The 57,671-nt window shown below is 43.4% G+C and carries 49 protein-coding genes and 1 pseudogene (2 of these 50 cut by a window edge); 36 read left to right on the top strand and 14 right to left on the bottom strand.

Annotated features, from left to right (window positions below; translation table 11 throughout):
- Window positions 1–465 carry the 3' portion of a DmsC/YnfH family molybdoenzyme membrane anchor subunit gene (locus ACE2AL_RS18275; RefSeq protein WP_272573940.1) on the top strand. 387 nt of this gene lie to the left of the window's left edge, so 465 of the gene's 852 nt are visible here — the last part of the coding sequence; its start codon lies beyond the left edge, outside the window; it ends in the stop codon at window positions 463–465.
- Window positions 466–528: 63 nt separating this feature from the next.
- Complete coding sequence (gene dmsD / locus ACE2AL_RS18270; RefSeq protein WP_375083749.1) at window positions 529–1,167, top strand: Tat proofreading chaperone DmsD; 639 nt, start codon at window positions 529–531, stop codon at window positions 1,165–1,167.
- A 46-nt stretch (window positions 1,168–1,213) separates the two neighbouring features.
- On the opposite strand, the gene ACE2AL_RS18265 is transcribed toward dmsD, so the two are convergent.
- Together ACE2AL_RS18265 and ACE2AL_RS18260 are read right to left on the bottom strand one after the other, a co-directional pair.
- Complete coding sequence (locus tag ACE2AL_RS18265; RefSeq protein ID WP_375083748.1) at window positions 1,214–2,455, bottom strand: DUF1835 domain-containing protein; 1,242 nt, start codon at window positions 2,453–2,455, stop codon at window positions 1,214–1,216.
- A gap of 202 nt (window positions 2,456–2,657) precedes the next feature.
- On the bottom strand, window positions 2,658–4,064 hold the full coding sequence (locus ACE2AL_RS18260) for a cytochrome-c peroxidase (RefSeq protein WP_349421964.1): 1,407 nt from the start codon (window positions 4,062–4,064) through the stop codon (window positions 2,658–2,660).
- Window positions 4,065–4,783: 719 nt separating this feature from the next.
- Here ACE2AL_RS18260 and ACE2AL_RS18255 point away from each other — a divergent pair.
- The 11 genes and pseudogenes from ACE2AL_RS18255 (at window position 4,784) to hycI (ending at window position 16,158) form a co-directional block, all read left to right on the top strand.
- Window positions 4,784–5,401 (top strand): 4Fe-4S dicluster domain-containing protein, encoded by a 618-nt coding sequence (locus tag ACE2AL_RS18255; protein WP_206083319.1) that lies wholly within the window; start codon window positions 4,784–4,786, stop codon window positions 5,399–5,401.
- Window position 5,402: 1 nt separating this feature from the next.
- Entirely contained in the window at window positions 5,403–7,418 is a 2,016-nt protein-coding gene (gene hyfB, locus ACE2AL_RS18250) for a hydrogenase 4 subunit B (protein WP_206083320.1), read from the top strand.
- A gap of 11 nt (window positions 7,419–7,429) precedes the next feature.
- Window positions 7,430–8,380, top strand: a complete 951-nt coding sequence (locus ACE2AL_RS18245; protein WP_375083747.1) for a respiratory chain complex I subunit 1 family protein — start codon at window positions 7,430–7,432, stop codon at window positions 8,378–8,380.
- A 13-nt stretch (window positions 8,381–8,393) separates the two neighbouring features.
- Window positions 8,394–9,836 carry a hydrogenase 4 subunit D gene (locus ACE2AL_RS18240; RefSeq protein ID WP_206083321.1) on the top strand — a complete coding sequence of 481 codons (1,443 nt, stop codon included), beginning with the start codon at window positions 8,394–8,396 and terminating at the stop codon, window positions 9,834–9,836.
- Window positions 9,837–9,848: 12 nt separating this feature from the next.
- Window positions 9,849–10,499, top strand: coding sequence for a hydrogenase 4 membrane subunit (hyfE, locus tag ACE2AL_RS18235; RefSeq protein ID WP_206083322.1), 651 nt, complete (start codon window positions 9,849–9,851; stop codon window positions 10,497–10,499).
- A 4-nt stretch (window positions 10,500–10,503) separates the two neighbouring features.
- Window positions 10,504–12,081, top strand: a complete 1,578-nt coding sequence (locus ACE2AL_RS18230) for a hydrogenase 4 subunit F (protein ID WP_206083323.1) — start codon at window positions 10,504–10,506, stop codon at window positions 12,079–12,081.
- Between the two features lies 1 nt (window position 12,082).
- Window positions 12,083–13,816 carry an NADH-quinone oxidoreductase subunit C gene (locus ACE2AL_RS18225; protein WP_206083324.1) on the top strand — a complete coding sequence of 578 codons (1,734 nt, stop codon included), beginning with the start codon at window positions 12,083–12,085 and terminating at the stop codon, window positions 13,814–13,816.
- 14 nt (window positions 13,817–13,830) lie between these two features.
- Window positions 13,831–14,379, top strand: a complete 549-nt coding sequence (gene hyfH / locus ACE2AL_RS18220; RefSeq protein WP_206083325.1) for a hydrogenase 4 subunit H — start codon at window positions 13,831–13,833, stop codon at window positions 14,377–14,379.
- Entirely contained in the window at window positions 14,379–15,161 is a 783-nt protein-coding gene (locus ACE2AL_RS18215) for an NADH-quinone oxidoreductase subunit B family protein (protein WP_206083326.1), read from the top strand. Before hyfH ends, ACE2AL_RS18215 begins: the two co-directional genes overlap by 1 nt.
- Window positions 15,154–15,525, top strand: a pseudogene (locus ACE2AL_RS18210) (formate hydrogenlyase maturation HycH family protein); the annotation flags it as partial. The gene ACE2AL_RS18215 and the pseudogene ACE2AL_RS18210, both read left to right, overlap by 8 nt.
- 180 nt (window positions 15,526–15,705) lie before the next feature.
- Window positions 15,706–16,158, top strand: a complete 453-nt coding sequence (gene hycI / locus ACE2AL_RS18205; protein ID WP_241016816.1) for a hydrogenase maturation peptidase HycI — start codon at window positions 15,706–15,708, stop codon at window positions 16,156–16,158.
- A 58-nt stretch (window positions 16,159–16,216) separates the two neighbouring features.
- On the opposite strand, the gene hybG is transcribed toward hycI, so the two are convergent.
- The 3 genes from hybG to hydN are packed head-to-tail and all read right to left on the bottom strand — an operon-like array spanning window position 16,217 to window position 17,411.
- On the bottom strand, window positions 16,217–16,489 hold the full coding sequence (gene hybG, locus ACE2AL_RS18200; RefSeq protein WP_206083328.1) for a hydrogenase maturation factor HybG: 273 nt from the start codon (window positions 16,487–16,489) through the stop codon (window positions 16,217–16,219).
- Window positions 16,490–16,510: 21 nt separating this feature from the next.
- On the bottom strand, window positions 16,511–16,852 hold the full coding sequence (gene hypA / locus ACE2AL_RS18195) for a hydrogenase maturation nickel metallochaperone HypA (RefSeq protein ID WP_206083329.1): 342 nt from the start codon (window positions 16,850–16,852) through the stop codon (window positions 16,511–16,513).
- A gap of 10 nt (window positions 16,853–16,862) precedes the next feature.
- Window positions 16,863–17,411: an electron transport protein HydN gene (hydN, locus tag ACE2AL_RS18190; protein WP_206083330.1), complete on the bottom strand. Its 549-nt coding sequence runs from the start codon at window positions 17,409–17,411 to the stop codon at window positions 16,863–16,865.
- A gap of 398 nt (window positions 17,412–17,809) precedes the next feature.
- Between hydN and ACE2AL_RS18185 the strand changes: the two genes are divergently transcribed.
- On the top strand, window positions 17,810–19,426 hold the full coding sequence (locus ACE2AL_RS18185) for a sigma 54-interacting transcriptional regulator (RefSeq protein ID WP_241016806.1): 1,617 nt from the start codon (window positions 17,810–17,812) through the stop codon (window positions 19,424–19,426).
- Between the two features lie 283 nt (window positions 19,427–19,709).
- Here the strand turns inward: ACE2AL_RS18185 and fdhF are convergent, their stop codons facing one another.
- Window positions 19,710–21,857: a formate dehydrogenase subunit alpha gene (gene fdhF / locus ACE2AL_RS18180; RefSeq protein WP_206083331.1), complete on the bottom strand. Its 2,148-nt coding sequence runs from the start codon at window positions 21,855–21,857 to the stop codon at window positions 19,710–19,712.
- A gap of 185 nt (window positions 21,858–22,042) precedes the next feature.
- A complete protein-coding gene (locus ACE2AL_RS18175; RefSeq protein ID WP_272573949.1) occupies window positions 22,043–22,864 on the bottom strand; it encodes a LysR family transcriptional regulator in 822 nt (273 codons plus the stop codon).
- Window positions 22,865–22,972: 108 nt separating this feature from the next.
- On the opposite strand from ACE2AL_RS18175, the gene ACE2AL_RS18170 reads away from it, so the two are divergent.
- The 10 genes from ACE2AL_RS18170 (at window position 22,973) to ACE2AL_RS18125 (ending at window position 32,813) form a co-directional block, all read left to right on the top strand.
- Window positions 22,973–23,704 (top strand): SDR family oxidoreductase, encoded by a 732-nt coding sequence (locus ACE2AL_RS18170; RefSeq protein WP_206083333.1) that lies wholly within the window; start codon window positions 22,973–22,975, stop codon window positions 23,702–23,704.
- A gap of 98 nt (window positions 23,705–23,802) precedes the next feature.
- Window positions 23,803–25,503 (top strand): lysophospholipid acyltransferase family protein, encoded by a 1,701-nt coding sequence (locus tag ACE2AL_RS18165; protein ID WP_375084325.1) that lies wholly within the window; start codon window positions 23,803–23,805, stop codon window positions 25,501–25,503.
- A 676-nt stretch (window positions 25,504–26,179) separates the two neighbouring features.
- Window positions 26,180–26,437, top strand: coding sequence for a helix-turn-helix domain-containing protein (locus ACE2AL_RS18160; RefSeq protein ID WP_206083334.1), 258 nt, complete (start codon window positions 26,180–26,182; stop codon window positions 26,435–26,437).
- A gap of 74 nt (window positions 26,438–26,511) precedes the next feature.
- A complete protein-coding gene (locus ACE2AL_RS18155; protein WP_206083335.1) occupies window positions 26,512–27,030 on the top strand; it encodes a fimbrial protein in 519 nt (172 codons plus the stop codon).
- A 68-nt stretch (window positions 27,031–27,098) separates the two neighbouring features.
- Window positions 27,099–29,471: a PefC/AfrB family outer membrane usher protein gene (gene pefC, locus ACE2AL_RS18150; protein WP_206083336.1), complete on the top strand. Its 2,373-nt coding sequence runs from the start codon at window positions 27,099–27,101 to the stop codon at window positions 29,469–29,471.
- Window positions 29,437–30,135 (top strand): fimbrial chaperone, encoded by a 699-nt coding sequence (locus ACE2AL_RS18145; RefSeq protein ID WP_375083746.1) that lies wholly within the window; start codon window positions 29,437–29,439, stop codon window positions 30,133–30,135. The genes pefC and ACE2AL_RS18145 overlap by 35 nt, the downstream gene beginning before the upstream one ends.
- A gap of 10 nt (window positions 30,136–30,145) precedes the next feature.
- Window positions 30,146–31,156, top strand: coding sequence for a fimbrial protein (locus ACE2AL_RS18140; protein WP_206083337.1), 1,011 nt, complete (start codon window positions 30,146–30,148; stop codon window positions 31,154–31,156).
- Window positions 31,157–31,168: 12 nt separating this feature from the next.
- Window positions 31,169–31,702 carry a spore coat protein U domain-containing protein gene (locus ACE2AL_RS18135; protein WP_206083338.1) on the top strand — a complete coding sequence of 178 codons (534 nt, stop codon included), beginning with the start codon at window positions 31,169–31,171 and terminating at the stop codon, window positions 31,700–31,702.
- Between the two features lie 12 nt (window positions 31,703–31,714).
- Window positions 31,715–32,263, top strand: a complete 549-nt coding sequence (locus tag ACE2AL_RS18130) for a fimbrial protein (protein WP_241016807.1) — start codon at window positions 31,715–31,717, stop codon at window positions 32,261–32,263.
- A 13-nt stretch (window positions 32,264–32,276) separates the two neighbouring features.
- The gene (locus ACE2AL_RS18125) at window positions 32,277–32,813 is read left to right on the top strand and encodes a fimbrial protein (protein ID WP_206083339.1); all 537 of its coding nucleotides are present in this window, start codon (window positions 32,277–32,279) and stop codon (window positions 32,811–32,813) included.
- A gap of 62 nt (window positions 32,814–32,875) precedes the next feature.
- On the opposite strand, the gene ACE2AL_RS18120 is transcribed toward ACE2AL_RS18125, so the two are convergent.
- From ACE2AL_RS18120 to ACE2AL_RS18105, 4 genes are all read right to left on the bottom strand, one after another.
- Window positions 32,876–33,700: a MetQ/NlpA family ABC transporter substrate-binding protein gene (locus ACE2AL_RS18120; protein ID WP_206083340.1), complete on the bottom strand. Its 825-nt coding sequence runs from the start codon at window positions 33,698–33,700 to the stop codon at window positions 32,876–32,878.
- A gap of 64 nt (window positions 33,701–33,764) precedes the next feature.
- A complete protein-coding gene (locus ACE2AL_RS18115; RefSeq protein WP_206083341.1) occupies window positions 33,765–34,451 on the bottom strand; it encodes a methionine ABC transporter permease in 687 nt (228 codons plus the stop codon).
- A gap of 2 nt (window positions 34,452–34,453) precedes the next feature.
- Window positions 34,454–35,452, bottom strand: a complete 999-nt coding sequence (locus ACE2AL_RS18110; RefSeq protein WP_375083745.1) for a methionine ABC transporter ATP-binding protein — start codon at window positions 35,450–35,452, stop codon at window positions 34,454–34,456.
- Between the two features lie 256 nt (window positions 35,453–35,708).
- Window positions 35,709–36,977: a cytosine permease gene (locus ACE2AL_RS18105; RefSeq protein WP_206083343.1), complete on the bottom strand. Its 1,269-nt coding sequence runs from the start codon at window positions 36,975–36,977 to the stop codon at window positions 35,709–35,711.
- A 630-nt stretch (window positions 36,978–37,607) separates the two neighbouring features.
- Here ACE2AL_RS18105 and ACE2AL_RS18100 point away from each other — a divergent pair.
- From ACE2AL_RS18100 to ACE2AL_RS18090, 3 genes are all read left to right on the top strand, one after another.
- A complete protein-coding gene (locus ACE2AL_RS18100; protein ID WP_375084324.1) occupies window positions 37,608–38,270 on the top strand; it encodes an ABC transporter ATP-binding protein in 663 nt (220 codons plus the stop codon).
- 61 nt (window positions 38,271–38,331) lie between these two features.
- Complete coding sequence (locus ACE2AL_RS18095; protein ID WP_375084323.1) at window positions 38,332–39,264, top strand: ABC transporter substrate-binding protein; 933 nt, start codon at window positions 38,332–38,334, stop codon at window positions 39,262–39,264.
- Between the two features lie 64 nt (window positions 39,265–39,328).
- Window positions 39,329–40,987 (top strand): iron ABC transporter permease, encoded by a 1,659-nt coding sequence (locus ACE2AL_RS18090; protein ID WP_272539364.1) that lies wholly within the window; start codon window positions 39,329–39,331, stop codon window positions 40,985–40,987.
- Window positions 40,988–41,193: 206 nt separating this feature from the next.
- On the opposite strand, the gene yghU is transcribed toward ACE2AL_RS18090, so the two are convergent.
- The gene (gene yghU / locus ACE2AL_RS18085; protein WP_375083744.1) at window positions 41,194–42,033 is read right to left on the bottom strand and encodes a glutathione-dependent disulfide-bond oxidoreductase; all 840 of its coding nucleotides are present in this window, start codon (window positions 42,031–42,033) and stop codon (window positions 41,194–41,196) included.
- Window positions 42,034–42,514: 481 nt separating this feature from the next.
- Between yghU and ACE2AL_RS18080 the strand changes: the two genes are divergently transcribed.
- From ACE2AL_RS18080 to ACE2AL_RS18050, 7 genes are all read left to right on the top strand, one after another.
- Window positions 42,515–44,032, top strand: coding sequence for a class I adenylate-forming enzyme family protein (locus ACE2AL_RS18080; protein WP_272539362.1), 1,518 nt, complete (start codon window positions 42,515–42,517; stop codon window positions 44,030–44,032).
- Window positions 44,033–44,099: 67 nt separating this feature from the next.
- Window positions 44,100–45,668, top strand: coding sequence for an acyl CoA:acetate/3-ketoacid CoA transferase (locus ACE2AL_RS18075; RefSeq protein WP_375083743.1), 1,569 nt, complete (start codon window positions 44,100–44,102; stop codon window positions 45,666–45,668).
- A gap of 26 nt (window positions 45,669–45,694) precedes the next feature.
- A complete protein-coding gene (gene fabG, locus ACE2AL_RS18070) occupies window positions 45,695–46,432 on the top strand; it encodes a 3-oxoacyl-ACP reductase FabG (RefSeq protein WP_206083349.1) in 738 nt (245 codons plus the stop codon).
- Between the two features lie 9 nt (window positions 46,433–46,441).
- Window positions 46,442–47,626 (top strand): thiolase family protein, encoded by a 1,185-nt coding sequence (locus tag ACE2AL_RS18065; RefSeq protein WP_375083742.1) that lies wholly within the window; start codon window positions 46,442–46,444, stop codon window positions 47,624–47,626.
- A gap of 120 nt (window positions 47,627–47,746) precedes the next feature.
- Window positions 47,747–49,087 (top strand): MFS transporter, encoded by a 1,341-nt coding sequence (locus ACE2AL_RS18060; protein ID WP_206083351.1) that lies wholly within the window; start codon window positions 47,747–47,749, stop codon window positions 49,085–49,087.
- Window positions 49,088–49,120: 33 nt separating this feature from the next.
- A complete protein-coding gene (locus tag ACE2AL_RS18055; protein WP_206083352.1) occupies window positions 49,121–50,272 on the top strand; it encodes a glycerate kinase in 1,152 nt (383 codons plus the stop codon).
- Between the two features lie 25 nt (window positions 50,273–50,297).
- A complete protein-coding gene (locus tag ACE2AL_RS18050) occupies window positions 50,298–51,452 on the top strand; it encodes a sugar diacid recognition domain-containing protein (protein ID WP_206083353.1) in 1,155 nt (384 codons plus the stop codon).
- 3 nt (window positions 51,453–51,455) lie between these two features.
- Here ACE2AL_RS18050 and narL read toward each other — a convergent pair whose 3' ends face one another.
- Both narL and narX read right to left on the bottom strand, forming a co-directional pair.
- Window positions 51,456–52,112, bottom strand: a complete 657-nt coding sequence (gene narL / locus ACE2AL_RS18045; protein WP_206083354.1) for a two-component system response regulator NarL — start codon at window positions 52,110–52,112, stop codon at window positions 51,456–51,458.
- Window positions 52,113–52,133: 21 nt separating this feature from the next.
- The gene (narX, locus tag ACE2AL_RS18040; RefSeq protein ID WP_272539359.1) at window positions 52,134–53,861 is read right to left on the bottom strand and encodes a nitrate/nitrite two-component system sensor histidine kinase NarX; all 1,728 of its coding nucleotides are present in this window, start codon (window positions 53,859–53,861) and stop codon (window positions 52,134–52,136) included.
- Between the two features lie 334 nt (window positions 53,862–54,195).
- Between narX and ACE2AL_RS18035 the strand changes: the two genes are divergently transcribed.
- Entirely contained in the window at window positions 54,196–55,593 is a 1,398-nt protein-coding gene (locus ACE2AL_RS18035; protein ID WP_375083741.1) for a NarK family nitrate/nitrite MFS transporter, read from the top strand.
- 69 nt (window positions 55,594–55,662) lie between these two features.
- Window positions 55,663–57,671: the 5' portion of a nitrate reductase subunit alpha gene (locus ACE2AL_RS18030; RefSeq protein ID WP_375083740.1), read on the top strand. The gene runs 1,753 nt beyond the window's last position; only the first 2,009 of its 3,762 coding nucleotides appear in the window; the start codon lies at window positions 55,663–55,665; its stop codon lies off the right edge, out of view.

Raw genomic sequence — 57,671 nt, 5'->3', positions numbered from 1 at the left:
TGGGCGATGACTCGTGTCTATATGATAAGCACAGTACCGACATGGAACACGCCACATACCACGATTGGCTTCTTTATGACTGCCTTTGTCGTTGGGCCGATTTTAGGTACGTTGTTATTACGTATTGCTAAATTTCCGTGCCACAGTGGGCGGCTCGCACTGATCAGCATTGTGGCGTATGTGATTACGATTGCCTCTGTGCTGGTGCAAAGTGGTGAAATCGCACTGATAGCATCATCGGTACAACGTGCGAGTGCTTTAGTTCCTGATTTTGGTTCGCTGCAAATGGTGCGTTTAGTGGCAACAAGCCTTGGTTTGATGTTATGGATTTTACCGCTAATGAAGCAAAACCAGCCATCCGTTATCAGTTTGTTCATCGGCACATTGTTGGTGTTGTTCGGCGAATTAATTGGACGCGGTCTGTTCTATGGTCTACATATGACAGTAGGAATGGCAGTCGCCTAATCGGTAAAACATCTCAACGTAGGGAGCCAGTTTCCCTACGTTGAAAACGCAGAGACACTCAATATGCATGATGCGCAATTTCTTGAACACGTTGCTGTAACGGGGCGGGTTTTGGGTTCTTTATTTTATTTTGCTCCAGACAGTGAAAATAACGCGGAGCTCATCGCGATTTTGCGAGAGCCAACATGGCATGAAGAGTGGCCATTTTCGTTGGCATCACTCAATGAAATTAACGCATTATTTGCAGATTCAACAAAACAAAATGAGCCACTTGATGAAGCGTGGCAGCGGTTATTTATCGGCCCCTATGCCTTACCTGCACCACCTTGGGGTTCAGTGTGGTTAGATAAAGAAAATATTATTTTTGGGGATTCTACCGTTGAGCTGCGCCAATGGATGCGTTCAAAAGGGATTGAGCCCGCCACAACGCAAAAAGAACCAGAAGACCATATCGGTTTGATTTTGATGTTAGCCGCCTGGCTGGCGGAACAAGATAGGCGAAATGACCTTGAGGAATTGCTAGCGTGGCACTTGCTACCTTGGTCAGCACATTTTCTTGATGTTTTCGCCACGAAAGCCAATAGCAATTTTTACCGTGGTCTCGCCATGCTAACGCAAGAAACGCTAGCGGGAATTCAAAAGCAATTATCTTTACCCGTTATGCAAAAAACGGTGTATTACAAAGGGAATGCACCTGAGTAATGCTTGAAAAGAAAGCCAAATTTTTGGCTTTCTCTCTTTTGGACCGTTAAACCAACCGCCAAACCAATTCTTGCCTGTTATCTATCGTCCAATGTGATTTTTTTCCTGAAAAACTCACTCCGCCAACCCATCGTGTTTCTTCAATGTAATTGAGTGCATAGGCGTGACCATTAAGTACGTTTTCGCCTATATCACTAAGGAATAAAGGTTGTTTTTCAAAAGGTCGTTGTTGGTCGTTTGATGTTAATAGTGGTGTGGTACCGATTAAACAAGGTTTGAGTAGGCAATAAAACATCAAATCCCCTAAAAATGGCAAAGGTTCCAGGTGCTCAATAAGGGTTTTAAACGTATCCTCAAGGGTCGCACCAGGGTTATCACGGAGATAATGCAGTGCTAGGGATTCTGTGAGGGACAGCCCTGTTTGGTTATTGGGATACTCTTGCAACATCCTGAATAATGCAGGCGCAAGCAGTGGTAGAGTGGGGTAATGCTGCCGCGCGGCTTTGGCAAAATTTGTTGGGTTCTCATCGGTAAATGCTGCCCAGACGTGCTTGGCAATCTCAATTTCTGTCCGTCCGATAGTTCTTCGTTGTGCCCATAGCCAAGGTAAAATCTCAGGCGAAAGCTGGCCGAAGCCGACAAAGCGTTTTATGCCAGGAATGCTAGCTATATCAATCAGTTCAAGTGAAGGATAAGTCGGGTTGAGGTTTGCCAGAACACGAATTAAAAACAGTTGATCATATGGGTCTGCTTCACACCAGAAAATGACTTTTTCGCTCTCCGCTAGCTGAGATAGAGCATGGTATTCTTGATCAAATTGCTGGGTAATTTTCTTAAGTGGGATAGAAAAATATTGGCTAAGTGTATGAGTTCGCAACGAACGATACTGATCAAAAGGCAGAGAAGGGACGGGACCAAGGCAAAAGGGGTCAGTAAATGGGACAAAAGCTCCAGTAAAACCCGCCACCCGCAGTTTATGTTCAATATCATGACCGCAGCGCCAATGCGTTGTTTGGCTTTCATTATCGGCGCTAAAGTTTGGGTTATTTGCGGCAAATAAAACCGTATCGACATGGGCTTTTAGCTTTGGCCAGCTTGAAAAGCCAAGTTCATTGGCAACCAACCATTGTGCAGATGCTAAAGTGATATCAGCGTGAGGATGGGTTTGCTCAAGCAATAAACGTTGCTCTGAAGCTTGCCCCGCTTTCATTTGTTGCAGTAGCTTTTTGGCTTTTTTACGAAAAAAATTTAGGTTGATTAACCCGTTATTAACAGGAAATTTTGGCATACGAGCTCCTTGATTACCGATATCCGCATTCAGGTAGGGCCGTAAGATAAATGAATAAGTGAATTAGCCTGAGCAGGGCTCTTTCCGCGGATGGATGCATGGCAGATGCACAGCTCGAAATATAGTAAAAATAGCGGGGAGAGGCAAATAAAATAGCACCGTAGCCTAAGCCAACGGTGCTATGCAACGATTATTCAATCAATCATTGTTGCGCTTCGCTTTGTGGGACATACGGTGTGTAAACACCTGTTAGGCTCTTCAAGAAAGCAACAATATCGTCGACATCTTTTTGTGGTAGCTCTTTACCGACTTGATAACGCAGCATCAGTTTCACTGCCTCATCTAAGGTTGCTACGTCACCACGGTGGAAATACGGCGCGGTTAACTCAACATTACGCAGTGTTGGGACTTTTTGACGCAGCTTATCACGTTCTTCAGAGGTGACATTCATACGGCCAATATCTTGTGCAGTGACTTCACCGAATTCATAGTCTTTCTTCAAGCCTAACGGTTCGAAAGAACGACCACCGAGGATCACGCCGCCGTGGCAAGTCGCACATTTATTCTCTTTAAATAATTGGTAACCATGCAACTGTTGCGCCGTCAGTGCAGTGCTATCGCCACGTAACCAATTATCAAACGGTGAATCAGGGGTGATTAAGGTTTTTTCGAATTCCGCGATGGCATCAGTGATGTTGTCTCCTGTGAATCCTTCAGGGTAAACCGCATTGAAATCCTGTTTTAATACTGGGTCTTTATCCAGTTTTACAATGATTTCATCCCATGATTTGGACGCCATCTCAATTGGGTTTAATGGCGGACCACCTGCTTGTGCTTGTAAGTCAGGGGCACGACCATCCCAGAATTGCTCAACGTTAAACACGGAGTTAAATACGGTTGGTGCGTTGATTGGACCTACCGCCCCGCCAACACCGATAGAAGTTTTACGACCATCAACTCCACCTGCGTTTAGCGCATGGCAGTGAGCACAAGAAATGGTACTGTCTCCCGATAAGCGAGCGTCATGGTAAAGGCGAAAGCCTAGTGCGACTTTTTTATCATCCACTTCCATCGATTTTGGAATAGGTTGGATTGGTTCATTGCGGTGCTCCGCAGCAGTGTCTTCAGTGGCATAATGCTCAGCACGTTGCTTCGCAATCCAATTGAGTAACTTGGTGCGTTCTTCATCACTCACGCTACTTGCCCAGTGCAGTGCGACATAGCGTGTTGGTGGCATGGTGTGATTCTGCATCACCCACTCAATTTTATTCAATTCACTCTGAGGAACGGGTTCTCCCGCAATTAACGCAGCGCGAGCGGCTTCAAGGTTAAAGGATTTATAACCCAGCTGGATATCGTATTCCATCAGTTGTTTAGCGATTGGAAATGAGGCATAAGCAGGTAAGTCAGTTGACGGCGTGTGACAGTAATCGCATCCTTTTTCGGCAAAGAATTGGAGGACTTGATTATTTTCTGCAATTTTAGATGTCTGAATGTCATTATTTTGTCTTCGTTGATCATCGTGGTACCACACATATCCCGATAACCCAAAATAACCGAGTAAAAGCAAAAATATGACAGCGACCGTAATGCGAGTAAGTTTTTTCATTACACTATCCTTGGAAGATTGCGGTCAAATATAATTAAATATTTTTAGTTAATATAATTCTATAGCTGGACTATGATGGATAAATAAAGCGCAATGGTTCTTGATTTTTATCAATGATAGCCATTGGTTTAATCGATTGCTGAAATAAGATTTACCTATCAATAAGAATAAAATATATTTTTATCGTCTTTTGTTTGTTGTAGTTTGCTGATTTTATTGAATTATATTTATTTTCGTGATTTTATTTTTATTTGAAATTATCATTTATTGCTGACTGGTCATTAATGATGACTTTGCTGTTAATTCAAATAAATTAAGTAAATTTAACCAATCTCAATATAATTTAAGTCAGGTTTTATGTTTATTGCAAATTAAATGCATATTTAAAATGAATCAAATAAAGAAATAAATAAAGCGTAAATTAAAAATAATGATGTAAAAATAGTGAATTATTTTTATCTTATTACCGAAAAATCGTTAAAAATGATTCAGTCAGTAAATTCTCTTCTAAAATTCATTTCCTTCGAAAATCCTTGAGATTGCAGATGTGTGTCGATAATGGCTATTTACCCCCCTAACTTCATCGTCATTAGTGTCGAACTTTTAATGTTTTTTATTTAATTAATTGATAAATAACAAAAATAATCATGGCATGAAATATGCTAATACCATCCTATCAATATTAATAATTCGACCAATTTGATTGGAGGGTAAGGCGAATGAATCGCTTTGTGATTGCCGACCCGCAACTCTGTATCGGATGTAATACCTGTATGGCTGCATGCTCAGAAACACATAAAGCACAGGGATTACAATCACATCCGAGACTGAGTGTGGTGAAAGTAGGAGAGCTAACCGCCCCGATGCTGTGCCGTCAGTGTGACGATGCACCGTGTGCGCGGGTGTGCCCAGTGAATGCGATTACACATGAAAATGACATGATCGTATTGAATGAAAGCCTGTGCATCGGGTGTAAGCTCTGTGGTTTAGTGTGTCCGTTTGGGGCGATTACGCCATCAGGCAGTAAACCTGTCGATATGCCTGATTTCTTTGAGCAATATGTGCCAAAAGAAATGCTGCTCGATGTGCCAGACAGTTTGCCGACCATGAACCCATTCTTAGCGTGGAATGCGGGTATTCGCAATATCGCCGTGAAATGCGATTTATGTGACTTTAGCGAAGATGGCCCTGCATGTGTGAAGGTTTGCCCAACCGATGCCCTCCATCTGGTTGAGGAAAACCAATTGGAACACGAAAGTGCGAAACGCCGCAATGCGTCTGTCGATGCGATGCCGCCTGAGTTCGACATTTTTGTCTCACGGCAGGAGAACCTTTAACATGACAGCGCTTCAATTACTTTTGTGGTCAATTGCCTTATATACCGTCGGTGGGTTTGCTTCACTGCTGTTTAAGCGCCAAGAAAAAATCGCTATTTATGTGGCGGGGATTTCGGCAATCATTGGTGGATTATTGGGACTATGCAGCGCCATCCCTGTCTTAATGAACGGTGAGGTTCTGACGTATATGGCGCAAGGGCCATTCCCGTTTGCCCATTTTGTGGTGCGGATGGATAGCTTAGCCGCCTTTATGGTGATGGTGATTTCGTTGCTGGTTACCGTTAGTGCCCTGTATTCATTGAACTATGTTCAAGAATATTGCGGACGTGGGGCGTGGAGCATGGGCTTCTTCCTCAATCTGTTTATCGCCTCGATGGTGGCCTTGGTGGTGATGGATAATGCGTTTTATTTCATTATCTTATTTGAGATGATGTCACTCGCATCTTGGTTTCTCGTCATTGCTGACCAAGACGATAAATCGATTCGTGCTGGCCTGCTGTATTTCTTTATCGCCCACGCAGGGTCGATTCTGATCATGATAGCGTTCTTCTTAATGTGGCGACAAAGTGGCAGCTTAGATTTCGATTCCTTCCGCCAACTCACCCTTTCGCCAACCATGGCATCCGTCGTGTTTTTATTGGGATTTTTTGGCTTTGGCGCCAAGGCAGGGATGCTCCCATTACACAGTTGGTTACCGCAAGCTCACCCCGCAGCACCGTCACACGCCTCCGCTTTGATGTCAGGGGTGATGGTGAAAATCGGTATCTTTGGGATCATCAAAGTGGGTATCGACCTATTAGGTGCAACCCAAGGCTGGTGGGGTATTGTGGTGTTGGCCTTCGGTGCTGTGTCTTCTGTCCTTGGAGTCATGTACGCACTGGCAGAGCACGATATTAAGCGCTTACTCGCTTGGCATACCGTTGAAAATATCGGGATCATCTTGATGGGGGTTGGTGTTGGCATGGTCGGTATGGCAAATAATATGCCAGTACTGGCGACCATTGGCCTGCTCGGTGCGGTTTACCACTTGCTCAACCATGCGGTATTTAAAGGATTGTTATTTCTTGGGGCTGGGGCGGTGATTTACCGCATTCATACCCGTGATATGGAGAAAATGGGCGGGTTAGCGAAACTCATGCCACTAACGGCAACGGCCTTTTTAATCGGCTGTATGGCGATTTCAGCGTTGCCACCCTTAAACGGTTTTGTCAGTGAGTGGTACACCTATCAATCCCTTTTCTCAATGAGCCATGAAGGCACATTCATCATGCGTATCAGTGGCCCTATCGCCATTGTAATGTTAGCCATCACAGGGGCGTTGGCGGCGATGTGTTTTGTGAAAGTGTACGGTGTCAGTTTTTGTGGAGGCGCGCGCAGCGAACAAGCTACTAAAGCACGGGAAGTGCCTTGGACAATGACCGCGGCGATGCTGATTTTAGCGGTTATCTGCGTGATCTTAGGCGTGGGTGCCAGCGTGATTGCTCCAGTATTGGCAAATGTGGCGATGTCATTAACTAGCGCAACGGATATTACCGTCGCCCAAGGAGCGATGTTAATGCCTGATAGCGCGGCACAAGCGATGATCTCCCCAGCGATGACCTTCGTTTTGTTGCTCGCCTTACCGCTTATTCCGTTCATTATTTACTTGGTATTCAAAGGCAAGCAAATGGGCTTTCGCCGCAAAGGCGATGCGTGGGCATGTGGTTATGCATGGGAAAAAGACATGTCTGTATCTGCGGGGGGCTTCACTCAACCGCTGCGTTCTATGTTTGCGCCACTATATCGCATGCGTGAACAACTCGACCCATCGGCACGGTTAGCACAAACCTTAGAAGTGACGAAAGCAGGGGCGGGGCAAGTCGAGCCTTTCTGGGATGAAAAAATTATTTACCCATTCGTCCGTTGTATCAATCGAATTGCGAAGCGCATGCAGTGCTTACAAGGTGGGGACTTCAGACTGTATTGCCTGTATGTCGTTGCTGCGTTGGTGGTGCTGCTCGTCGTGATCGCGGCGTAAGGGGAGAAATCATGACAATTCAAGAAACACCGACATTGATGATGGGCTTCTTTGCCGTAATTCAAGCTGTTATTTTGCTGCTGCTAACCCCGCTATTTACGGGTATTTCACGGCAAATTCGCGCCAAAATGCACTCGCGCCAAGGCCCTGGTATTTGGCAGGATTACCGCGATATTACCAAACTGCTAAAACGCCAATCTGTTGCGCCACGTGACTCAGGGGCTATATTTCGCGTCATGCCGTATGTGCTGCTTGGCAGTATGCTGCTGTTAGCGATGGCTTTGCCCGTTTTCACCTTGAACTCGTTGTTTAGTGGTGCGAGCGACTTAATTATCGTGCTGTATATTTTTGCCCTTTTCCGCTTTTTCTTTTCACTCTCAGGTTTGGATACTGGCAGTCCATTTGCAGGAATTGGCGCAAGCCGTGAGCTTACCCTTGGGGTGTTAGTCGAACCAATTCTATTCCTTGGCCTCTTGGTGGTGGCGCTGATTGCCGGCTCAACCAATATCGGCACCATTAGTTCAGTGATGAGCGAAGGCTGGATTTCGCCCACCGCCACTTTTTTAGCACTGTTAGCGTGTGGTTTTGCCACCTTTATTGAAATGGGGAAAATCCCGTTTGACGTGGCAGAAGCAGAGCAAGAGCTACAAGAAGGGCCATTAACGGAGTATTCAGGTTCAGGTTTAGCGTTAGTGAAATGGGGCATTGGCCTCAAACAAGTGATTGTGGCGGTGCTGTTTTTATCCATCTTCTTCCCATTTGGTAATGCCAGTGTGTTGACAGTGGGAAGCTTGTTGATTGCGTTAGTGCTGTTGCTGGTGAAATTACTGGTGATTTTTGTGCTGGCGTCGCTGGTGGAAAACAGTTTGGCGCGTGGGCGTTTCTTACTGACACACCATGTGACTTGGCTAGGATTCGGTGTTGCGGCACTCGGATTCGTTTTTTACCTCACTGGCCTATAAGGAGCGACACAGCATGTTAGAAAATATTGCACTCGCCACGCTACTTATTCCATTTATTGGCGCGTTACTGGTGAGTAGCTTACCCACCCGCATGGCACCGTGGCTGAGCACCATTGTTGCATTGATTGCTTCAATCGGCACAGGGATACTCGGCTGGTTGTATTTATCGGGTGGCAAAACCGCTACCTCACTGACGCTCATTCAAGCAGGGGAGGTCGAACTATTTGGCTTCACAATTGACGGTGTCAGTACCCTGATTGCGTTTGCCGTGGTGTTCTTGGGTTTTTTAATCTGTTTATATTCAACGGGTTATTTAACTGAGGGGAACCGTGAACACGCCCATGGGCCAACCCGCCGTTATTATGCGTTCTTGCTGGTATTTATAGGGGCAATGGCTGGCGTGGTGTTATCGTCCACTATTTTAGGTCAGTTGGTCTTCTTCGAAATTACAGGGGGATGTTCTTGGGCATTGATTGGTTATTACCAAACCGAAAAATCCCAACGCAGTGCGATGAAAGCGCTGCTTATCACCCACATTGGTTCGTTAGGGCTGTACTTGGCTGCTGCCACCTTATTTATCAACACAGGGACATTCGCGTTGAGTGCCATTGGCCAGCTCAATGAGTCTGCAAGTTTGATTGTGTTTGGCGGAATTTTGTTTGCGGCATGGGGGAAATCAGCCCAATTGCCTCTGCAAGCTTGGCTACCCGATGCGATGGAAGCACCCACCCCTGTGAGTGCTTACTTACACGCCGCATCAATGGTGAAAGTAGGGGTCTATATCTTCGCCCGTAGCTTGATGTCTTCGGATCATGTGCCTGAAATCATTGGTTGGGTAGGCGTGGTGATGGCAGTCATCACTCTGGTGTATGGTTTTATGATGTACCTGCCACAAAAAGACATGAAACGTCTGCTTGCATGGTCAACCATTACTCAACTGGCTTATATCTTCCTTGCCTTATCGTTATCTGTTTTTGGCTCTAAGGAGGCCTTCCAAGGGGGGATCGCCTATATCTTCAACCACGCATTTGCCAAAAGCTTGTTCTTCTTGGTTGCAGGCGCGCTGAGTTATAGCTGTGGAACAAGGATGTTGCCACGTTTACGTGGCTTAGCAAAACGTTACCCACTGTTGGGCGTGGGGTTCTGCGTTGCCGCACTGGCAATTGCAGGGGTACCACCACTTAACGGCTTCTTCAGTAAATTCCCTATCTTCGCAGCAGGCTTCGCCCTTTCTGAACACTTCTGGATACTCACACCAATCATGGTGCTGGTGTTGATTGAATCGGTCGCGAGCTTTGCGTGGCTGTTGTACTGGTTCGGTAAAGTGGTGCCTGGTGAGCCAAGTGAGGAAGTGGCGAATGGTAGCGCGGTTCCATGGGCAATGCAGTGGGTGATTGGTTTGCTGATCGTGATGTCCTTCTGTTCGAGTGTCATCGCCGTCATCTGGCTCAATTAAGGGAGAGAAAGTATGACTGGTTCCATGATTGTGAATAATTTAGCGGGATTGATGATGATCACCTCGCTGTTGGTTATCGGGGCGAAGCGCCCGGTGACCTCGTGCTGGTTCTATGCCTTGCAATCGCTGGTGTTAGTGGCGATTTTTGGCACCTTGTCCCAGACCCTCAATGCGCCTGAATTAGCCATGTGGGCAGGTTCGGCTTTTATCACCAAGGTCATTTTAGTTCCTGTGATTTTAGGTTATGCATTTCGCAAGCTGTCTGACCCGTCAGCCAACGGTGGGGTGATCAGCCCTGCGTGGTTAATGCTAGCGGCAGCAGTGATTGTGGTGTTGTGCTGGTTTGTAGTCGAGCCTATCAAATTGCCGATTGCCACAGAGCTTAAACCTGCGTTGGCAGTCTCCCTCGGTCACTTTATGTTAGGCCTACTGTGCATCGTGACGCAGCGCAATATCCTTAAACAGGCGTTTGGTTACTGCTTGATGGAAAACGGCTCTCACCTAACCTTGGCCTTACTTGCTTATAAAGCGCCTGAGCTAGTGGAAATCGGTATTGCTACTGATGCGATTTTCGCTGTGATTATCATGGCGGTACTGGCGCGTAAAATCTATCGCACGCTCAACACACTGAACGTGGATCAACTGACCGCGCTGAAGGGGTGATGAGATGAGTCAAAGTATGTTGTTAACATTATTAATGGCAACGCCGCTGGTTATTTCACTGCTGGCCTTTGCGTGCCGATTGCTGGGCAACGGTGCAAAGCCAGTTGTCACACTGGTGCATATCGTCGGCATTGTGGCGCTGTTGGTTTTGTCATTGTGGATGGTCAATACCATCAATGAGGTTGGTGATTTACTGATGGCAGGGAATTGGATCCATTTGGATAGCCTTGCAGGGTTATTTCTCGCCATCTTAGGTATTGTCGGATTCTTAACGGGTTTGTATTCCATCGGCTATATGAATCATGAAGTGGCAGATGGTGAAATTAGTGTAGGAACATTATGTAATTACTATGGTTTCTTCCACTTGTTCTTATTTACCATGCTGTTGGTGATCACCAGTAATAACTTGATTTTAATGTGGGCAGCGGTGGAGGCAACCACACTTAGTTCGGCATTCTTAGTGGGTATTTACGGGCAGCGTTCTTCACTGGAAGCGGCGTGGAAATACATCATTATTTGTAGCGTAGGCGTTGCATTTGGTCTGTTCGGGACAATTTTAGTGTATGCGAATGCGGTCAATGTGATGCCAAACCCTGAACTGGCCATTTTCTGGACCGAAGTGCTGAAATACACTGAATTACTCGACCCAACCTTAATGCACTTAGCCTTTGTTTTTGTGCTAATTGGCTTTGGTACCAAAACGGGTCTATTCCCAATGCATGCTTGGTTACCCGATGCGCACAGTGAAGCACCAAGCCCAACGTCTGCATTACTTTCTGCGGTACTGCTTAACTGCGCGCTGCTGATCATCATTCGCTATTACATCATTGTAACCTCGGCGATCGGCGGTGAATTCACTCAAACGCTACTGCTAGTGTTTGGTTTGCTCTCTGTGGCGGTTGCGGCATTTTTTATCTTAGTGCAAAAAGATATGAAACGCCTGCTGGCCTATTCCAGCGTGGAAAACATGGGGTTGATTGCGGTGGCGTTAGGTATTGGTGGCCCACTTGGCGTGTTAGCAGCGCTGTTGCATACCTTGAACCATAGTTTGGGTAAAACCTTGCTGTTCTGTGGTTCTGGGAATGTTCTATTGAAATACGGTACGCGAGATATCACCGTGGTGAAAGGTCTACTGCGTACCATGCCATTTACGGCAGTGGTATTTGCGGGAGGCGCATTAGCCCTTGGCGGGATGCCGCCATTCAATATTTTCCTCAGTGAATTTATGATTGTGGTTGCGGGGATCGCAGCTGACCATTTTTGGTTAACACTGTTGGTTTTAGTATTGATCACTATCGTGTTAGGTGGGTTAGTACGCATGATTTCGAAAACCTTATTTGGCGCGCAACCTGATTGCGTGTCCCGTGGTGAGCTGGGTATTTTAACTACCTTACCAATGGCTATTCTCATCGTATTGATGTTAGTGATGGGAACGCATATTCCGCAGCCTGTAAGCCGCTTACTTGAAAATGCAGCCACCATTGTCTTAACCGATAGCACAGCACCAACAGAATCTACTCAATTACATTATCAATGGCCGTGGGGTGTTAGCGCCTCTACCGCATCAGTGCAGGAGAAATAACGTGAGCTATCAGAACTATACAGATACCCTTCAAGGCGTTCGTAAAGGCGTTGGCTATCTGGCACAAGTCCGCGAGAAATTTCCCCATGCGGTACTGGATGAAGAGTGGCAAACCGCTAATCAGCTCACCATTACCGTAAAAACGGATATGCTACCTGACGTGGTAGAGTTTCTTTACTACGGCTGTGGCGGTTGGCTGCCTGTTTTATGGGGCAATGATGAACGCCCACTTAACGGCCAATTCGCGGTGTATTACGCACTCTCGATGGAAGAAGGGGAAAAATGTTGGGTGACAGTGAAAGCCTTTGTTAGCCCAATCACCCAAGAGTTCCCGTCTGTAACGCCGCGTGTCCCTGCTGCAGTGTGGGGAGAACGTGAAATCCGTGATATGTACGGCCTGCGCCCTGTTGGCTTGCCTGATGAGCGCCGCTTAGTGCTGCCCGATGATTGGCCTGAAGATTTATACCCGCTGCGCAAAGACACGATGGACTATCGCCAGCGCCCTGCGCCAACCACAGACACTGAAACCTACGAGTTTATTAACGACAGCAAAACCCAAAGCCGTGTTGTGCCAATCGGCCCATTGCATATTACTTCTGATGAACCTGGTCACTTTCGTTTATTCGTCGATGGTGAGCGTATTGTCGATGCGGATTACCGTATGTTCTATGTGCACCGTGGGATGGAGAAACTTGCGGAAACTCGCATGGGCTATAACGAAGTGACGTTTTTATCTGACCGTGTCTGCGGGATCTGCGGCTTTACTCACAGTGTGGCGTATACCTCATCCGTAGAAAATGCCCTTGGTATCTACGTGCCGCAACGTGCGCACACCATTCGCAGTGTCCTTTTAGAAGTTGAGCGTCTTCACAGCCACTTGTTGAATATTGGCCTAGCGAGCCACTTTACAGGGTTCGACACTGGGTTTATGCAGTTTTTCCGTGTGCGTGAAAAATCCATGACCATGGCGGAGTTGCTGACAGGGGCGCGTAAAACTTACGGAACTAACCTGATTGGTGGTGTTCGCCGTGATTTTCTCAAAGAACAGCGCGTAAAAACTATTCAATTGGTACAAGAAATGCGCCGCGACGTTACTCAATTAGTGGATATGCTACTGAGCACGCCAAATATGGAGCAGCGTACCGTGGGTGTTGGTCGCTTAGAGCCACAAGTTGCCCGTGACTACAGCCCTGTCGGGCCCATGATCCGCGCGAGTGGTTTTAAACGTGATGTGCGCTTTGATCACCCATTTGCCGATTATGGCAACTTACCAAAAACCTTATTCAGTCTTGATGGCTGCGATGTGTATTCAAGGGTGATGGTGCGTATTAAAGAAACACTGGATTCCTTGTCGATGATTGAATACGCGCTGGATAATATGCCAGAAGGGCCAATCCTCACAGAAGGCTTTACCTATCAACCACATAAATTTGCGTTGGGCTATACCGAAGCGCCGCGTGGGGAAGATGTTCACTGGAGCATGTTAGGGGATAACCAAAAACTGTATCGCTGGCGTTGCCGTGCGGCGACCTATGCCAACTGGCCAGTGCTGCGCTATATGCTGCAGGGCAATACCGTTTCTGATGCGCCGCTGATCATCGGTAGTCTTGACCCTTGTTACTCTTGTACCGACCGTGTGACGCTGGTGGACGTGAAAAAACGTAAAGCGAAAACAGTGGCATACAAAGAACTTGAGCAGCACAGCATCGACCGTAAAACGTCGATAATGAAATAGGCGGAGGGCATATTATGTTTAAACTGTTTAAAACCCTTCAAAATGCAGGAACGGCAACGGTGAAATACCCGTTCAAGCCCCTCGAAGTGGCACACGGATTTCGCGGTAAACCCGAGTATGACCCACAGCAGTGTATTGCCTGTGGGGCTTGTATTTCGGCTTGTCCCGCCAATGCATTAACCATGGAAACTGATTTAGCAAGTGGTGAGCGTCGTTGGCAGTTATTCCTCGGGCGCTGCATCTACTGTGCCCGTTGTGAAGAGGTATGCCCGACTCGCGCTATCCATTTAACGGAAGAATTTGAAACAGCAGTCATGAACAAGGCTGATTTGTACATGAAAGGCACTTTCCGCTTACAACATTGCCGCGAATGTGGCGAAGCATTCGCCCCTAAAAAATCGGTGGATTACGCGATGGCGTTAATGGTGGCATCAGGTATCGAAGAAAGCGGTATTGAAGCGCTACGCCCGATGTATGAAACCTGTCCATCCTGTAAACAAAAAAACAATTTGCTGAACAATGGCCGCCAAAATTTCCGCTTGCACATTGAGGGAGATAAATAATGAGTCTGCCAGATATTCCTATTAATCACCATGTTAGCCAGCCTATCCAATTGGATGAGCAAGTGGCTAAACTGAAAAGTACGCTGCTCAAAGACATCAAGCGCTCCGCCTATGTGTATCGTGTTGACTGTGGTGGCTGTAATGGCTGCGAAATCGAAATTTTCTCTGCCATTACCCCAGTTTTTGATGCAGAACGCTTTGGGATAAAAGTGGTTGCCTCCCCGCGCCATGCGGATATTTTGCTATTTACTGGCGCAGTGACTCGCGCCATGCGCATGCCAGCACTGCGGGCTTATGAATCCGCCCCCGACCCAAAAATTTGTATCTCGTATGGGGCGTGCGGTTGCGGCGGCGGTATTTTTCATGATCTGTATTGCGTGTGGGGCGGTAGCGAGCACATCGTGCCAATCGATGTGTGGATCCCAGGTTGCCCGCCAACACCTGCGGCGACCATTTATGGCTTTGCCGTGGCACTGGGTTTACTGAAACAAAAATTATCAGCGCAAGACCACCATGAAGCTGATGGTGAACGAGTAGAACTTTTATTGCCATCAATTCCATTAGCCACTCGGGTGATGATCGAACGTGAAGCACGCCGCCAAGCGGGTTATTACCAAGGCCGTGAAATTAGTGATCGATTTTTATCCTTATTGGATGGCGCAAGCCCTGCCCAAGTGCAAAGTACGCTACAAGCGTGGCTTAACGAAGAACAAGACCCCCGTCTGCGTGACATTGTTAACCGTTTAGTCACTGTGTTGAAGCAAGGAGGCATTCATGAGTAGTCCAGCTTCGGCTAGCCCTTCGCCAACGGAAGGCGAAGTCTTTTTTTGGTCTTTGCGCCAAAAGTTTGTCGACAGTGACGATGACATTCCAGAAGATGCCCAGCAAGTGATGTATTACTCGTTGGCGATTGGTCATCACGTTGGGATGATTGATTGCCTAAAAACGGAGTTAGTTTGTCCGCTAGCGGGTTATCAATCATGGGTTCAAGCCTTACCAGAGGGTGAGGCTCGTCGTAAGTTACAAGGCTTAATCACTTTTGGTGAAATTAATATCGACTCGACCCATACCAATATGTTAGCGCTGGCATTAGATGGTTTTGCCAAAGACCCGCAGTCCCCTTACCAAGCGTGGAGCGAAACGCTGATTCAGCTGCTAGGTGAAATTGAGCGGGAACCCGCCATTTATTTGATTGTGAAGCGGCAGGGCGTGGGGCATACAACCCGACAAAGTTCGATGTTATTCGACGATGAACCTTCTGCAAAGAATTCATTACGTTCGCAAAATCAATCGTCTTCGCAAAATCAATCACCAGTGCAAAACTTAATGTTAGCGGTGGGGAATAGCATGATGGGGGACGACGGTGCAGGACCGATGCTATTTGATTTAATGCAAGCCAACCCCATTGAGGGCTGGCAGGCAATTAACGGCGGGAGCAGCCCTGAAAGCGTGTCTCACCAAGTACGTGCATTAAAACCCCAGCGCTTGTTGATTGTGGATGCCGCCGATATTGGTTTAGCACCAGGGGAAATACGAATTATTGATCCCGATGATATCGCTGAAATGTTTATTATGAGTACCCATAATTTGCCGCTCAATTTTTTAATCGACCAATTAAAAGAGGATATTGAGGAGATTATTTTCTTAGGTATTCAACCCGATCTAGTGGGTTTTTATATGCCAATGAACGAGAAAGTGATTTCAGCTGTGCAGCAAGTGTATGCCGCGCTGCCGCAGTGGCAAGGGTTAGGTGGGTTTACCCTATTTGAAGGGGAATAAACAGCCCCTAAGGGGGGGAGGGTCGCAGTGCGGTGAGGCGCTGCGATTTGTCCTCGGCTTAAGCATTACCTCGTAAAAAGTAGCCTACATCTTCCTCGACTTCTTCCATCGCCATGAGTGCGGCTAGCGTATCGTTGGCTTCTTGCTCATCAATGATGCTCATCGCAAAGCCCACGTGAACAAGCACCCACTTGCCAACCATTGCAGCAGTTTCCCCTTCACACACCAGCGCAATATTCACATCGCGTTTGACGCCGCAGACTTCAACTTGGGCGGTATCCATTGGGGACTCGCCTACGCTGACCACTTTCCCTGGGATGCCTAAACACATAACAAACTCCTACATAGAATATTATTCAACTTCAATCTGTTTGACCTGCATGCTACTGCTGCTGTCTACGTGCAAGTTTCGGCTACCACAGTGTGGGCAACCCGCTTCAAATTGGGTAATTTGCACGGTACGTTGGCAATCGCGGCATTGTGCCTGTGCGGGCACGGTAGACACATGGAGCATAGCCCCTTGCGCAAGGGTATTGCGGCAAATAATGTCGAAACAAAAATGCACCGCAGATTCTTCAACACAAGAGACCGCACTTAATTCGAGCCAAACCCCTGTGACGCGCTGTGCATGGTTTTGCTTAGCGTGCTGCTCAATGATTTCAAAGGCATTTTGGCATAATGCGACCTCATGCATGGCACGCTCCTTACAATAAGATTTCAGGGGGAATTTCAAAGGCAGCACGGCGTCGACGTTCTTTAACGATTTCATCCATGCGGTTTCTATCGACAATCATTAACGCTTCGGTTGGACACACTTCTACGCAGGCAGGCCCGCCCTCGCGGGTATGGCACAAATCACATTTATGGGCTTCAGCGCGGTATTGTGGAATGGTATTGAGGGCGGTCACTTGCTGGTCGACTTGGCGGCTAATGACTTCCATGGTGCCGTAAGGGCAGGCGATGACACAGGTTTTACAGCCAATACATTTTGATTGGTTCACATAGACAAAATCATCTTTACGGCTAATCGCGCCATTTGGACACACATTGGCACAGGGGGCATCCTCACATTGGCGGCATACCACCGCCGTACTGACGGTATAACCTTTTAATACATGAATACGCGGGAAAAATTCATCTTTGACGACCGTGGCGATCCCCGTTTCTTGTTCTTGGTGGGACACCACACACGCGACTTCACAGGTATGGCAGCCAATGCATTTTTTTGGATCTGCAATGATGAAACGGTTCATCCTACTCTCCTGAATGATAGATGAGACAATACATTCAACGTTCCGATGTAATTGTTTTCAATTTAGATACTCAGTTATAAGCATGGATCGTGCCAAATTGATGGAATAATTAAATTCAGTTAAATCAGTGGATTAATAAATAACGAGGTGTTTTATCTGTGGAGAAAAATATATTCGACACGTCATTCGACAATAATGACGACGTTTAATTTTAATCGCTATATAAAAAAATATATTACATTTTAATTTGCAGAAAAAAATAGGGGATTGGATCAAAGTTAAATCAGTCAATGATATTATTTTTCTTTAGAGTCATTACAATAATCTTATTTGGTGTCGTATTGATGTTCAATTATATCAATGGCCATTAGTTTGAGTGTTTATAACATCTCAAGGAAATGATTAAAAAGAATGGGGTATTTGTGGGGATCTCTGAAAGCAATGAACGTATACGCCATGAACGCGACCAATATCGAATACTGGTAGATATTACTAATTCCGTTTTATCACACTTAGAAATGGATGGATTAGTTGCCGAAGTGTCTCGGGAAATTTACCGTTTTTTCGGTATTAGCCAAATTAGTATCGCCCTGTGTGATAATTATAGCTCAGCGGTATACCTTTGTTATTCAAGCTATTATTGCCGCGGAAAACCCGTTGAAAAGACCCAATATCATTTAAACGAATTACATCCTGATTTAACCCAAGTACTTGAAAATAACCAATCTATGCGGTTGACTCTTGACCAATCTACCCAAGACCCGCTGTATCAGCACCTGTGTGCTCAAGGGATGACGGAAACATTATTATTGCCGTTAGCATTTAACCATAAACCCCTTGGTGTTTTGGTATTATCCCATGAAGATACCCGCATTTTCACCGACGATAACTGCAATTTACTCAAGCAGATTGCGGCGCGTTTTGCGATTGCAGTGGATAATGCAGCGGCATATGGTGAAATTACACGTTTAAAAGATAGCCTAAAAAATGAAAATCTCTGGCTGAATGAGCAAATTCACGGCAATGAAAGCTTTAGTGAAATTATTTTCCAAAGTGCAGCCATGCGTAATGTGCTCGAACAAGTGGATTTAGTGGCACGCAGCGACAGTACCGTATTGATTTTAGGGGAAACAGGGACAGGCAAAGAGCTAATTGCTCGCGCTATTCACAGGCTAAGTGACCGGCATCGCCGTGCAATTATTAAAATGAATTGTGCCGCTATCCCTTCAGGCTTGTTGGAAAGTGACTTATTTGGTCATGACAAAGGTGCGTTTACTGGGGCAACGACAACGCACATTGGCCGCTTTGAAATGGCGGATAAAAGCACGCTTTTTTTAGATGAAATCGGCGATATGCCATTGGAATTGCAACCAAAATTACTTCGCGTGCTGCAAGAACGTGAAATAGAACGTATTGGTGGTAACAAAGTCATTCCTGTGGATGTGCGCTTAATTGCGGCAACTAACCGTGATTTAAAGGGCATGACGGATGAGCGTGAGTTCCGCGAAGATCTGTATTATCGGCTGAATGTGTTTCCGATTATGATTCCTCCGCTACGTGAAAGGCCTGAAGATATTCCACTACTTGCCACCCATTTTACGCAAAAAATTGCGCAGCGTATGAACCGTAAAATTGAGTGTATCCCCCGTGATGCACTAGCGCAGCTATCGTTGTATCCATGGCCTGGTAATGTCCGTGAGTTGGAAAATGTCATTGAGCGGGCAGTGATTTTAACCCGCGGAAATACCTTGAATTTACAACTGCATGAACTCAGTATCCCAAAGCCTTCACGCCTTAAAAATGCTTTTGAAAAACCAAGCGCTATAGAAAAACGCATGCAAACAGCTGCCCCCGAAAGTGATGATGAAGAAAGGGATCGAATTATTGCGGCGTTACGGGCAACAAACGGTGTGGTCGCTGGGGCGAGGGGGGCGGCAACTCGCTTAGGGTTAAAACGCACCACATTATTATCACGTATGCAGCGGTTAGGGATCTCGGTTCAAGATTTATTCTAATTCTTTATTTTTTTGATTATATTTATCAGGCTGGTTATTGTTATTTTTGTATAATTGGTAGTCATATGAAAATAAATAATAATTTCCTTAATGAAATTAATTATTATTTATATTTGAAAGTCACTACTGTGATTAAATTTATTCAAATATAATTTAATTTTTTTGAAATCAGACTGAATAACAAATTACCAATATTTTATTAATATATTCATTATTAATTAATTAAATAAAAAAGCCAATGGTTTGATTGAAACCATTGGCTTAATTGATTGTTTAACGCAAATTAAAGGCCTTCTGCGGCCTCGCGTAAACGACGTTTAATTCCAGTGTATTCCTGAACAACGAAGTACTCGGCTTTTTGTTGATCCGCAATCGGTTCAACTCGCACTGCACAGTACTTATATTCAGGGGTCTTGGTGATTGGACTGAGGTTTTCTGCCACGAGCTCATTACAGGCACCAATCCACCACTGATAAGTCATATATACCGCGCCTTTATTGGGTCGGTCACTGATATTGGCTCTAGTAATGACTTTGCCTTGGCGTGATGCCACCCAAACCAGTTCCTGATCTTTTATCCCTAACGCTTTTGCATCTGCGGTATTGATTTGCACAAAACCAGGTTCATCCGCTAATGCTGCCAACGCTTTACAGTTCCCCGTCATTGAGCGACAGGAGTAGTGACCCACCTCACGCACTGTAGCTAACACCATTGGGTATTCCGTGCTGACTTGATCAATCGGTGGACGCCAGTCGCAGGTAAAGAATTGGCCTTTGCCATTTGGCGTGTCGAATTGACCACCTTCGTACAAATACTCCGTGCCAGGGCTTTCTAATGTCTTACACGGCCATTGAATATAGGCTAAGTCCGCCATTTTTTCATAGGTCGCGCCATAGTAAATCGGGCACAATTCACGTAACTCATCCCAAATTTCTTTGGTGTTGTTGTAGTGCATTGGGTAGCCCATGGCCGTTGACATTAGGCTGATGATTTCCCAGTCTGTTTTCACGTCGCCGACAGGCTCAACTGCTTTATAGAAGCGTTGGAAACCACGGTCAGCGGCGGTATATACCCCTTCATGTTCCCCCCAAGAGGTGGCAGGGAAAATCACATCGGCAATCGACGCAGTTTTGGTCATGAAGATGTCTTGGACAATCAACAGCTCGAGCTTATCGAAGGTACGGCGGATAGTGGCAAGGTCTGGCTCTGTTTGTAGTGGGTCTTCCCCCATCACATAGTGGGCTTTTAATACGCCCTCATCAATAAAGTGTGGCACTTCACTAAGTGGAATACCGTTTTCTGCAGGCATGCTTTCAATCCCCCAGAATTTGGCAAATTTTTCCAGTGCAGCGGTATCCGACACATATTGATAGCCTGGCAGAGTATTTGGTAGTGCCCCCATATCGCAGGCACCTTGCACGTTATTTTGACCACGAACAGGGCCAACACCAACATGTGGTTTACCTAAATTCCCTGTTAATAGCGCAAGGCTAGTAAGGGATTGAACGGTTTCAACACCTTGATAGAATTGGGTGACACCCATGCCCCACAAAATTGTCGCGCTTTCTGCTTTGGCGTACATGCGAGCCGTTTTGCGAATGTCTTCTGCTTTGATACCCGTCGTTTCTTCCACTGATTCAGGAGTATAAGGTGCGACTAAGGTACGATATTCATCGAATTTTTCAGTATGTGCATCAATAAACGCTTTGTCATACAGATTTTCTTCGATGATCACGTGGGCAAACGCATTCAGTAACGCAATGTTTGACCCGTTTTTCAAAGGTAAGTGAATATCTGCAATGCGCGCAGTTTCAATATAACGCGGATCGCAAACAATAATTTGAGCCCCTTTTTCTTTCGCTTTTAAAATTCGGCGAGCGACAATAGGGTGTGAGTCCGCGGCATTGTAACCGAAGACAAAAATACATTTGGTATCCTCAATTTCAACAATTGAGTTGCTCATTGCGCCATTACCGACCGAACGCTGCAGACCTGCAACCGAAGGGCCGTGTCAGACACGTGCGCAGCAGTCGATATTATTGCTACCGACTGCCGCTCGAACAAATTTCTGCATCACAAAGTTGGCTTCATTCCCTGGACCGCGGGATGAACCTGTCGTCATGATGGCTTTAGGGCCGTATTTTTCTTTGATTGCCAGTAATCGAGAACTGGCAAATTCAATGGCTTCTTCCCATGAAACCACTTCAAGTTTGCCACCACGCTCACGACGGATCATCGGATTTTTTAAGCGAGGCGTTAAGATTTTCGTATCGTGAATGAAGTCCCAGCCATAATAACCTTTTAGGCAGAGCTCCCCTTCATTGGTGTGACCATTTGCGCCCTCTGCGCCGATGATCTTCCCGTTTTCCACCTTCAGGTATATTTTACAGCCTGAGGCGCAATACGGGCAGACGGTGATGACTTTTTCCATCAACATTGCTCCTGTGTTTTTATGTAGCGGTCATTGCCGCCTTAACACTTAAGCTAATGCAGGGTTTATGCCAATTTTTAAGGTAAATTTATTGTTATCTAACTGATTGAATTTATTGTTTTTGATTTGTCTAGCATCATCTTGTAGCGTTTGGCGAACTCTGTGATCGTCAAAAGTGTCGACGGCTATTGACGAGCTAAATGGTTGATAAGCTGCTCTACCGCAGGGGAAGATAATGATTGGATGGCATAACATACGCCAATACGCCGAGAAAGTGCATGAGTTGGCAAAGGGTGAAAAACAATATTGGCATGTTCACTGGCAAGGGATTGCGGCACGATTGCTACGCCTAAGTTGAGCGCGACTAGACCAAGCGCGAGGGAAAAGGTGCTGGCATGAGCAGAAGGGGAGTTTGCCGTCGCGCCGTAAATCGGTAAAAAACGCTGATGCCAAGTGAGCTCAGGGCACATCACCCAACACAATCCGTGTAAATCAGCGAGTTGAATGACGTCTTTACTTGCAAGAGAGTGCTCTGGTGACATTGCTAAAACAAAGGGCTCACTAATGAGTGGAATAAACAGCTCATCTTCACAGCGCATTTCTTCGCAAGCAAGACGGATATCCCCTTTGCAACCCGACTCTAGGACAATTAATAAATGAAAATCAGGGTCTTGAACTTGTTTTAGGAACGCGCAAATGTGCTGATTAGCGATATCCTCTTCAATGCCAATTTGCAGAGGCTGGCGGTTTTTTTCACGTTTAAAGCTGCTTGCCAGCGTGTCTAGTTCAGCCACCATGCGTTGTGCGTGAGGGTATAAAATTCGTGCATCTTCAGTGACATCAACGCCTCTTGGTAAGCGCTTAAACAGCTGAGTGCCTAGGTTATCTTCCAGCGTTTTGATCGTTGCTGAGAGCGCAGGCTGTGTGAGAAATAACCGTCGTGCAGCCGTGGTGATATTGCGTTCTTCGAAAACGGCGATAAAGGCGTGAAGTTGGCGATAATCCATAGATTTTTTTGATGTCTGTGAGAAGAATAAACCATTTTAATGTAACTTACGGATGAAATATAGTCTGCTCATGGTTTTAGACATCAATTAAATTTATATGGACGCAATATGCAAAATGTAAAATCATTAGTGGTGATTACTGGCGCGAGCTCAGGTATTGGTCTTGCGACGGCAAAAATGTTATCCAATGAAGGTCATGCACTTTTATTACTGGCACGCCGTATTGAGCCAATGTTGGCATTAAATTTACCTAATACGTTATGTAAATCTATAGATGTTACGGATAGAACCGCATTTGTGAATGCCGTTAAAGAAGCAGAGGCGCAGTTTGGCCCAGTTGATGGCTTAGTCAATAACGCAGGTGTTATGCTTTTAGGTGACATGACTAATCAAGATCCAAATCAATGGGATATCATGGTGGAGGTGAATATTAAAGGCGTGTTGAATGGCATTCATGCAGTTGCGGATGGCATGGTTGCGCGTAAAAGTGGCACGATTATTAATATCAGTTCAGTTGCAGGGCGAAAAACCTTTCCAAACCATGTGGCGTATGTGGGCACTAAATTTGCTGTTCACGGTATTTCTGAAAATTTACGCGAAGAGCTTGCCCCGCATAATGTTCGTGTGATCACCATTGCACCGGGAGCGGTTGAAACAGAATTACTTAGCCATACCACAGATGAAGGGATTAAATCAGGTTACCAAGAGTGGAAAAAAGAGATGGGGGGACTTGTGTTGTCAGCAGAGGATGTTGCCAATACCATTCGTTTTGCTTATCAACAGCCACAATCGGTGTGTATCCGTGAGATCGTTTTAGCGGCAACTCGCCAGCAGGCGTAGTCTGTTCATTGTTTCATCACTTTGTCATAAAACTACCATCATGTTGTCATGCATCTGACTTAAGTTCGCAGTAACTCAGCTCGGATGGAGATAACATGATGTTTAGTGTCGATGCCTTACTCCACGATATATACCCACATCAAGCCCCACCTGGATGGAAACGCAGTGTATTAAAACGCCTCCTTTTCGAAAAAGAATTTAGTCAATTTGCCCAAGACTACCCTTATTTGAAAGGGTTGGATCTTATTGAACAAGTCATTGAGCATTTCAATATTCGCTGTGAATTAACGGATGGTGATTTGGAAAATATCCCCGCAGAAGGCCCTGTTGTTTTAGTGGCAAACCATCCAATAGGCTCGTTAGATGGACTAGCATTATTACGAACCGTGGCAACCGTACGCCCTGATGTGAAAATTGTTGCAAACCAGTTTCTTAACTATATTGAACCACTAAAAAGCTTGTTTATTACCGTTGATAATATCAACAACCGAACCAATCGCCAGCAAGTGGAAGCAATGCAACAGCACTTGGATAACCGCGGGGCGCTAATTGTATTTCCAGCGGGGGAGGTTTCACGGCTCAGTAGTAAAGGCATTCGCGATAATCACTGGCGCACGGGTTTTTTACGCTTAGCCGCGAAAGCGCGCGCTGCGATTGTGCCAATGCATATTCAGGGGCGAAATAGCCATTTGTTTTATTTTGCATCATTGGTTTACAAGCCTTTGTCCACGTTGATGTTAGTCAGAGAAATGTTTCAGCAACGGGGTAAAAAACTCAAAATTCGTGTTGGGGGGCGTATTCCTTTTAGTCATTGGTATGATGGCCACACGAAAGCCCACGAATTGGCTGAACGCTTTCGCCGCCATGTCTATTTATTAGGAAAAGAAAAAGAAGGGCTGTTTAGCAGTGAAGCGGCAATTGCATTACCTGAAGACCGACTTGAGCTGAAAAAAGCATTGGCGGCTTGTGAGCGTTTGGGGACATCGCCAGATGGCAAAGCGATTTACCTTTATCAACGGCATCAAGAAGTTCGCTCGCCCATATTGCGTGAATTAGGGCGACTTCGTGAGATTTCTTTTCGTGCGGTAGGGGAAGGTTCAGGCAAGCGCCGTGATTTAGATAGCTATGATGACGATTATTATCACTTGGTGTTGTGGGATGACGATGAGCTCGATATCGTTGGCGCTTATCGTTTTATCCCCACTGAAAAGCAAATTGAAACCAAAGGGTTAGCGGGGATCTACAGCTCTAGCTTATTCCACTATGACGAAGGCATGCTTCCCATTCTTGCTCAAGGTATTGAATTAGGCCGTAGTTTTATTCAGCCGAAATATTGGGGAAAACGTGGGTTGGATTATTTGTGGTTAGGCATTGGGGCCTATTTAGCCAAATACCCCCAATACCGTTATCTATTTGGCCCTGTCTCCATTTCGGGGGCGATGCCTATCGCCGCGCGTGATTTATTGATCACTTTTTACCGCTTATATTTTTCTGCTGAACAGTCAATGGCACAATCCCACAAGCCCTATCCAGCCTCTTTACCGCAGGTGTTAGCGCAATTCACTGGTGATAATTACCAAGAAGACTTGGTAAAACTCAAAAGCTTATTAAATAACATCGGTTGTTCTATCCCGACACTTTATAAGCAGTACACTGAGCTATGTGAGCCTGGTGGCGTGCAATTTATGGATTTTGGTACAGACCCATCATTCAATGATTGTATCGATGGTTTGGTGTTGGTGGATTTAACCAAGCTAAAGCCAATACGTTATCAGCGATATGTTGGGGTGCACTTATAAATTTTGATTTCGGTACTGTTATTTTTTTGTAAATTGTAGTTTTTATTAGTGATTATCATTTAATAGAATGGTAATCACTAATAATATTCATTTTCGTGTAACAGCTTAATTTGTTTTCATTATGAAACAAATGCATCACTATTCCATTTTACTTATCTAAAATATACTCATTTAATAAGTTAATTTTTTTATTTTTACATTACCCATAAAATGGGTTATGAGTTTGGTATTCCTTTGATATTTAATTTTCCATTGGAAAATATTGTCATTTTATCCTTGTTAATATGATTTAAATGCTATTTGGTTTTATTTTAATGTTATTTATTTTTCATGTTTCTATATAAAAATAAATGTAACTATATGTAATATTATATTTCATAATCAATTTAAAATATCAATTTATATGTTAAATTTTGTAATTAAAAAATTAAAAATATAACATTAAATATATTATCAAAAAATAAAGCAACCGTTTATTATCAGTTAGTTAATTGAGTTTTATTTATTTAGATGATCGGTATTTCCGATCAAATAATCTATTGCGATAGGTGGTAACTATCAATATTATATTATCGATCGGCACAAACGTTTTTACTCTAATATCATGTGCCAATATATTATGCGAAATCCTACTTATGTTGAATATTTGAATTTTATAATTAAATAGGGGGTAGGAATGAATGAACACTCTAGTTTTATAAGACCAAATATTTTTAATAAAAAAATTGGATGTTTTATTAGAAATAAAAGAAAACGCATGGACATAACCGGGAAGGATTTAGGTGTTATGTTGAATGTGAGTCAGCAGCAAGTATCCCGGTATGAGAATGGAATAACAAACATTACCGTTACAATGTTAAATGACATATTGAAAATACTAGATGTATCTTGGGAAGAATTTTTATCATTTAATGAGTTAAATGATAATTCTTAATGTTTAAGTTTTTATTTCGTAGTTTGATTATTAATTAAAAAATTAATATGCATACAAATATGGAGAGTTATTTAATGAAAAAATTATTATTACCATTAATGGTAAGTGGCGCGCTATTCAGTGGATATACCTTTGCTAATACCGGTGAAGTTCAGTTCATTGGCGCAGTGACATCAGAAACCTGTGATATCGATACAGAAGTGGGTGGGCTAGTTAAATCAACTATCGATCTAGGCCAAATGACCACTGCAGATAAAAATGGTGATTATGTTGAGTTTGATTTAGTCCCACGTACTGATGAATGCTTGAAAAAAACTAGCGGCCAAGTGGGTTGGCAGAGCGCAGGGTTTACTAACTCAGGCCTTGCAAACATGAAAGGGACGGCTAATGGCGTGTCAATCCAACTGACAGCAACCAACTCGACAACGCCTAACCAAGATGTCACGTATAACAGCCAAACCGTTGATTTTGGCAATGGTACTGATGCTATTGGAAACATGAAGTTCAAAGCAAGAATGTTAGCGACGACAGGTCAAACTGTGACTGAAGGTACAGTGATTTCAAGCGCAACATATGCCGTAGCATATAAGTAATTAATATTAATAAATAAAAAGGGTCTTTGACCCTTATTTTAACTTACAAATAGCTATGGATAATATCAATGCGTTTAAAACCGATTAATGCTTTTATGTTATCCCTGTTAGTAAGTCCATTTTACGCAGATGCAAATTTAAATATGGACTTCTTACATGGAGGAGTTCAACCGCAAGCTGCAAGCGTTTTTGATGAAAGTGTTAAATACCCTGCAGGTCATTATATTGTTGAAGTCATTTTTAATCGTCGTTCTATTAATCGAAAAGAACTCATTATTTTACCAGAGGATAAAGAGGTTTTATGCTTAAACTCAGACTGGATATCAGAGTTATCATTACCGATTAACCTGACTTTGCTTGCAAATAATTTTGACGCGGCGAGAAACTGCTACAAGATTAGCCAGTACCCAGGCGCCGAAGTTTTGTTTGATAACGCAAAGCAGACTTTGTCTTTTAGTGTACCTCAAATTGCTTTGGATGAGACTAAAAATCAGCAAGAATGGGATTATGGCATTCCAGGCATTAAGGTGAATTATTCAGGATATATATCAAAAACGTCTTCTGAAAAAACTCAAGTTTATGGTGATTTTGATTTATATTCTAACATTGGCCGATGGGTGGCCTATGTCCGTAGTAGTTACCTTAATGATTCAGGAACTGAAACGTCTGAAGCCACTATATCTACTGCAATTAAGCCAATACAAGGCAGTTTTATTGTCGGTAAGACGTTAACATCTTTATCTATTTTACCTAATTTTGTTTTTTATGGTTTGTCTTTACGCTCTGAAAGAGATATGCGTCCTTGGGAAATGCGAGGCTATGCTCCTATTATTTCTGGCGTTGTTAATTCGAATGCGAAAATTACCATATCGCAAAATGGGTATATTTTAAGCTCACAAGTGGTTCCTGCGGGTGCCTATCAGTTAAAAGATATATCACCAGTGAGTAATGGTGATATTACGGTGACAGTTGAAGAAAATAACGGAACAAAAACAGTTCGTTATTACCCTGTTGCAACGCTTCCATCTTTACTGCGTGCCAATGAAATTAATTATAACGTCGCAGTAGGAGAAAGAGAGGTTACGGGAAAGCGAGAAAACCGTTTGTTTTTTCTTGGTGCATTCGATTATGGACTCACTCACTTTACCTTTCATACCGCAGGTATTTTGCATAATGATTATAAAAGTGCAGGATTAGGTGCGAGTAAAGACTTAGGGCAATTTGGTGCGATCTCATTTAATTTAAATACAGCCGTGAGTACGTTTCAAAAGCAAACTCCAACTATGTCAGAATCTCGGCAATCTGGGATTAGTTATATGCTTAAATACGCTAACTCATTGTCTAATAATACGAATTTACAGTTATTAGCTTACCGTTATACAGGTAAGGACTATGTTGATTTTAATGAGTTTAATTCAAATGCGTTATATCATCGAAGTAATCGCAAAGAACGTTATGAAACTATCTTATCGCAGAATTTTGATAATAGTTTTGTCAGTGTTTCAGGTTGGGTTCAAACATATCGTAGCCAAATACATAATGAAGTCGGTGCGAATATTACCTACAACACAACTTTGAAAGGTGTGGATTTATCTGTATCGGCAGATTACCAAAAGTTAAATGATTATGACCGTGATAACTATGTTTTATCTGTTGGTGTGAATATTCCATTTAGTTTATTTGATAAGAATCATTATTGGACAAACTCGGTGAATTATGACCGTAGAAATAAATCGAGTTTTAACTCAGGTGTTGCAGGTAATATTAATGAAAAAATCAACTATAGCGTAAATACAAATAAAGACCGCGAAAGTTGGTCTAATTCTGCTTATTTCGGGGTTAATCAAGATATTGTTAATACGGGGTTCGCAATTTCGAAAAATGAGAATAAAACAACAGGCTCAATAAATGCATCAGGAAGCTTACTTGCAACCCAGCAAACGGGATTATTGTTGAGTAATGTTCGGCGCGATACGGTCGCCATTGCGAATATTAGCAATATTAAAAATATTACCTTTAATGACTCCCCCCCTACGGATAGAAATGGTAATACGGTCATTGGGGTATCACCTTACGTTGAAAATAATTTAAAAATCAATACAGAAGAAGTTCCTAATGACATAGAGTTGCTGGATTCAGTACAGGGGTTTGTGCCAACTGATAAGGCGATTATTTATCGTGAGTTTAAATTCTCAACGATTTATAGATATATATTAAGGCTGAAAAAATCAGACGGTCAATTTGTTTCAGCGGGTAGTTCGGCAAGAACAGAAAGTAATGAATATGTCGGGTTTGTTTCTAATGGTGGAGTGTTACTTTTAAACTTACTTAACAAACCGAAAAAGATTTTTATTTCTTCCTCAGATAATGAGGTATGTACATTAAATTTGGAAAATATAGAATCAAATGAAAATAAAATTATGGAAGTCGAATGTAATTAATAAAATAGCATCGCATTTTATTATATTGATATCGTTGTTTACCTGCGCAAATGCTTATTCTGCATTTACTTTGAATGGGACTCGGTTTATCTATGATGAGGGGCGTAAAAATATTGCTATTGAAGTAAAAAATAATAGCGATAAAACCTATGGCGGTCAGGTTTGGGTTGATAATTTAAGTGGCAATGATGTTTTTTTTATACCTGCACCTAATTTGTTTAAAATTGCGGGTGAAGAAAAACAGTTAATCCGCTTACTTTATGTGAATGATATTTTACCTAAAGATAAAGAGTCTTTGTTTTGGTTAAATGTTCAGGAAATCCCCCCTATTGCTTCTGCTGATGAAGGTAACGTCCTCGCTGTTGCTTTGAATACGCAAGTGAAACTGATTTATCGCCCCAAAGTACTCGCTGAGGCCCGTGAAGATGCAGAGAAAAACCTCACGTATTCAGGATCTGTGTTGAAAAACCCAACACCCTATTATTTTGCATTGACTCAGGTGTTTGTGAATGGTCGTCCATTGGCTTTATCAAAAGAAATTGAGCAATCAATGAGTTTATTTCCCCCTTTCAGTGAAGTGAATTTACAGCAATCGTTATCTGGGAAAGTCACGGTTGAGGCCATTGATGATTACGGTGCTAGGCGTGTTATTGAGCTTCGTTAAGGACATTAGCATGAATAAAAAGTCTTATTATTTCATCGCATTAATGATTTTGCTTTTTTCACTCGATGCCTCTGCGGCAAGGTGTCGAAGCTTATCGTTGAAATATAACTTTCCAGCGCAAATTGATGTTACGAACAAAAAAGTCGGTGACCAACTCTATTCTTTTGGGAACCCTGGGGCGCCAATTACGTTTGCAGGGCAATGTCTACGAGCATCAAGTGGAGCAGGCAATACAACAGGCAACTTTATTTATATCGTTGATAAATTTGGAGCCTCTCCTAATGACTGTTCTTATGGAACTGTAGATAAAAACTCGGCGGATGGTTATTTAAGATTTCGTTCAACTGGAAGTTGTGGAAATACGGTTTGGTTATTACTGGCGGATTATAAAACAAGTGGAACAGGCTATACCAACTTAGCTGGGCCAGGTGGCAGTACAGACTCTGGTGTTGTCTATTTACAAAAGAAGCCACCCCCAGGAAAAACAACCGTTAACCCGACATATATGTTAACCCGAAATTTTTATTCACGAATTGGTGAAAACAGCCGGACATTACAAAAAGAAACCGTGGCTTTTAGTGCACCAACATCGATGACACTGATAAACAATGCCTCCTGTGCAGTTTCTGTCAACGATGTGGCTTTTGGAGTGCAAACAGCGAGTTCAGTAAGAGCGAATTCGATTGCCGCTAAAACAATCAATATTGCATTTACCTGTAATGCAGTACTTCCTGCATATACTTTAAGTTTTTCAGGTAGAGACGGCGTAAACAACGCAACGACAGGCATTATTAATGTAAAAGGGAATAGTTCGGTTGGTTATCAATTTACGTGGGGAAATAACACTGTGAAGCCAGTTAATAGTGCGGTGGTGATCAATGGCACGGCAATTACCCCTAATTCAAAACCCACAACCAATAACTTTACGATCCCAGTGACGGTAAAGCCTGTTGCTTTATCAACACAGCCTATTCCTGGGTTAGCGAACACCGCATTAACGATTAATGTGAAATTAAATTAAAAGGAGTGAATCATGATAAAGAAAACGTTATTTATTTCTCTTGGCTTTCTATTTTCTGTTTCTGCTAACGCGACCAGTTTTGCCTCTAATGTGACTGGCGGTACCGTAACATCAAATTTAAGTATGACCGTAAAAGCATCTTGTAGTGCTAGTGTTGCTGATGTGGCTTTTGGTGACCAAGCGGCGGGGGATATCAAGAAGGGAACTGTGGCAGATAAAGTAATGACATTAACAGTGACCTGCGATACAACGCTCGCAAATTATACGTTAGCGTTTACGGCCGCTGATGGCGTGAAAGATGTGGCTAATGGAATAATGAATACAAAAGGAAATTCAACGGTTGGATATCAATTAAAATGGGGAAGTTCTACGGTTAAGCCAGTCGATACCGCATTAGCGATTAATGGCACTGTGATTACGCCAACCACTAAGCCCACTGCGGCAAGTTTCAGTGTGCCAATTAAAGTAAAGCCTATCGCATTGGGCGATGTTGTTTCTCCAGGGGCGGCAAATACGGCTTTGAATATTAAGCTGACATTTAATTAGTTAAGGGCAACTATGTTCAGGTCTATTTTGCTTGCTGGTTTCTTCATACTTAGTGCGCTACCAAGTTATGGTGAAGTGCCAAAGCAAACATCGATTGTTGGTGAAGCAATTCAATCGCAGTTTAGTATGAATGTGAGAATAGCGACTTGTTTACCTGCAACTGTAGATGATGTGAGTTTTGGATCTCTCGATGCTGCAACGATTTTATCGGGTGAAATTGAAGGGCATTCGATACTTTCATTAGATTGCTCAGGAACGATTAAGCCGCAGCGAATATCAATACGGTTTGAGCCAGCAAACCCCCATTTAACAATGGCTTCCTCGGGATATATTGGCTCAAAAAATACGACATTGGGTTACCTTGTTTCATGGGAAGATGACCAAGTCGGTACTGTTGGCTCGGGGGTTCCTATGGGGCAAGAGCTCTTTTTTAAAAAAATAGGCGCGTCTTTGATGAAGATAAAAATCAAAGTAAAGCCTGTTGTACTACCGCTTGGAGGGCAGTCTATCAATTTAGGCAGTGGGAATACACATATTACAATTAAGATTAAATATATTTAATGTGGATAATAATATGAATAAAAAGATATCAGCTTCTTTAATTGCCACTATTCTGATTGGCTATTCACATTACGTTTTTTCTGATGAAGTGTTACCCGATACAATATTAAAGATTTCGCTCGATATCGTGAATATTACCTGCGACATTAATGATGGAAAGGGGTTTAACAAAATCGTTGATTTTAAAGTCATTAATGAAGGTGATTTATTGGCAGGAAAGCAACCTGCGGTAAAGACGCAGTTTATTGTTGATTGCCAGAAAAGTGGCTTTAAGCCCAGTCATATCGATATTAAGTTTCGCCCAGGTAGCCAAGGTGCCCTTAATAATGGGACGGGTGGTGAACTAAAAACAAACTTATCGGGTGTTGGTATTTATTTATCTTGGTTAGATGCCACCCCCATTGATTTATCAGGGACGAATACGCGATTTAGTGCGAATAACAATAATCAGTTTGATATTAGCTTTTATGCAAAACCTTATGCTCAGGCTCAGAGTATTGAAAAAGGAGTGATGAAGAGTAGTGTAATCATCGATATGCTTTATAAGTAAGATTAAGTTGAATGAAGTTTAACTAAAATATTTCATTCAACTTAATCATTAGAGTAGGAAAATTAAGGAACTGGTACCGCCTCACCCTTATAATTATCTAAAATAAATTTCTTCGTTTCATCGCTTTTCAGTGCAGCCATCAGTTTCGTAATTCGCGGGTCATTTTGGTTATCCTCACGCGTCACTACCACATTGGCAAATTTACTGTTAGCTGCAGGTTCGCTATAAATGACGTCTTTCGTTAAATCTAAACCGGCATTAATCGCAAAATGGCTATCAATAGAGGCAACATCGGCCTCGCCATTTTTATAAATTTGCGGCATTAATGGTGCATCATAAGTAAATAAAAACTGTAAGTTACGTGGGTTTTCAACAATATCGTCAATGGTTGCATCATCAGGGTCAATATCACTGCGTAATTTAATTAAACCTTCGTCTTGGTACAATTTTAGAATATGACCGTGTTGGGAAATATTGTTGCTGCTCAGTACTTTTGCTCCATTGGGTAAGTCTTGCAGGCTCTTGTGTTTTTGCGAAAAAAAGCGGTATGGGTGCATATGCACTGCGCCAACAGACACGAGTTTCCAATCTGGGTGGTCTGCCAATGTTTTATTTAAATATGGAACATGCTGGAAAAAGTTCGCATCTAATTCTTTGTCAGCTAATGCTTGGTTCGGAATAATGTAATCATTAAATACACGGATATCTAAATTAATTCCGTCTTTTTCGAGCTGTGGTTTAACGAACTCTAATATTTCCGCATGGGGGGTTGAAGATGCTCCAATTGTTAATTTATTGCTTTTTTCTTGTTGGTCTGGCTGGCAAGCAGTTAGTGCTAAACTGGTAATTAATAATGCCCCAAAACGTGTTAATAATGATAATTTCATACTGTTATTCCTAATTAGCTGAGTGTAGATAAAATTAATAATTCGTTGACCTAGGTTGATGTTATTAACGTTTATCAATCCACCGAACTAGGGTGTCTCCTATCACTTGAATACATAAAACAATGGCTAAAATCACTAATGTAGCGACCCAAACGACATCCATATGGCTGCGTTGGAATCCTTCTAAATAGGCCAAATTTCCTAACCCGCCCGCACCAATTGCACCAGCAACCGCGGTGCCTCCCACTAATGAAATCAGCGTAACCGTTAAGCCTGAAATCAAAGCAGGGGAAGACTCGGGTATCAATACATTAAAAATCAAGGTGTGCAGTTTTGCTCCCATAGACTGGCTAGCTTCAATAACCCCTTTATCGACCTCGCGTAAGGCAATTTCCACTAACCTTGCATAGAAAGCACTCGCTGAAATCACTAAGGCAGGAAGTGCCGCGTTAACCCCTAAAATAGTGCCAACGATCCATTTGGTTACAGGGAATAATAAAATGATTAAAATAATAAACGGCACAGCACGGAAGATATTCACAATAAAAGAAAGCACACGGTAAACCGCAATATTTTCTTTTTTACCCTCTTGTGCGGTTAAAAATAAAAAAGTACCAATTAAAATTCCCAACATGCCCGATAACGCACCAGAGACCAATGTCATATATAACGTATTGAGGGTTTCAATGCCCAAAACATGCAATTTTAAATAGGGTAAATAGCCACTAACCCAATGCTGTATATCATCCATGACTAAATCACCTCAACAACGATATTTCTTTTATTTTTAAGATACTCAATGGCATCCGTTAATTTTTCAGTTTCAGGTAGAAATTGAAGATATAAAAAGCCAGTATCTTGGTTAAACGCCCCTTTAATCAATTTAATCGGCTCATTAAATTGAGAAATTAAGTCATACAGCAAATAATGGCTCTGTTTTTCTTCATCTAAAACGACACGAATAATCGGGCCATCAGCCAATATTGCCTTTAAGTCTTCTGGGGTATCTGTCGCAACTTCACTTTGTGATAAAAACTGCCGTGTAATTGTATGTTGCGGGTCATGAAAGACTTGGCTAACGAGCCCTTCCTCAACAATACGGCCTTTATCAATGACAGCCACTTTATTGCAGATACTCTTGACGACCTGCATTTCGTGGGTAATTAGCACGATGGTGATATTCAGCTCGCGGTTAATACGTGCCAATAATTGCAAAATAGTTTGTGTGGTTTTTGGGTCTAGCGCAGACGTTGCTTCATCACACAATAAAACATCAGGGTTGTTGGCAAGGGCGCGTGCGATACCAACCCGTTGTTTTTGCCCACCACTGAGCATGGATGGGTATTCATCAGCCTTATCGGTTAGCTCAACTAATGCCATTAATTCATCAACACGGGCTTTACGTTTCTTTTTATCGAACCCTGAAATTTGCAATGGAAATTCAATGTTCTCTCGCACTGTCCGTGACCACAGTAAATTAAAGTGCTGAAAAATCATGCCTATGGATTGGCGTATTTTTAAAACTGCTTTCTCATCGCTGTGGGTAATATTATGTTGCCCAACAATTATTTCACCGCTAGTAGTCTCTTCTAACCGATTTAGCAAACGAATGAGGCTACTTTTGCCTGCACCGCTATAACCGATGATGCCAAAAATATCCCCAGCCGCAATATTGAGGTTGATGTTATCAACCGCTACGGTCTGTTTTTTATTACGGCTGTAGATCTTGCTGACATTCTTGAGTGTTATCACGCTGATCCCCTTGGATGAATTGGTTATATCATAGATCCAAAAATGGATATCTAGACGTCTATACCGCTAAAATAATCAGGAATGTGATGAATGTCAAATAAAAGATAGGGATGAGTTAGATGAAAATAGTCTAATCAATAGAAACGTTAATAATCATTGGATTATTATTTTTTTGTTCGTTATTCAGAATAAGGATTATGGGATTAGGTTGAAATAGAAGAAATTGAGGGAGTGATACTCCCCCAACCATTAAAAATTATTTCGAAAATCGATGGCCAATCAAATAGATAATCGAGGATGAAACTAACCCAGCAACGACAACGGAGAGTTCTGGAGCATAAGCATTCACGATTAACGCAATGCCAGAGGCGAGTATCCAAGAAACGAACGCTAAGGGCTGCCAATTTTTTGCTTCGTTATTTTTACGTTTGAGTACTAACTGATCCATGATGATAATGGCAGCGATTGGCGGCACAATTAAACCCAGTAAATTCAACCATGTTTGGAATGCATTCCAAATGCCTGTTACAGCAACGATGATCCCAATAACCCCCAGAATAATGGTTAAGGTTCTCATTTTACCTTTAGTAATATGAGACCAACCTACCGCACCATTGTACAAACAGTGAGTACAGCCAACGCCCAAGTTAACAAACACAAAAATAATCGCGAGTACGGAAAGCAGTGGGCTTGAATTTGCTAAAATAGTGATGAAATCACCTCCCGTGACTTCTGGGTGCATGACCACTCCAGTTGCCACAATAATTGCACCAATCACTTCCGCAAAAAATTTGGAAATCGGGAAGGCAGTAAAGGCAGCGAGAAAACCTTGTTTGCCATTTTTTGCCCAGCGAGTAAAGTCAGCCGTCATGGTGCCTGAATCTGTAAACGTGGAGAAAATCATGGTAACTGCAACACCAAAAGATAATGCTCCAGCACCTGCTAACGGTTGGTAATTGAGAATATCTGAAGAGCCACTTTTCATCGCAATGTAAACGGAGATTAACCCTAAAATCAAATACATTGGTGCTGCGATATACCCCAAAATGGCGAGGGCTTTAATGCCGATGAAGGTTGCGCCAACATATAGCACTCCACCTAAAATCGTCATCAGTAATAAGTCCTGCCCAAATGAGCGAAACATTGTATCACCCGTAAGGCCGACCATTAATGCAAACCAGCCGATAACAACAGTGGCAAGCAAACCTGAAACAGCGATATATCCACGCTGTCCAAAGGTTCTTTTTGCGGAGATTGCGAAGTTTTCCCCGGTTTTCCCAGCTAAATAACTTAAAGATCCAATGACTAAACACAGTAATAAGTTACCCACTAAAATAGCGGTAACGCCCATTTTAAACCCTAACATGGCAGTGACGACGCCACCAATAACAGCACTGGTTAATACTAAAGGGAAGCTATACCAAACAGCGGAAACCGAGGCAAAACTTTTTCGGTGTTCGAGGGGAACGGGAACATGTTCATATTCGGAATCTAATAAAATATTATCTTTTTCTTTATTTGACATATTAGGTGAACCTCATTTTAATTAAAATTAATTGGAGTACCTATAAAAATTAATAATAAAATTTCTATAATTTAAATTTTATGGATATGAATTAATTCGCTAAAAAAAGAAAATAAACCCCATGGTGAATAAATTGCTTTATTAACCTGTAATTAATTGATTTTTTGGTTCGTTTTATGGTGTGGTAAGCATAGCAATAGTTAGTACAGAATAGAATCCATTTAAAAAGTATTCATCAATAGGGTGGATGATTGTTGATTTGTTTTCAATAAAGGTGTTTTAATGTGATTGCACGCATCGTTAATGAGTGAATTAATGTTGTTTTTAGATGATATTTAAAAATTAAAAATATATTTTTATATTTCTATTAAAAAATAAATTTAAATTTGTGATTTCAATCAAATTGAATGTTTTATATTTGTTAAAATATTATTTATATAAATATAATAGATTTATTAGGTTGTCATTTTCCATTCACAAAACCTTCATCAATCTGACGTATTACCCCCGTAGCATCATCGGCAACGATTAAGTCCCAAAGAGGATACCAAGATGATGCAACAGGCTCTCTCTTCATCGAGTGAGTGCTCGACTATTTTGCCTTTCAGGCAAACGGCGAGCGACTTACCCATGATCACAATACAAAATCTATCACAGGCTTTTTCACAACAATATGTGCTTAATGGCATCGACTTAACGGTGGAAAAAGGCACGGTTTTAGCACTACTGGGGCCATCTGGCTGCGGCAAAAGTACCCTGCTCAAACTGTTAGCAGGCTTATTGCAGCCCACTGATGGCACTATCCAATTTTCGGGCAATATCGTCGCAAGTGCTCACCACCTCGTCCCCCCAGAGAAACGCAACCTCGGCATGGTATTCCAAGATTATGCTTTATGGCCGCATATGACCGTTGCGCAGAATGTTGCATTTCCTTTGAGAATGCGGGGAGTGGGTCGCCAGCAGATTGAAGCTCGCGTAGTTCAGGCCCTTGAGCGTGTTGGATTAATGGATTTTGCCAAGCGAAAACCCGCGGATTTGTCTGGCGGGCAGCAGCAGCGCGTCGCATTGGCTCGAGCCATTATTGCTGAACCTGAAATTTTGTTATTCGATGAACCTCTTTCCAACCTCGATATCGCCCTGCGCCAATCTCTTTGTGAAGAAATGGCGCAATTGCTGAGGACACTGGAAATTACTGCGGTGTATGTCACTCACGATCCCGCGGAAGCCAATACGTTAGCACACCAAATCGCCCATATGCGAAATGGCAAAATTGACCGTTTGACGACCTTATGAAGAGAGAAATTCCATGCAAAAGTTAACCGCAAAACACGTTTTTTCACTAAAGGGTATTACCATGAGCCTTAGCCTTTCCTGTGCACTGTTTTCTGTTTCAACGCAAGCCATTACTGTGTATACCGCGGGGCCTGGCGCGATGGCAAAACAACTGGCCGCAGGGTTTGAAAAACAAACAGGCACGAAGGTGGATGTATTTCAGGCCACAACGGGCAAAGTGATGGCTAGGCTTGAGGCCGAACAAGCAAACCCGCGTGCGGATGTGCTGATTTCCGCTTCATGGGATACCGCCGTTGATTTACAACAAAAAAACTGGTTGTTGGCCTATGAAAGTCCAAATGCACAGCAAGTGCCTGCGCGATTTAAAACCCCTTATTATGTCGCCCAAGGGATTTCAGCTCTTGGTATTGTGTGGAACAGTAAAAGCGGCACGCCAAAACCAACGGATTGGCAAGATTTAGCACAGCCTGTATTTAAGGATAAAGTGACGATGCCAGACCCAGCATTATCCGGGGCATCACTGGATTTAGTCTTGGGTTTACAAAATGCAAAAAAAGAGGCTGCATGGTCACTTTTTGCTGATTTAAAAGCCAATGGTATGGTGATTTCGGGGCCAAACGCACAAGCGCTCACCCCAGTACTACAAGGGGCGAAAGCCGCTGTATTTGGTGCGGTGGATTACGTGGCTTATGGCAGCATTGCCAATGGTGAATCCATTGAAGTTATTTTCCCCAGTAGCGGTACCGCGATAGCCCCGCGACCAATGATGATTTTAAAAAGTAGTAAACAGCCTGATGAAGCGAAAGCGTTTATTGACTACGTGCTGTCAGCTGAGGGCCAAGAGATCGTCGCCAATGCATGGTTGATGCCTGCTCGAGCGGATATTGCAGGGAAACGTCCTGATTTCTCGACACTGACATTATTGCCAGAAGCCACAACAGATAGCGCAGAGCGTAGCGATGTTCTCTCTCGTTTAAGCGCCTTGTTCCGTTAGTTTTCTCGGCAATAATTAGCAAACCGCTGGGTAGGCCTCTTACCCAGCAGGAGTGTTGTTTCTAATGATAAAAATTCGTTTCCTCCCTTTAATCATCATTATTGCACTCGCCATTTTAGTGGTGATCCCTCTGTGCTTTATTGTGCTACAGGCGCTGTTTCCACAACTCGGGCAAGGGCTATTTTCCCAACCGTTCGCGCCGATTATTCATTTAATTAATGAGCCTGAGTTACCCGAACTACTACAAAACACATTATTGCTCGGCGTCGGCGTTGCACTCATTAGTGCGGTAATTGCGATCCCTTTAGGGGCGTTGCGAGGCTTATTTAATTTGCCGTTTGCCAAGACTTGGGATTTACTTTTTCTGATCCCATTTTTGATCCCACCCTATATTGCAGGGTTATCATGGATGCTGACATTGCAGCCGAATGGGTATTCTCAACAGCTGTTTGGTGTTAGCCCAGGAAGCGCGATATTTTCCTTAGGTGGTATGATGGGAATTATGGCGCTGAATTTATTTCCTGTGCTGTACTTTGCCGTTTCACGCAGTATGGCGGCAAATGGTAACCGTCTTGCTGATGTGGCTCGAGTTCATGGCGCACCGCCTTGGCAGGCCTTTTTCAGGATTACCTTTCCGTTATCCTTACCGTCAATAGCGGCTGGGTTATTGTTGGTGTTTACCTTAGCGATTGAAGAATATGGTATCCCTGCTGCAATAGGCGCACCGAATGGTATTCGTGTATTAACAACGGATATTGAACAGCGTTTAGCGGATTGGCCGATTGATTTACCTGGTGCGGCGTCGTTATCGTTGATTTTGGCGAGTGTGGCTATTTTTGCTTATACGCTACAACGTTCTATTGTTTCGGGGAAAAATGTGGCGACGACGACAGGGAAAGCCGCGGCGTTGGTGACACGCTCTCTTGGGGTATGGCGTTGGCCTGTTGTCGGGGTATTTGCAGTGGTGAGCTTTTTAGCCGTCGGGATGCCGCTACTGGCAATGTTTGGTACCGCATTTTCATCGACGGTCTCAGGCGGTTTAGCATGGGATAATTTAACCTTAAGGCATTTCTCTGGTTTGGTTGACTCCCAAGCGGAAGCGCTAGATGCGTTATTAACCAGTGTGTCATTAGCCAGCGCAACGGCGATATTAACGGGGGTTTTAGGGTTTTTATCTGCGTGGCTGGTTGTTTCTCAACGTATCCGTGGGGCTGTTATCATTGATGCCTTGTCTTTATTACCCATTTCCATTCCAGGGATAGTGATTGCCGTAGGGATGATTTTGGCGTGGAATCAGCCTTTCTGGCCTGTCACGCCATACCATACTTGGGGCATTTTATTGCTTGCTTACAGTTGTTTGTTGTTGCCATATCCCGTGCGGTATTGCAGCGCAGCGCTAACACAAATTGGTGGTAGTTTAGCGGATGCGGCGAGGGTACACGGCGCATCTGCAATAACGACATTGCGTTTGGTGCTGTTCCCATTAGTGTTGCCAAGCTTATTGGCCGCGATGATGTTGGTATTTGCCGTGGCATCGAGGGAACTCGTTTCCTCACTTTTACTCGCTCCCGCAGGAATGCAGACGGTATCTATCTTTGTGTGGCGGCAGTTTGAGCAAGGCTCCATCGGCAGCGGCATGGCGATGGCCTGCATCGCAGTGTTGATCAGTTTAAGTTTGATGCTGTGCGCACAATGGGTACAGGGGCGGTATAGCAAAGAATAATGTGGAAGAACTAAAGGTGGCAATATGCCACCTTTAGTTTGTTGACAAAGCAGGATAAAGCGTGGTTTTTCCTGCTTTGTGTTATCAGCCGAAAATCAATAAATTGATTTTCCTAATTTATTTTCAAAACCTATCCAGTCTGTAGTCAAACCTGATCGGTTTGTCAGCATTCTGAAAGTGGCAATATGCCACCTTGATGATATTGGTTAGTTAATATCACTCGCATCGTGGCGTTCGCGCACTTGCTGTGCGGGGTCGCCTTGTAAGCGATTGACGCGGCGGCCGCGTTGTACTGCAGGGCGTGCATAAACTTCATCTGCCCAGCGAATGACATTTTTGTACTCATGCACTGATAAAAACTCGGCGGCGTCATATAGCCAGCCTTTGACTAAGGCGCCATACCACGGCCAGATGGCGATATCAGCGATAGTGTAGTTATCACCTGCCACGTATTTATTGCCTGCTAGGCGTTTGTCTAACACGTCAAGCTGGCGCTTGGTTTCCATGGCAAATCGATTGATTGGGTATTCGTATTTTTCAGGGGCATAGGCGTAAAAATGACCGAAACCGCCTCCCGCAAAGGGGGCTGAGCCCATCTGCCAAAATAACCACGATAATGTTTCGGCGCGCTCAGGCTGTGTGGTAGGTAAAAAGGCAGAAAATTTTTCCGCCAAATAGGTAAGAATTGAACCTGACTCGAACACGCGGATAGGTTCTTTACCACTTCTGTCGACTAATGCAGGGATTTTTGAATTCGGGTTGATATCCACAAAGCCAGAACCAAATTGGTCACCTTCACCAATATTAATCAACCAAGCATCATATTCGGCTTCTTGAATACCCAGCGCTAACAGCTCCTCAAGCATAATTGTCACTTTTTGCCCGTTAGGTGTGCCCAGTGAATAGAGCTGTAGTGGGTGCTTACCAATTGGAAGTTCTTTTTCATGTGTGGCACCAGAAACAGGGCGGTTAATATTGGCAAATTTGCCGCCATTGCCTTGCTGCCATTGCCATACTTTTGGTGGAATATACGGTGTGTCTGCCATTGATTATCTCCTTAATTATTTCGAAGAATTTGATTCAATAATCCCATTGCTAATGGTTCCACTGTAGCAAGCCATTGCCAATTCGCCAGCTTTTTTATCGATTTTTAGGTGTGATCAGGTTGTGAACTGTGCAGCGTGCATGAACTCCATCTTTAAACAGAATGGTTTTTTTGCATAAAATCTGATTGGTGAAATTACGCTGGTGTTGTTAATGCGCACAACGAGTCAGTAAAAAAATCGCCCTTAAGCTGAGATAGCTTAAGTGTTAAGTTGATAACTAAAGGTAAATATTTATCTCGGCAATCAAAAAAACACCTTTAATTGACACTTAAGCGAAAAATATTTAACAAACGAATTGTGCAAATAACTAATCCAATTAAAAAAAGGATGTGAACAATATGTGAACATTGGCACTAATTTCGCAGGGGGCATTTTATACATTGAATACCAATAAGAGATATCCGTTGGTTGGAGTGCGCCCATGTTTGCATCAAATTCAAATATCTATCAAAGCCTATTAAATAGGGCAAACACGCAGCCTGATGCTGTCGCTATTGTTTTTGAAGAGCAGCATTGGCGTTATCGCCAGTTATTGGTGAAGGTCAACCAAACGATGTTTTGGCTAACATCGACCCTACAATTGCGAAAAGGCGACCGTATTATTTTGGGGTGGGGAAACACCATAGAGTTTTGCCAGCTATTTTATGCGGCGGTGGGGCTGGGTATTCAGGTTATTCCATTAAGCACCAAAATGAAGGAGTTTGAGGGCAAAGAGCATCTTTCACGTATTAATGCAGATGCCATTTTTTGGGATGATACCTACCAGCCGTGGTTGGGGGACTTTAATGTGAAAGGTATCAGCCTTTCTCAATGGAAAGCATTAACACTGACGGATGAAATGACGTTTGTGAATCATGTTAATGAAGAAGACCCCGCCGTCATTATTTTTACATCAGGGACAACAGGGGCACCAAAAGGTGCAGTCATTACGCATAAAAATATTTTGTCAGCGGTTTATGCTTATCAACAAACATTAAAATTAACTGAAAATGATAAAACGATATTAGCCGTACCGATTTACCATATTACTGGGCTATCGGCTATTTTGGCATTATTTATTCATATTGGTGGAACTATTTTTCTACATCAAAAATTTAATGCTAAAGAAATGATTTCAACAATTGCGAAAGAAAAAATTACTTTTTTACATGGCTCACCGACAGTTTTCATTTTATTAGTTCAAAAGATAAAAGAAAATAAAAGCATTAATTTAGAAAGATTTAATTCTTTGAAAATGATTGCCTGCGGTGCAGGGCATTTAAATGAAGGAACGATTAAAGAGCTATCTTATATTTTTGCAAAAACATCAATTCATTCTATATATGGTTTAACGGAAACATCGTCCCCTGCAACGGTATATTTAGATGATATTCGAAACAGCCCGAAAAAAGCCAGTTCAGGCACACCAGTTCCAGGGCTGAAAGTTTCGATTAGAAGTGAAAAGGGTGAAGAAAAACAGGTAAATGAAACTGGGAATATTTGGGTTAAAGGGGATGTTGTCATCCAGCGTTATTGGCCTGATAGCCCTGCAAATACCACGTCGTTTCAGGATGGGTGGTTCTTTACTGGGGATATTGGTTATCTGGATGAAGACGGCTTTCTTTATATTCAAGATAGAATTAAAGATATGATTAATCGAGGTGGGGAAAAAATTTATTCTATCGAAGTTGAAGATTTAATTTCCAATTACCCTGGTGTCAATGAAGTCGCCGTTATTCCAGTAGAAAGCCCAATTTATGGTGAAGAACCAATAGCGTTTATTATTCCAGAAAGCCAAGTATGTTTAACCAGTAAAGAAATTATGGAATGGCTAAAAGAACGGATACCTAATTATAAAGTCCCTGTAAAAATTATGTTTACCCGTAATTTTCCAAGAACATGGAATGGGAAAATAAGTAAGAAAGATTTAAAACATCGATATTATTCTTTAAATAGCTAACAGCTAATTCTTTTTTAATTTATCAAATAAAGGGCTATGAAATATTAGCCTTTAGGTAGGTTTTATCATGAATAATAAGTTTATCTCTAAACAAGAAGCCGCTGAATTAATTAATGATGGCGATACAATTTGTACTGTGGGAATGACATTAACCAGCGCAGCTGAGTCTATTTTGTCTGCCATTGAACAGCGTTTTTTATCAGAAGGTTCGCCAAAACAATTAACGTTAGTGCATGCGGCAGGGCAATGTAACCGTATTCGCGGCAATCAACATTTTGCACATCAAGGCATGGTGAAACGTATTATTGGCTCTCACTGGGGATTAGCGCCGCGTTGGATGCAGATGATCAACGACAATGAAGTTGAGGCCTACTGCTTACCTCAAGGGCAAATGGTGCATTTGTATGGCGCGATGGCAGCGGGTCTTCCTGGTCGTTTATCCAAAGTCGGTTTAGGGACATTTATTGACCCTGATTTAGAAGGCGGCCGAATGAATGCTAAAACGCTAGCACTGCCACCGCTGGTCGAAAAAGTGAGTTTTAAAGGGGAAGATTGGTTGTGGTACCCCGAAATTCCGCTGGATGTTGTGGTGATCCGCGGTACGCATGCAGACAGCAAAGGCAACCTGACCACTGATGAAGAAGCCATGTCGTTGGAAGTGTTGCATGCGGTTTTAGCGGCAAAACGCTTCGGTGGGAAAGTCATTGCTCAGGTGAAGTATTGCGTGGAAGAAGGCACTTTGCACCCGAAACGCGTTACTGTTCCTGCCAGTTTTATTGACCACATTGTGATTTGTGATAACCCAGAAGAAGACCACCGCCAGTCTTCAAGTTGGTTCTTTGACCCAACACTGTGCGGTGATATCCGCACGCCTGTACAGCAAACCACACCATTGCCGCTCGATATTCGCAAGTTGATCGGGCGTATCGCCTGTCGTTACCTCACTGAAAACTGTGTGATTAACTTAGGGACAGGGATCCCGAATGATGTGATCGGTTCAATCATTCAAGAGGAAGAGGCCACGAAATATGTGGATATCACAGTGGAATCTGGCATTTGGGGCGGAGTTCAAGCGGGGGGGATTGATTTTGGTATTGGCCGCAACCTGTCTGCGATGATCAGCCACCAAGATCAGATGCTTTACTACAACGGGGCGGGGGTAGATATCACCTATATGGGCGCAGGGGAAATGGATGCCAGCGGCCATGTGAATGCCACTTTACTTGGCAATATTTGCCCAGGAGCAGGTGGGTTTATTGATATCACACAAAATGCTCGCCATGTGGTTTTTTGCTCAACATTTACTGCGAAAGGGTTAGATATCCATTGTGAAAACGGGCAGTTAAAGATTACCCGTGAAGGGGATATTCGTAAGTTGGTGAATAACGTTAGGCAGATTTCTTGGAACGCAGATGTGGCACGCCAGATTAACCAAACCATGCATTTTGTCACGGAGCGTGCGGTATTTACCTTGGGTGGAAAAGTGCCTGTATTGGTTGAAATCGCACCAGGGATTGACATTGAGCGTGACATTCTTGCCCATATGGATTTCGTGCCAGAAATCTCCCCTGATTTGAAAGTGATGTCCTCTTCATTATTTGAAGAAGCGCCTTTTGGTTTGGTTTCGTATTTATAGTTTCAATATTAAAGAGGAATTTATTTATGTTAGTCAAAGACAAAGTTGCCATCGTCACGGGCTCAGCAAGAGGTATTGGTTTTGCTATTGCACAGGTACTGGCAGAAGAAGGTGCAAAAGTGGTGATTTCCGATCTCGCGATGTCCTCTGGTGAAGAAAGCGCAAAACAGCTACAGGATCAAGGCTTTGAAGCCGTGTTTATCCCGTGTGATATTTCCAAACGCGAGCAAGTAAATGCACTCTTTTCACAAGCTAAAGAACACTTTGGCGCCATTGACGTGATTGTCAATAACGCAGGGATCAACCGTGATGGCATGCTGCATAAGTTAAGTGACGACGATTGGGATAAGGTTATCGACATTAACTTGAAAGGCACGTTTAACTGTATGCAAGAAGCAGCAAAATTGATGCGCGAGCAAGGAAGTGGTCGCATTGTGAATATCTCTTCCGCAAGCTGGTTAGGAAATGTGGGGCAAGCTAACTATGCAGCCTCAAAAGCAGGGGTTATCGGCTTAACGAAAACCGCTTGTCGCGAATTGGCGCGTAAAGGCGTCACCGTCAATGCTATCTGCCCTGGGTTTATTGATACTGACATGACCCGGGGTGTGCCTGAAAAAGTGTGGGACATCATGATCAGCAAAATCCCTGCGGGCTTTGCGGGTGACCCACGAGACGTTGGGCAATGTGTGGCGTTCTTAGCGTCAGACAAAGCGCGCTATATCAATGGCGAAGTGATTAACGTTGGCGGCGGTATGGTGCTGTAGGAGAACAGAATGAAAAACGCAAATGATATTGTGATTGTCAGTGGTGTGAGAACGGCGATTGGTACTATGGGTGGCAGTTTTGCGAACACGCACCAACACGATTTAGGGGCTGAAGTGATCCGTGAAGCCGTAAAACGTGCAGGGATCGCACCAGAAGATGTGGATGAAGTGATTGTCGGAAACGTGGGGCAAATCGCAGAAAGCGGTTTTATTGCGCGGATCTGTCAACTACGTGCTGGCTTACCAAAAGAAACTACCGCTTATTCTGTTAACCGCCAATGTGGCTCGGGGCTACAGGCACTGGCAGATGGCATGATGTTGTTGCAAACAGGGCAGTCGAATGTGGTTGTGGCATGCGGAACGGAAAACATGACCATGCTGCCGTACTACTTGCGTAAAGCGCGTTATGGCTACCGCATGGGCAATGATGTTTTAGAAGATGGATTGACGTCGATTTTAACTTGGCCTGAAGGCCCATACCATAACGGGATGACGGCGGAAAATGTCGCAGAGCAATTTAATATTTCCCGTGAGGAAATGGACGATTTTGCCTGGGATAGTCAGCAAAAAGCGCTGAAAGCCATCGAAGCAGGTTACTTTAAAGATCAAATCCTGCCGATGGAAATTCAAGAAGGGCGTAAAGGGACACGTATTTTCGATACGGATGAACACCCACGAGATACGCCAAGGGAAAAACTGGCAAAATTACGCCCTGCATTTAAAGCGGATGGTGTGATTACTGCAGCCAACTCTTCAGGGATTAATGATGGTGCAGCGGCATTAGTGATGATGCGCCGCGAAGAAGCGGAAAAACGTGGTTTGAAGCCACGGATGAAAGTGGTGGATTGGGCGGTTGCAGGATGTGAAGCCGCCATTATGGGGTTCGGTCCCGCACCTGCGACACGCCGCTTGATGGAAAAAATAAAGATGGATGTCAAAGACATTGATCTCATTGAGTTAAATGAAGCTTTTGCCGCTCAGGCGATAGCAGTTATGAATGATTTGTCATTAGATAGTTCACGAGTCAATGTGAATGGCGGCGCGATTGCACTGGGTCACCCCGTTGGGGCGAGTGGGGCGATTTTACCCGTTAAGTTAATGTATGAAATGGAACGCCGTGAGGTTACTACAGGGTTAGTGACGATGTGTATCGGTGGTGGTCAAGGGATATCAATGTTGTTCGAAAGAGAATAAGAAATACCGCAAGTAAAAAGCCCGACGTGGGGCGTCGGGCTGTTGCTGAGGTAATAACAACAGGTAGGGGAATGTAAGAAAGCACCAAGCCTGTTTCACTGCAACATGAGGATCTTATCTATGTTTTCTACAAATGCAAAGTTAGATTATGCGGCACAGGGTAAAAAGACCAACGCAAAGATATATCGCAACCTGATGCCGTTATTGATTTTGGCTTATATTATTAGCTTTATTGACCGCACGAATATCGGGATGGCAAAACATGCGATGTCGATAGACCTCGGATTATCTGCCACGGCATTCGGGATCGGCGCGGGGTTATTTTTCCTGACCTATTCAATTCTTGAGATCCCAAGTAACCTGATCATGGAAAAAGTGGGTGCGCGCTTTTGGATCACGCGGATCATGATCACGTGGGGGTTATTGTCTGCCGCAATGGCATTCGTTACAGGGCCTACGTCTTTTTATATTCTGCGCCTATTATTAGGGGCAGCAGAAGCGGGGTTATACCCTGGTGTGATCCTGTATATGACCTACTGGTTTAGCCAAGAAGAACGGGCTAAAGCAACAGGGTTATTCTTATTAGGGGTGTGTCTTGCCAATATCATTGGTGCACCATTGAGTGGTTTATTGTTAAGCATGGATGGGCTATTAGGTTTCCATGGTTGGCAATGGATGTTTGTGATTGAAGGTTTACCTGCGGTTATTTTGGCTTTTGTCGTGTGGTTTGTTTTACCGAATAAACCAGAAGACGCAAAATGGTTAGATGAAGACGATCGGAATTATATTAAATATAAACACGAGCAAGACCAAAACAGCATTAGCGTCAGTAATAACAAATTCTCACTTAAGGCGGCATTTAAAAATAAAGCGTTTATGATGATTGTCGCGATTTATTTTACGCACCAATTCTCTGTATACGGCTTAAGTTATTTTTTACCAACGATTATTGGTGAATACGGTAAATTAACGCCAATTCAAATAGGCTTATTAACGGCAATTCCTTGGATTTCAGCGGCTATTGGCGGCATTTTTGTGGCAAGAAAAGCGAATACTCCGCGTCGTTCGTCCCGCATTTTAATTTCGGGTTATGCGGTGATGGCTGTTGGATTGGTGATTGGGGCACTTGGCGGGCCAGTGGTTGGGCTAATCGGCTTTTGCTTAACTGCCTTTATGTTCTTTGTTGTGCAATCTATTATTTTCTCACTTCCACCAACGTATATGAGTGGTAGTATGCTGGCAGGGAGTTTGGCCTTACTGAACTGTTTAGGGTTATTTGGCGGTTTCTTAGGACCATTTATTTTAGGTTTCTTTGAAGATTACACAGGCACTGCCACCTCTGGATTATGGTTTGGTGTTGGCTTGTTGGTTATCGGAACACTTATCGCTTCGCGAGTGAACACCAACGGTATGAGCAACAGCGAGAAAGTAAAAACGCCAACATCGGTACAAGCAAAATAACGCAACATCGCCATTTACAATAGGAAAGCCTACATGAAAATTGTTATCGCACTTGATTCCTTTAAAGGAAGTTGCTCAGCACAGCAGGCATGCCAAGCAGTTGCTGAGGGTTTCAAGCGTGTATCCTCCGATTTGGATATGACGTTATTGCCAATATCTGATGGCGGAGAAGGCCTGTTGGAGTCACTAGAGCATAGTCCAGTTTTATCTGGTGTAACGCCTTACATATTGACGTGTACAGGGCCTTATGGCAGCCAAGTTGATGCACGGCTGTTGGTGCTGGACGGAAAAACCGCTTTTATTGAAATGGCACAATGCAGTGGCCTAGAGCTTGTCAAACCTGAATTTCGCCATGCAGAAAAAGCCTCAACATACGGTTTGGGGGAAATGGTGAAATATGCCCTCGACTTGGGGTGCAACCGCATTATTCTTGGTATAGGTGGAAGTGCAACAAACGATGGCGGGGCGGGCTTTGCGCAAGCACTTGGCGCACAATTTTACGATAAAAACCATCAACTGATTAGCTCGCCAATAAATGGTGAGAACCTTATTAATATCGCAAAAATTGACTTGGATAAGTTTGATCCTCGTGCTGCGGCCGTTGAATTTAACGTATCTTGTGATGTGGAAAACCCGCTGCTCGGCAAAAATGGAGCAACGTATATTTATGGCCCACAAAAAGGGGCTGATAAAACTGTACTAGACCAGCTGGAAGCAGGTATGACGCATTATGCACAATTAATGTCGAGCACCTTAGGGAAAGATGTCTCATCAGAAGCGGGAAGTGGCGCGGCTGGTGGACTCGGTGCAGGATTGCGTTGGTTTGTCGATGCTAAGCTCGAAAAAGGGATTGACCTTGTTCTCGGGTTATTGGGTGCAGAGGCTTATATTCAACAAGCAGACTTAGTGATTGTTGGAGAGGGGCGGATGGACAGCCAAAGTGCCAACGGTAAAGCACCCGTCGGTGTCGCCCGTATGGCAAGCCGCTTTGGTGTGCCGACAATCGCCTTATGCGGTGGATACAGTGAGGATAGCCGAATTTTGTATCAACACGGGATTACGGCGATGTGGTCACTTTGCCCTGGACCTGTTTCTTTAGAGCAAGCGATGGTTAATGGAGAGCGTTACCTAGTGGATACCGCTGAAAACTTACTAAGAACAGTATTAGCAAGCCAAAAAATTTAATAAAACAATAAGATGAGGCGGTAATATGCTACTGACTGAAAAATTAGCTAATGATATTGTCACGCGTGCGATGGGGATCATCCACCACAACGTCAATGTGATTAACAGTCAGGGGATGATTATCGCTTCAGGTGAAAAAAAACGTATTGGTGAAACACATGAAGCCGCAGTGGAGGTGATCCGCTGCGGCAAACGGATCACGATTTACAATGAAAATGAAGCCCGTGCTTATTCTAATGTAGCCCCAGGAATCAATCATCCGATTATTGTGGCTGACAAAGTGGAGTTGGTGATTGGCGTGAGTGGCGATCCCGTGGTTATTCAGCGTTATGCGGAATTAGCGATTCTTACCGCGGAGTTACTTATTCAGCAAGAAATTGAGCGTCGTAGCATCAATTGGCAGCACCGCTTACGGGATATGTTATTTGTTCAGTTTATTGAAAGTGCCACACCTATTCAGGGGCGTAGTGCATTATTAAAGCTGCATAACTCAGGTTTTTCGTTTTCGCTACCCACGATCCCAGTGATTATTAATATTGAAGCCATTCAATATCGTCCTGAAATTTTAGATACCATCATTACAGAATTATCGGCGATGGAAAAAAGTGATGTATTGCTACTCAATAGCCGTGAAGTATTGATGCTATTTCCCTCAAAACACTATCAAAATGAATCATTTATTCCTAACCTACATTTTATCTTGGATGGTCAACTGAGTCAGTACTATATTGGTGTTGGTGTGCAAGCTGATAGCGAAGAACATGTGCGTGATGCGGTGCATTTTGCTCGCTCAGTGATTGATGTGGGACGTCAGACAGTCCCTGAAAAACAGGTTTTCTTATTTAAAGAAATGGCCTCATTTTGTTTATTTAATGAGTTAGAAAACAGTTATTTATTTAATTTCTTTTTGGATATTTGCAACAAAATTTTATTGCATGATTCAGGGGAAAGTTTGTTGGAAACGTTAGAGTTATTTTTATCGCAAAATGGTGAAATTGGTAATACCGCTTTGCAGCTTGGTATTCACCGCAACACGTTAAGTTATCGGCTACAACAAATTAAAAAGCAAACGGGGCTAGACCCAACAAAATTCACTGATTTGATTCAATTATCGGTGGCGATGCATGGCTACCGTCGGCGTTACCCAAAACAGCAGCCATGGTTAGATGCATTAACCTAATTATTACTTTTGCTGTAAAACCCAAATAGCGGCTTCAATACGCGATTTTAAATTGAGTTTTTTCAGTAAATGCTTCACATGTACTTTAACGGTACTCTCCGTAATATTTAATTTATTGGCAATCTGCTTATTGGATAGCCCCCGTGAGATTAAATCTAAAATATGCGTTTCTCTTGGGGTGAGTACCGATAAATTATGTTCAGTAGATGTGCGATTATCTCTTAATGATTCGGCTAAAACAGAGGCTAATGTTGGACTGACAACCATTTTACCGCTGGCGGCTTCTTTCAATGCAACAATGAGTTTTTCGGGTTCCATATCTTTTAATAAATAGCCATCAGCACCGTGTTTTAGCGCATTAATTAAATCTTCACCATAGTTAGAAACGGTGAATAAAATAATGCGGCCAGAAAGTTCGTGGTTGCGTAAATTGCAGAGGACTTCAAACCCGTTCATTCCTGGCATATTTAAGTCTAATAGGATTAAATCCGGATCATATTCTTCGGCGATTTTAATGCCTGTTTCTCCGTCATCAGCTTCCCCAATGACTCGCAATGTCGGCTCTAAGCTGATTAGTTGCTTAACCCCATTACGCAGCATCGGATGATCATCAATGAGTAAAATTGTGGATTGGCCAGTGGTGATATTTTTGTTTTCCATCAACAAGTAACTCCAATTTAATTAAGCCACAGCGAGTGGGAATGTGACACTGACTGTTGTTCCCCCCTGAACACGAGGTGCAATTTGGTATTCTCCGTTTAAGCTCAGAGCCCTTTCCCTCATGATAATCAGTCCATAATGGTTATTTTTCGTGGGCTGGGGTTGAATACCGTCACCATTATCTTCAATGGTGACGGTGATAACGTCTGCATTTTCGAATAACGAAACTTGCGACCAATTTGCATTGGCGTGCTTGAGAATATTGCTCAAGGCTTCTCGGATTATCTGTATGATATGAATAGCTTGGTGTGGCGAAATGCTTTTTGCTGGCAGTTGGTAATTCAAATTTATTTCAAAGCCAACACGTTGGCTAAATTCATTGATAGTACTTTCTAAAGAGGGCAATAAACCTGGTTCAGTGAGCTTTAACCTAAAAGTGGTTAATAATTCACGTAATTGGCTATAAGCAGAGTTAATTTCATTGCGCATTTCATTGAGTAAATCTTGTTGTTTATTGGGCAAAGATTCTGGCTGCATTTGCAGATAGCTAATTTGCATTTTTAAACATGATAACGATTGGGCAATAGAGTCATGGAGTTCTCTGGCGATTGCCGAGCGTTCATCCATAATTAGCAATTGTTGTTGCTGCTCTAATTGGTGCGCCATTGCTAACATACCAGTGATTTGTTTGACCAACATTAGCACTAAATTATTTTGCTCATCGGATAAAGGCCTATCTATTGAGATCTCAGCTAGGATAACCCCATAGCGGTGTAAATTATCGGAGATATCCCACGATAACATTGTTGGATGTTCCACGGTTTCAGGGGCTGGAAATTCACCACAGTGGATGTCATGAAAATAGGTATCGTTATTTTCTTCATATAGCCGCAAGCTAATATTTTTAAGGGGGATTAGGTTTTGTAGTTCTATCAGTACTTTTTCTAGGCGTACCGCCAGTGGGTCGATGGAATGCAAGGTACGATTTGATTGATACAGGTACAGCAATACTTTGTTTTTATTCTGTAAGTCTGCCGTTTTTTCTTCGACACGAGACTCTAATTGACGGTAACTTTGCGCTAATTCATCAGACATTTGGTTTAATGTTTGTCCAAGAGCGCTAAGCTCATCATGTTTTTTATACGTTGGATAACGTTGGCTAAAATCCCGATGACTAATCGCGTTCACCATATTTAACAGTTTTAGCCAAGGGTAATAAATTTTCTTCCTAAAATGGCAAATGGTGAAGAGTAATAATAGAGAAACGAGGCCGATAAACACCATTTGTGTCATGGCGACATAGGTCATTTTACGTTCTGTTTTTTCATCGATACTTTTTACTAACTCATCGATTTTATTAACAAAAGTGATAACCTCAAAACGTGCATCATTGGGGGAATTGGCTTTTGCTAGCGCAGGTCTTAAGTCGTTTAGCCAATATTGGTGAAGCTCGCTAAATAGATTAGTTAAATCCTCTATTTCGACCACTTGGGTTAATTCAGGGCTTAATAAATCATGTTCAAGTTCATTCAGATAAATATCCGAATAGGTATTGAGTGGTGTTAATGAAAGCAAGTGATAACTTTGCATTCTTAGCGACCCCGATTTATTTATTGCGTGAGCGTTCCCTTGCACGCTAATAATCATTTGGTTGGAAATTGTCATGCCAATAATACCGAGTACAGCAATCAATAACATTAAGCCAATAACTTGGTTAATGATTGAAAATCGGCGGTTCGCAGTTGGCATACATAATCCTTAATTCCATGACATCATTATTCAATATTTTTTATAACGCTATTATTGTTCCTCTATTAGACAAAATTGAATATGCCACTTCGGTATTACTCCCTAATATCTCGCCGAGTCTTTTTGCTAAAATTTGCATCAATGAATGTTTTTAATGTATTAAATTATTCGTTTATATTTAATTGGTTAACTAAAAATACCCCTAATACTCCTCTGGTGGACGGTCTGAATTTCGTGCCAAATTTGATTTAAATCTACCTTGATTTAGATCAGCTTCATGCTGGCTTATTCGCCACACACTGCGCTCAGAAAATCGTATTTATCGGGGTGAATTATGTCTCAACGAGAGAGGATTAATAATACGGCTGTGCAGCCAAAAGGTGTTATTCAGGATTGGCGTCCTGAAGAAAACCAATTTTGGCAGCAAACAGGTCAGCGAATTGCCAAACGTAATTTGTGGATTTCAATTCCGTGTTTATTGCTTGCATTCTGTGTATGGATGCTATTTAGTGCGGTTGCTGTTAATTTAAATAAAGTGGGTTTTAATTTTACCACTGACCAATTATTTTTATTAACCGCACTGCCTTCCGTTTCTGGCGCCTTATTACGCGTGCCCTATTCTTTTGTTATTCCTATCTTTGGTGGTCGTCGTTGGACGGCAATTAGCACTGTATTTCTGATTATTCCGTGTATTTGGTTGGGGTATGCGATTCAAGACCCAACAACGCCATACCAAGTATTTGTGATTATTTCCCTGCTTTGTGGTTTTGCTGGGGCAAACTTTGCATCAAGCATGGCGAATATCAGTTTCTTTTTTCCGAAAGCTCGCCAAGGTGGTGCGCTGGGCTTAAATGGTGGTCTAGGAAATCTAGGCGTTAGCGTGATGCAGTTAGTCGCCCCGTTTATTGTCGGTGTGGGGGTGTTTGCTTTTGCGGGTGGAACAGGAGCGGTTCAGCCTGACGGTTCTGTACTTTGGCTGGAAAATGCTGCGTGGGTTTGGGTGCCATTCTTGCTGTTCTTTACGGTGATGGCATGGTTTGGCATGAACGATTTGGCAGCAAATAAAGCCTCCTTAAAACAGCAACTTCCTGTTTTAAAACGTGGACATCTGTGGATTTTAAGCCTGTTGTACCTCTCAACATTTGGTTCATTTATCGGTTTTTCCGCGGGCTTTGCCATGCTGTCGAAAACCCAGTTTCCCGATATCGTCATCTTGAAATTTGCCTTTTTTGGCCCATTCCTTGGTGCATTAGCCCGCCCACTTGGCGGCATGCTGTCTGACCGTTTTGGCGGCGTCAAAGTGACTTTCCTGAACTTTATCGCCATGGCTATTTTTTCAGGGCTACTGTTCTTTACCTTGCCAGAAAATGGCCAAGGCGGCTCCTTCGGTGCGTTTTATGGTGTGTTTATGGTGCTGTTTTTAACGGCAGGTTTAGGCAGTGGTTCCACATTCCAAATGATTGCCGTGGTTTTTCGCAAATTAACCATGGACAAGGCTTTATTAAGAGGTGCTTCAGAGCAAGAAGCACAAAAAGAAGCAGTAACAGAAAGTGCGGCAGCGCTTGGGTTTATCTCTGCCATTGGTGCAATTGGTGGCTTTTTTATTCCAAAAGCCTTTGGGACGTCGTTAACCCTGACAGGCTCACCCGCTGATGCCATGAAAGTGTTCTTTGTGTTCTATCTCTCTTGTGTGTTTATCACGTGGTTAGTTTACGGACGTACCCACAAATAATAACAAGTTAAAAAAATCCTTTTTAAGCAATGTACGGCGGCGGTCGCCGTCTCTTTGGAGGCAATCCGAATGAGCAAATTTTTAGATAGATTTCGTTATTTTAAGCAGCTGGGTGATACCTTCGCAGGCGACCATGGGCAAGAGCTCAATGTTAACCGTGATTGGGAGGATAGTTACCGTAGTCGCTGGCAGCACGATAAAGTCGTACGTTCGACCCACGGTGTTAACTGCACTGGTTCATGTAGCTGGAAAATTTACGTCAAAAATGGCCTTGTGACGTGGGAAACACAACAAACTGACTACCCACGCACCCGCCCAGATTTACCTGATCACGAGCCTCGTGGTTGTCCGCGTGGTGCCAGCTATTCATGGTATTTATACAGTGCAAACCGCGTGAAATACCCGATGATGCGTAAGCGTTTACTGAAATTATGGCGCGATGCAAAAGCAGAGCACCAAGACCCCGTCGCAGCATGGTTATCCATCATTAGCTACCCAGAAAAAGCGCAGAGTTACAAACAAGCTCGTGGTCGCGGTGGTTTTGTTCGCTCCAGCTGGCAGGAAGTGAACGAGTTAATTGCAGCTGCTAACGTGGCGACGATTAAGGAATTTGGTCCTGACCGCATTGTCGGTTTTTCGCCAATCCCTGCGATGTCGATGGTGTCTTATGCGTCAGGTGCCCGTTATTTATCTCTCATTGGTGGGGCTTGCCTGAGCTTCTACGATTGGTACTGCGACTTACCGCCTGCATCCCCAATGACGTGGGGGGAGCAAACGGATGTACCAGAATCCGCAGACTGGTATAACTCATCTTACATTATTGCTTGGGGCTCGAACGTCCCGCAAACTCGTACGCCTGATGCTCACTTCTTTGCAGAAGTCCGCTACAAAGGGACGAAAACTGTTGCTGTCACGCCAGATTACGCCGAAATCACCAAATTCTGCGACCATTGGCTGAACCCAAAACAAGGGACTGACAGTGCCATGGCGATGGCAATGGGGCATGTCATCCTCAATGAGTTCCACGTCAAACGTGAAGCGGAATATTTCCGTGAATATGTTCGCACTTACACCGATATGCCGATGTTGGTGATGCTCGATAAACATGAAAACGGTGCGTATGTTGCTGGGCGTATGCTGCGTGCTTCGGATCTCGTTGATTCTTTAGGCGAAGAGAAAAATGCCGAATGGAAAACCATCGCGATTGATGAAGAAACAGGGGCACTGTGCGCCCCTCAAGGCTCGATGGGGTTCCGTTGGGATGACAGCCAAAAATGGAACTTAGAACCGCGCGCAGGGCAAGATGCACACCAGATCAAAATGCAACTCAGCCTTGCAGATACGCACGATGAATTTGTTGAGGTTGGCTTCCCATACTTTGGTGGTTTAGAAAGCGAACATTTCCAACGTGTTGAATTGAAAGATGTTTTGTTGCACAAATTACCCGCGAAACGTATTCAGCTTGCGGATGGCAGTGAGTCACTGGTTACTAGTGTGTATGATTTGATGCTTGCTAACTACGGCATTGACCGTGGTTTCGGTGATGAAAACTGTGCCGTTGATTACGATGATATGAAAGCCTATTCCCCTGCATGGGCTGAAAAAGTCACTGGGGTGAGCCGCCAAAATATCATTCGCATCGCCCGTGAATTTGCGGACACCGCAGAGAAAACCCACGGCCGTGCGATGGTAATTGTTGGGGCTGGTATCAACCACTGGTACCACATGGATATGACTTACCGCGCAATTATCAACATGCTGATTTTCTGTGGCTGCGTGGGGCAAAGCGGCGGTGGTTGGTCACATTACGTCGGCCAGGAAAAATTGCGCCCACAAACAGGCTGGACGCCACTGGCTTTTGGTCTTGATTGGCAGCGTCCACCACGCCATATGAACAGCACATCATTCTTCTATAACCATTCAAGCCAATGGCGTTATGAAACGGTAGGGACGGAAGAGTTACTCTCACCTTTAGCGGATAAAAAAGCATTTAGCGGCAGTTTAGTGGACATGAATGTGCGTGCTGAAAGAATGGGCTGGTTGCCATCTGCACCACAATTAAGCGTTAACCCAATCAA

This window comes from Providencia xihuensis (genome assembly GCF_041953405.1).
GTDB lineage: Bacteria > Pseudomonadota > Gammaproteobacteria > Enterobacterales > Enterobacteriaceae > Providencia > Providencia vermicola.
Note: the sequence above shows the minus strand (reverse complement) of the source record. Positions and strands in the feature narration are given on the sequence as shown.

Bases quoted from the DNA above. Each gene is read 5' to 3' on its own strand.
- dmsD (WP_375083749.1), top strand. From the start codon at position 529: ATGCATGATGCGCAATTTCTTGAACACGTTGCTGTAACGGGGCGGGTT.
- ACE2AL_RS18265 (WP_375083748.1), bottom strand. From the start codon at position 2,455: ATGCCAAAATTTCCTGTTAATAACGGGTTAATCAACCTAAATTTTTTT.
- ACE2AL_RS18260 (WP_349421964.1), bottom strand. From the start codon at position 4,064: ATGAAAAAACTTACTCGCATTACGGTCGCTGTCATATTTTTGCTTTTA.
- ACE2AL_RS18255 (WP_206083319.1), top strand. From the start codon at position 4,784: ATGAATCGCTTTGTGATTGCCGACCCGCAACTCTGTATCGGATGTAAT.
- hyfB (WP_206083320.1), top strand. From the start codon at position 5,403: ATGACAGCGCTTCAATTACTTTTGTGGTCAATTGCCTTATATACCGTC.
- ACE2AL_RS18245 (WP_375083747.1), top strand. From the start codon at position 7,430: ATGACAATTCAAGAAACACCGACATTGATGATGGGCTTCTTTGCCGTA.
- ACE2AL_RS18240 (WP_206083321.1), top strand. From the start codon at position 8,394: ATGTTAGAAAATATTGCACTCGCCACGCTACTTATTCCATTTATTGGC.
- hyfE (WP_206083322.1), top strand. From the start codon at position 9,849: ATGACTGGTTCCATGATTGTGAATAATTTAGCGGGATTGATGATGATC.
- ACE2AL_RS18230 (WP_206083323.1), top strand. From the start codon at position 10,504: ATGAGTCAAAGTATGTTGTTAACATTATTAATGGCAACGCCGCTGGTT.
- hyfH (WP_206083325.1), top strand. From the start codon at position 13,831: ATGTTTAAACTGTTTAAAACCCTTCAAAATGCAGGAACGGCAACGGTG.
- ACE2AL_RS18215 (WP_206083326.1), top strand. From the start codon at position 14,379: ATGAGTCTGCCAGATATTCCTATTAATCACCATGTTAGCCAGCCTATC.
- hycI (WP_241016816.1), top strand. From the start codon at position 15,706: ATGTTAGCGGTGGGGAATAGCATGATGGGGGACGACGGTGCAGGACCG.
- hybG (WP_206083328.1), bottom strand. From the start codon at position 16,489: ATGTGTTTAGGCATCCCAGGGAAAGTGGTCAGCGTAGGCGAGTCCCCA.
- hypA (WP_206083329.1), bottom strand. From the start codon at position 16,852: ATGCATGAGGTCGCATTATGCCAAAATGCCTTTGAAATCATTGAGCAG.
- hydN (WP_206083330.1), bottom strand. From the start codon at position 17,411: ATGAACCGTTTCATCATTGCAGATCCAAAAAAATGCATTGGCTGCCAT.
- ACE2AL_RS18185 (WP_241016806.1), top strand. From the start codon at position 17,810: ATGATTAAAAAGAATGGGGTATTTGTGGGGATCTCTGAAAGCAATGAA.
- ACE2AL_RS18175 (WP_272573949.1), bottom strand. From the start codon at position 22,864: ATGGATTATCGCCAACTTCACGCCTTTATCGCCGTTTTCGAAGAACGC.
- ACE2AL_RS18170 (WP_206083333.1), top strand. From the start codon at position 22,973: ATGCAAAATGTAAAATCATTAGTGGTGATTACTGGCGCGAGCTCAGGT.
- ACE2AL_RS18165 (WP_375084325.1), top strand. From the start codon at position 23,803: ATGTTTAGTGTCGATGCCTTACTCCACGATATATACCCACATCAAGCC.
- ACE2AL_RS18160 (WP_206083334.1), top strand. From the start codon at position 26,180: ATGAATGAACACTCTAGTTTTATAAGACCAAATATTTTTAATAAAAAA.
- ACE2AL_RS18155 (WP_206083335.1), top strand. From the start codon at position 26,512: ATGAAAAAATTATTATTACCATTAATGGTAAGTGGCGCGCTATTCAGT.
- pefC (WP_206083336.1), top strand. From the start codon at position 27,099: ATGCGTTTAAAACCGATTAATGCTTTTATGTTATCCCTGTTAGTAAGT.
- ACE2AL_RS18145 (WP_375083746.1), top strand. From the start codon at position 29,437: ATGAAAATAAAATTATGGAAGTCGAATGTAATTAATAAAATAGCATCG.
- ACE2AL_RS18140 (WP_206083337.1), top strand. From the start codon at position 30,146: ATGAATAAAAAGTCTTATTATTTCATCGCATTAATGATTTTGCTTTTT.
- ACE2AL_RS18135 (WP_206083338.1), top strand. From the start codon at position 31,169: ATGATAAAGAAAACGTTATTTATTTCTCTTGGCTTTCTATTTTCTGTT.
- ACE2AL_RS18130 (WP_241016807.1), top strand. From the start codon at position 31,715: ATGTTCAGGTCTATTTTGCTTGCTGGTTTCTTCATACTTAGTGCGCTA.
- ACE2AL_RS18125 (WP_206083339.1), top strand. From the start codon at position 32,277: ATGAATAAAAAGATATCAGCTTCTTTAATTGCCACTATTCTGATTGGC.
- ACE2AL_RS18120 (WP_206083340.1), bottom strand. From the start codon at position 33,700: ATGAAATTATCATTATTAACACGTTTTGGGGCATTATTAATTACCAGT.
- ACE2AL_RS18115 (WP_206083341.1), bottom strand. From the start codon at position 34,451: ATGGATGATATACAGCATTGGGTTAGTGGCTATTTACCCTATTTAAAA.
- ACE2AL_RS18105 (WP_206083343.1), bottom strand. From the start codon at position 36,977: ATGTCAAATAAAGAAAAAGATAATATTTTATTAGATTCCGAATATGAA.
- ACE2AL_RS18100 (WP_375084324.1), top strand. From the start codon at position 37,608: ATGATCACAATACAAAATCTATCACAGGCTTTTTCACAACAATATGTG.
- ACE2AL_RS18095 (WP_375084323.1), top strand. From the start codon at position 38,332: ATGAGCCTTAGCCTTTCCTGTGCACTGTTTTCTGTTTCAACGCAAGCC.
- ACE2AL_RS18090 (WP_272539364.1), top strand. From the start codon at position 39,329: ATGATAAAAATTCGTTTCCTCCCTTTAATCATCATTATTGCACTCGCC.
- yghU (WP_375083744.1), bottom strand. From the start codon at position 42,033: ATGGCAGACACACCGTATATTCCACCAAAAGTATGGCAATGGCAGCAA.
- ACE2AL_RS18080 (WP_272539362.1), top strand. From the start codon at position 42,515: ATGTTTGCATCAAATTCAAATATCTATCAAAGCCTATTAAATAGGGCA.
- ACE2AL_RS18075 (WP_375083743.1), top strand. From the start codon at position 44,100: ATGAATAATAAGTTTATCTCTAAACAAGAAGCCGCTGAATTAATTAAT.
- fabG (WP_206083349.1), top strand. From the start codon at position 45,695: ATGTTAGTCAAAGACAAAGTTGCCATCGTCACGGGCTCAGCAAGAGGT.
- ACE2AL_RS18065 (WP_375083742.1), top strand. From the start codon at position 46,442: ATGAAAAACGCAAATGATATTGTGATTGTCAGTGGTGTGAGAACGGCG.
- ACE2AL_RS18060 (WP_206083351.1), top strand. From the start codon at position 47,747: ATGTTTTCTACAAATGCAAAGTTAGATTATGCGGCACAGGGTAAAAAG.
- ACE2AL_RS18055 (WP_206083352.1), top strand. From the start codon at position 49,121: ATGAAAATTGTTATCGCACTTGATTCCTTTAAAGGAAGTTGCTCAGCA.
- ACE2AL_RS18050 (WP_206083353.1), top strand. From the start codon at position 50,298: ATGCTACTGACTGAAAAATTAGCTAATGATATTGTCACGCGTGCGATG.
- narL (WP_206083354.1), bottom strand. From the start codon at position 52,112: ATGGAAAACAAAAATATCACCACTGGCCAATCCACAATTTTACTCATT.
- narX (WP_272539359.1), bottom strand. From the start codon at position 53,861: ATGCCAACTGCGAACCGCCGATTTTCAATCATTAACCAAGTTATTGGC.
- ACE2AL_RS18035 (WP_375083741.1), top strand. From the start codon at position 54,196: ATGTCTCAACGAGAGAGGATTAATAATACGGCTGTGCAGCCAAAAGGT.